The organism is Stenotrophomonas sp. CFBP 13725 (assembly GCF_014841935.1).
GTDB lineage: Bacteria > Pseudomonadota > Gammaproteobacteria > Xanthomonadales > Xanthomonadaceae > Stenotrophomonas.
Genome location: NZ_JACYUV010000002.1, coordinates 115,344 through 172,690, shown reverse-complemented (window position 1 = coordinate 172,690; position 57,347 = coordinate 115,344). Strand labels below are relative to the sequence as shown.

50 protein-coding genes, 1 pseudogene and 1 riboswitch (2 of these 52 cut by a window edge) are annotated in these 57,347 nt (G+C 65.2%); of the genes and pseudogenes, 23 read left to right on the top strand and 28 right to left on the bottom strand.

The genetic code is table 11. From position 1 onward, the window contains the following. A protein-coding gene (locus tag IFT65_RS03865; protein WP_057508663.1) for a PadR family transcriptional regulator crosses the window boundary here: on the bottom strand, positions 1–177 show its 5' portion. 189 nt of this gene lie to the left of the window's left edge; the window shows 177 of its 366 coding nt (coding positions 1–177); its start codon is at positions 175–177; its stop codon lies off the left edge, out of view. A gap of 376 nt (positions 178–553) precedes the next feature. Here IFT65_RS03865 and IFT65_RS03860 point away from each other — a divergent pair, with 376 nt between their 5' ends. Both IFT65_RS03860 and IFT65_RS03855 read left to right on the top strand, forming a co-directional pair. Beyond that, a complete protein-coding gene (locus IFT65_RS03860) occupies positions 554–1,459 on the top strand; it encodes a peptidylprolyl isomerase (protein ID WP_192080330.1) in 906 nt (301 codons plus the stop codon). Between the two features lie 229 nt (positions 1,460–1,688). Next, a complete protein-coding gene (locus IFT65_RS03855; RefSeq protein ID WP_188324592.1) occupies positions 1,689–1,982 on the top strand; it encodes a hypothetical protein in 294 nt (97 codons plus the stop codon). Between the two features lie 54 nt (positions 1,983–2,036). Here IFT65_RS03855 and IFT65_RS03850 read toward each other — a convergent pair whose 3' ends face one another. After that, positions 2,037–2,780, bottom strand: coding sequence for a DUF4349 domain-containing protein (locus IFT65_RS03850; protein WP_192080728.1), 744 nt, complete (start codon positions 2,778–2,780; stop codon positions 2,037–2,039). A gap of 53 nt (positions 2,781–2,833) precedes the next feature. Then, complete coding sequence (locus IFT65_RS03845; RefSeq protein WP_192080328.1) at positions 2,834–3,190, bottom strand: GFA family protein; 357 nt, start codon at positions 3,188–3,190, stop codon at positions 2,834–2,836. A 104-nt stretch (positions 3,191–3,294) separates the two neighbouring features. Here IFT65_RS03845 and IFT65_RS03840 point away from each other — a divergent pair, with 104 nt between their 5' ends. After that, entirely contained in the window at positions 3,295–5,103 is a 1,809-nt protein-coding gene (locus IFT65_RS03840; protein ID WP_192080326.1) for a DUF885 domain-containing protein, read from the top strand. Between the two features lie 62 nt (positions 5,104–5,165). Here IFT65_RS03840 and IFT65_RS03835 read toward each other — a convergent pair whose 3' ends face one another. The 4 genes from IFT65_RS03835 to IFT65_RS03820 form a co-directional block, all read right to left on the bottom strand. Continuing rightward, on the bottom strand, positions 5,166–6,638 hold the full coding sequence (locus IFT65_RS03835) for an FAD-dependent oxidoreductase (protein ID WP_192080325.1): 1,473 nt from the start codon (positions 6,636–6,638) through the stop codon (positions 5,166–5,168). Then, positions 6,635–7,093, bottom strand: coding sequence for a hypothetical protein (locus IFT65_RS03830; RefSeq protein WP_192080323.1), 459 nt, complete (start codon positions 7,091–7,093; stop codon positions 6,635–6,637). Before IFT65_RS03830 ends, IFT65_RS03835 begins: the two co-directional genes overlap by 4 nt. Before the next feature lie 109 nt (positions 7,094–7,202). Further along, on the bottom strand, positions 7,203–9,035 hold the full coding sequence (gene smrA, locus IFT65_RS03825) for a multidrug efflux ABC transporter SmrA (protein WP_192080321.1): 1,833 nt from the start codon (positions 9,033–9,035) through the stop codon (positions 7,203–7,205). 93 nt (positions 9,036–9,128) lie between these two features. Further along, on the bottom strand, positions 9,129–10,688 hold the full coding sequence (locus IFT65_RS03820) for a serine hydrolase (RefSeq protein WP_192080319.1): 1,560 nt from the start codon (positions 10,686–10,688) through the stop codon (positions 9,129–9,131). Between the two features lie 106 nt (positions 10,689–10,794). On the opposite strand from IFT65_RS03820, the gene IFT65_RS03815 reads away from it, so the two are divergent. The 3 genes from IFT65_RS03815 to IFT65_RS03805 are packed head-to-tail and all read left to right on the top strand — an operon-like array spanning position 10,795 to position 13,022. Next, complete coding sequence (locus tag IFT65_RS03815) at positions 10,795–11,238, top strand: VOC family protein (protein WP_192080317.1); 444 nt, start codon at positions 10,795–10,797, stop codon at positions 11,236–11,238. Next, positions 11,235–12,035, top strand: a complete 801-nt coding sequence (locus IFT65_RS03810) for a DUF72 domain-containing protein (protein WP_342365843.1) — start codon at positions 11,235–11,237, stop codon at positions 12,033–12,035. The genes IFT65_RS03815 and IFT65_RS03810 overlap by 4 nt, the downstream gene beginning before the upstream one ends. Positions 12,036–12,074: 39 nt before the next feature. Further along, positions 12,075–13,022 (top strand): DMT family transporter, encoded by a 948-nt coding sequence (locus IFT65_RS03805; RefSeq protein ID WP_188324598.1) that lies wholly within the window; start codon positions 12,075–12,077, stop codon positions 13,020–13,022. Positions 13,023–13,104: 82 nt separating this feature from the next. Here IFT65_RS03805 and IFT65_RS03800 read toward each other — a convergent pair whose 3' ends face one another. From IFT65_RS03800 to IFT65_RS03780, 5 genes are all read right to left on the bottom strand, one after another. Beyond that, on the bottom strand, positions 13,105–14,175 hold the full coding sequence (locus IFT65_RS03800; RefSeq protein ID WP_192080315.1) for a sensor domain-containing diguanylate cyclase: 1,071 nt from the start codon (positions 14,173–14,175) through the stop codon (positions 13,105–13,107). A gap of 75 nt (positions 14,176–14,250) precedes the next feature. Continuing rightward, positions 14,251–14,973, bottom strand: coding sequence for a pseudouridine synthase (locus IFT65_RS03795; protein ID WP_192080313.1), 723 nt, complete (start codon positions 14,971–14,973; stop codon positions 14,251–14,253). Between the two features lie 39 nt (positions 14,974–15,012). Then, complete coding sequence (locus IFT65_RS03790) at positions 15,013–16,659, bottom strand: diguanylate cyclase (protein ID WP_342365841.1); 1,647 nt, start codon at positions 16,657–16,659, stop codon at positions 15,013–15,015. Positions 16,660–16,771: 112 nt separating this feature from the next. Next, positions 16,772–19,189, bottom strand: coding sequence for an EAL domain-containing protein (locus IFT65_RS03785; protein WP_192080725.1), 2,418 nt, complete (start codon positions 19,187–19,189; stop codon positions 16,772–16,774). A 164-nt stretch (positions 19,190–19,353) separates the two neighbouring features. Further along, positions 19,354–21,249 carry a DEAD/DEAH box helicase gene (locus IFT65_RS03780; protein ID WP_192080311.1) on the bottom strand — a complete coding sequence of 632 codons (1,896 nt, stop codon included), beginning with the start codon at positions 21,247–21,249 and terminating at the stop codon, positions 19,354–19,356. Between the two features lie 234 nt (positions 21,250–21,483). Between IFT65_RS03780 and IFT65_RS03775 the strand changes: the two genes are divergently transcribed. Continuing rightward, on the top strand, positions 21,484–21,714 hold the full coding sequence (locus IFT65_RS03775) for an RNA-binding S4 domain-containing protein (protein ID WP_188324602.1): 231 nt from the start codon (positions 21,484–21,486) through the stop codon (positions 21,712–21,714). Positions 21,715–21,730: 16 nt separating this feature from the next. Here the strand turns inward: IFT65_RS03775 and ubiM are convergent, their stop codons facing one another. From ubiM to IFT65_RS03755, 4 genes are all read right to left on the bottom strand, one after another. After that, on the bottom strand, positions 21,731–22,912 hold the full coding sequence (gene ubiM / locus IFT65_RS03770; RefSeq protein WP_192080309.1) for a 5-demethoxyubiquinol-8 5-hydroxylase UbiM: 1,182 nt from the start codon (positions 22,910–22,912) through the stop codon (positions 21,731–21,733). Between the two features lie 89 nt (positions 22,913–23,001). Further along, positions 23,002–23,391, bottom strand: a complete 390-nt coding sequence (locus IFT65_RS03765) for an MAPEG family protein (RefSeq protein ID WP_188327328.1) — start codon at positions 23,389–23,391, stop codon at positions 23,002–23,004. 9 nt (positions 23,392–23,400) lie between these two features. Next, entirely contained in the window at positions 23,401–23,961 is a 561-nt protein-coding gene (locus IFT65_RS03760; protein WP_192080307.1) for a DUF4019 domain-containing protein, read from the bottom strand. Positions 23,962–24,018: 57 nt separating this feature from the next. Next, the gene (locus tag IFT65_RS03755) at positions 24,019–25,179 is read right to left on the bottom strand and encodes a hypothetical protein (RefSeq protein WP_192080305.1); all 1,161 of its coding nucleotides are present in this window, start codon (positions 25,177–25,179) and stop codon (positions 24,019–24,021) included. Positions 25,180–25,335: 156 nt separating this feature from the next. Between IFT65_RS03755 and IFT65_RS03750 the strand changes: the two genes are divergently transcribed. From IFT65_RS03750 to IFT65_RS03730, 5 genes are all read left to right on the top strand, one after another. After that, on the top strand, positions 25,336–26,811 hold the full coding sequence (locus IFT65_RS03750; protein ID WP_192080303.1) for a DNA-3-methyladenine glycosylase 2: 1,476 nt from the start codon (positions 25,336–25,338) through the stop codon (positions 26,809–26,811). Continuing rightward, positions 26,808–27,305: a methylated-DNA--[protein]-cysteine S-methyltransferase gene (locus tag IFT65_RS03745; protein ID WP_192080301.1), complete on the top strand. Its 498-nt coding sequence runs from the start codon at positions 26,808–26,810 to the stop codon at positions 27,303–27,305. Before IFT65_RS03750 ends, IFT65_RS03745 begins: the two co-directional genes overlap by 4 nt. Before the next feature lie 46 nt (positions 27,306–27,351). Continuing rightward, positions 27,352–28,605, top strand: coding sequence for an ectonucleotide pyrophosphatase/phosphodiesterase (locus tag IFT65_RS03740; RefSeq protein WP_192080299.1), 1,254 nt, complete (start codon positions 27,352–27,354; stop codon positions 28,603–28,605). A gap of 681 nt (positions 28,606–29,286) precedes the next feature. Next, a complete protein-coding gene (locus IFT65_RS03735) occupies positions 29,287–30,147 on the top strand; it encodes a pirin family protein (RefSeq protein ID WP_192080297.1) in 861 nt (286 codons plus the stop codon). Positions 30,148–30,323: 176 nt separating this feature from the next. Beyond that, complete coding sequence (locus tag IFT65_RS03730) at positions 30,324–30,785, top strand: hypothetical protein (RefSeq protein ID WP_249405035.1); 462 nt, start codon at positions 30,324–30,326, stop codon at positions 30,783–30,785. Positions 30,786–30,841: 56 nt separating this feature from the next. Here IFT65_RS03730 and IFT65_RS03725 read toward each other — a convergent pair whose 3' ends face one another. Then, entirely contained in the window at positions 30,842–31,693 is an 852-nt protein-coding gene (locus IFT65_RS03725; protein WP_192080295.1) for a pirin family protein, read from the bottom strand. 271 nt (positions 31,694–31,964) lie between these two features. On the opposite strand from IFT65_RS03725, the gene IFT65_RS03720 reads away from it, so the two are divergent. Both IFT65_RS03720 and IFT65_RS03715 read left to right on the top strand, forming a co-directional pair. Continuing rightward, positions 31,965–34,046, top strand: a complete 2,082-nt coding sequence (locus IFT65_RS03720) for a carbon starvation CstA family protein (protein WP_188324611.1) — start codon at positions 31,965–31,967, stop codon at positions 34,044–34,046. Beyond that, on the top strand, positions 34,046–34,270 hold the full coding sequence (locus IFT65_RS03715) for a CstA-like transporter-associated (seleno)protein (protein ID WP_192080293.1): 225 nt from the start codon (positions 34,046–34,048) through the stop codon (positions 34,268–34,270). The genes IFT65_RS03720 and IFT65_RS03715 overlap by 1 nt, the downstream gene beginning before the upstream one ends. A gap of 49 nt (positions 34,271–34,319) precedes the next feature. On the opposite strand, the pseudogene IFT65_RS18645 reads toward IFT65_RS03715, so the two are convergent. Then, positions 34,320–35,300: pseudogene (locus tag IFT65_RS18645) on the bottom strand (DUF3103 family protein). Between the two features lie 388 nt (positions 35,301–35,688). Between IFT65_RS18645 and IFT65_RS03700 the strand changes: the two are divergent. Further along, positions 35,689–37,161 (top strand): phosphatidylinositol-specific phospholipase C domain-containing protein, encoded by a 1,473-nt coding sequence (locus IFT65_RS03700; protein ID WP_192080289.1) that lies wholly within the window; start codon positions 35,689–35,691, stop codon positions 37,159–37,161. 90 nt (positions 37,162–37,251) lie between these two features. Here IFT65_RS03700 and IFT65_RS03695 read toward each other — a convergent pair whose 3' ends face one another. The 3 genes from IFT65_RS03695 to IFT65_RS03685 form a co-directional block, all read right to left on the bottom strand. Continuing rightward, entirely contained in the window at positions 37,252–38,502 is a 1,251-nt protein-coding gene (locus IFT65_RS03695) for a DUF819 family protein (RefSeq protein ID WP_192080287.1), read from the bottom strand. 136 nt (positions 38,503–38,638) lie between these two features. Then, a complete protein-coding gene (locus IFT65_RS03690) occupies positions 38,639–39,928 on the bottom strand; it encodes a HAMP domain-containing sensor histidine kinase (protein ID WP_192080285.1) in 1,290 nt (429 codons plus the stop codon). Continuing rightward, complete coding sequence (locus IFT65_RS03685; RefSeq protein ID WP_192080283.1) at positions 39,918–40,616, bottom strand: response regulator transcription factor; 699 nt, start codon at positions 40,614–40,616, stop codon at positions 39,918–39,920. Before IFT65_RS03685 ends, IFT65_RS03690 begins: the two co-directional genes overlap by 11 nt. Before the next feature lie 149 nt (positions 40,617–40,765). On the opposite strand from IFT65_RS03685, the gene IFT65_RS03680 reads away from it, so the two are divergent. Next, complete coding sequence (locus tag IFT65_RS03680; protein WP_192080281.1) at positions 40,766–42,769, top strand: M2 family metallopeptidase; 2,004 nt, start codon at positions 40,766–40,768, stop codon at positions 42,767–42,769. 93 nt (positions 42,770–42,862) lie between these two features. On the opposite strand, the gene IFT65_RS03675 is transcribed toward IFT65_RS03680, so the two are convergent. Together IFT65_RS03675 and IFT65_RS03670 are read right to left on the bottom strand one after the other, a co-directional pair. Continuing rightward, positions 42,863–43,255, bottom strand: a complete 393-nt coding sequence (locus IFT65_RS03675; RefSeq protein ID WP_192080279.1) for a hypothetical protein — start codon at positions 43,253–43,255, stop codon at positions 42,863–42,865. A 104-nt stretch (positions 43,256–43,359) separates the two neighbouring features. Beyond that, positions 43,360–44,580: a multidrug effflux MFS transporter gene (locus IFT65_RS03670; RefSeq protein ID WP_192080277.1), complete on the bottom strand. Its 1,221-nt coding sequence runs from the start codon at positions 44,578–44,580 to the stop codon at positions 43,360–43,362. Between the two features lie 284 nt (positions 44,581–44,864). Continuing rightward, positions 44,865–44,967: riboswitch (glycine riboswitch) on the top strand. 60 nt (positions 44,968–45,027) lie between these two features. Here IFT65_RS03670 and gcvP point away from each other — a divergent pair. The 4 genes from gcvP (at position 45,028) to IFT65_RS03650 (ending at position 49,115) form a co-directional block, all read left to right on the top strand. Further along, positions 45,028–47,895: an aminomethyl-transferring glycine dehydrogenase gene (gcvP, locus tag IFT65_RS03665; protein WP_192080275.1), complete on the top strand. Its 2,868-nt coding sequence runs from the start codon at positions 45,028–45,030 to the stop codon at positions 47,893–47,895. A gap of 419 nt (positions 47,896–48,314) precedes the next feature. Beyond that, positions 48,315–48,545, top strand: a complete 231-nt coding sequence (locus IFT65_RS03660; protein ID WP_192080273.1) for a hypothetical protein — start codon at positions 48,315–48,317, stop codon at positions 48,543–48,545. Between the two features lie 83 nt (positions 48,546–48,628). Next, the gene (locus tag IFT65_RS03655; protein ID WP_192080271.1) at positions 48,629–48,856 is read left to right on the top strand and encodes a hypothetical protein; all 228 of its coding nucleotides are present in this window, start codon (positions 48,629–48,631) and stop codon (positions 48,854–48,856) included. A 34-nt stretch (positions 48,857–48,890) separates the two neighbouring features. Then, positions 48,891–49,115, top strand: a complete 225-nt coding sequence (locus IFT65_RS03650; RefSeq protein ID WP_192080269.1) for a hypothetical protein — start codon at positions 48,891–48,893, stop codon at positions 49,113–49,115. Positions 49,116–49,185: 70 nt separating this feature from the next. On the opposite strand, the gene IFT65_RS03645 is transcribed toward IFT65_RS03650, so the two are convergent. Both IFT65_RS03645 and IFT65_RS03640 read right to left on the bottom strand, forming a co-directional pair. Then, positions 49,186–50,571, bottom strand: coding sequence for an amino acid permease (locus IFT65_RS03645; protein ID WP_192080267.1), 1,386 nt, complete (start codon positions 50,569–50,571; stop codon positions 49,186–49,188). 81 nt (positions 50,572–50,652) lie between these two features. Next, positions 50,653–51,363 (bottom strand): AraC family transcriptional regulator, encoded by a 711-nt coding sequence (locus tag IFT65_RS03640; RefSeq protein ID WP_188324625.1) that lies wholly within the window; start codon positions 51,361–51,363, stop codon positions 50,653–50,655. A 120-nt stretch (positions 51,364–51,483) separates the two neighbouring features. On the opposite strand from IFT65_RS03640, the gene IFT65_RS03635 reads away from it, so the two are divergent. Beyond that, entirely contained in the window at positions 51,484–53,592 is a 2,109-nt protein-coding gene (locus IFT65_RS03635) for a catalase (protein ID WP_192080265.1), read from the top strand. A gap of 300 nt (positions 53,593–53,892) precedes the next feature. Here IFT65_RS03635 and IFT65_RS03630 read toward each other — a convergent pair whose 3' ends face one another. Next, complete coding sequence (locus tag IFT65_RS03630; RefSeq protein ID WP_192080263.1) at positions 53,893–54,474, bottom strand: ion channel; 582 nt, start codon at positions 54,472–54,474, stop codon at positions 53,893–53,895. Between the two features lie 172 nt (positions 54,475–54,646). Here IFT65_RS03630 and IFT65_RS03625 point away from each other — a divergent pair, with 172 nt between their 5' ends. Together IFT65_RS03625 and IFT65_RS03620 are read left to right on the top strand one after the other, a co-directional pair. Continuing rightward, positions 54,647–55,618, top strand: a complete 972-nt coding sequence (locus tag IFT65_RS03625) for a L,D-transpeptidase (RefSeq protein WP_192080722.1) — start codon at positions 54,647–54,649, stop codon at positions 55,616–55,618. Positions 55,619–55,622: 4 nt separating this feature from the next. Continuing rightward, positions 55,623–56,312 carry a M23 family metallopeptidase gene (locus IFT65_RS03620; protein ID WP_192080261.1) on the top strand — a complete coding sequence of 230 codons (690 nt, stop codon included), beginning with the start codon at positions 55,623–55,625 and terminating at the stop codon, positions 56,310–56,312. A 77-nt stretch (positions 56,313–56,389) separates the two neighbouring features. On the opposite strand, the gene IFT65_RS03615 is transcribed toward IFT65_RS03620, so the two are convergent. Further along, a complete protein-coding gene (locus IFT65_RS03615) occupies positions 56,390–56,824 on the bottom strand; it encodes a pyridoxamine 5'-phosphate oxidase family protein (RefSeq protein ID WP_192080259.1) in 435 nt (144 codons plus the stop codon). 215 nt (positions 56,825–57,039) lie between these two features. After that, positions 57,040–57,347 carry the 3' portion of a hypothetical protein gene (locus IFT65_RS03610; protein ID WP_192080257.1) on the bottom strand. Its footprint extends 106 nt past the window's final position, so 308 of the gene's 414 nt are visible here — the last part of the coding sequence; the start codon falls outside the window, past its right edge; the stop codon is at positions 57,040–57,042.

Below are 57,347 nucleotides of genomic sequence, written 5' to 3'. Positions count from 1 at the left end.
CAGGGCGCTCTGCTTGCCACTCAGCACGCCCTCGCCCACCTGCTCCAGTTCCTTGGCGATCAGGTAGCCGTACAACGGCTCCGGTGCCTTGGCCAACACGGCCATCAGCGCCAGCGATACGGTCCCCGCACTGAGCTCCTTCTGGAACTTCTTCAGCTGGATCTCTTCGTCGACCATGGCGGCTGCCCCACTACGTTGAAGTGAACAGTAGTGTTAAGGTCGGAGTAGTGAAAGGTGTCATTGGTCACGGTGTCCTTTTGCGTTCGCTGTCGGCGTCGCGCTGTCGATGGCCTGCGGCGCCCCGGGGGGTAGAGCCGGCTTCAGCCGGCTGGCGGTTGGAGCAGCCGACTGAAGTCGGCTCTACCGCATGGCGTTTACCCCACGGCGTTTGCCCGACAGCGTTTACCCCATGGCGTTTGCCCGACAGCGTTCAGCCCATGGCGTTTGCCCGACGGCGATTACCCCCACGGCGTTTACCGATGGCGTTACCCGGCGGCTGTCCGCTGCGCGGGTCTGATGGCAGAATCGAAGGCTCCTCGTCAAAAGGCTCGTCATGGATCGTCGCCCTGTTCAGTTGGCTCTTGGCCTTGCGCTTGCAGCCTGTGCGCTCGCCTCCCTGGCCACTGCCGCCACGCCGTACCGCAGCCCGCAGCAGATCCTCGACGCGGCCCCGGCGAGTGACTGGCGCACGCCGGACCCGGCCAACCTGCTGTACATGGATCTGCCGACGGGACGGGTAATCCTTGAACTGGCGCCGCAGTTCGCGCCGCGCCACGTCGCCAATATCCAGACCCTCGCCCATGAGGCGTTCTGGAACGGCACCAGGATCTACCGCGCGCAGGACAACTTCGTGGTGCAGTTCGGCGATGCAGATGCGGACGATGCGGGGAAAGCAAAGCCGCTCGGATCGGCCGCACGCAAGCTGCCCGCCGAGTTCGAGCGCCCCAGTGCCGGGCTGGCCTTCAGCGCGCTGCCTGACCGCGATGGCTGGGCGGCACGTACGGGGTTCGTCGATGGCTTCGCGACTGGCGCGGACCCCAAGGCGGGGAAGGCATGGCTTGCGCATTGCTACGGCGCACTGGGTGCAGGCCGCAACAACGACGAAGACAGCAGCATCGGTGCGGAGCTGTACGTCGTCACCGGCCAGTCGCCACGCCAACTGGATCGCAACATCACCGTCGTGGGGCGCGTGCTGAAGGGCATGGAACTGCTGAGCGCACTGCCTCGCGGCCCGGCGCCGATGGGCTTCTACGCGGATGCGGCGCAGCGTACCCCGATCATCTCGATACGCCGCGTCAGCGAGGTGCCCGAAGCAGAGCGCACGCCGATCCAGGTCCTGCGTACCGAGTCGAAGACGTTTGCGGCGACGGTGGAAGCGCGCCGCAACCGCGTGGACGATTTCTACAAGCGTCCAGCCGGGCATATCGACCTCTGCAACATCCCGGTGCCGGTGCGGTAACCCCACCGGCGGGGCTGGACGGGGTCACGGGTAGAGCTGACTTCAGGCGGCTGCATGGCGCTCTGCGCCGACGGTAGAGCCGACTTCAGTCGGNCTGCAGCCGACTGAAGTCGGCTCTACCCTTCGGCTCCACCGCCTCCGGCGCTACCGTCCTGCATGCGCCACCCTCACCCGCTTTTTTCCATCTGCTGGCTAGGCTGGGTGCCTGCAATCAATGAGGAAACGCCCCATGGCCATGTTGCGACTGCGAATCACCGGTAGCGAAGACGATGCACGTGCCATCAGCGATCTGCTGCTCGGTATCGAAGGCATCGAGCATGTCGAAGAAACCGACGACCTGATGCCGAAGATGGACGACGATGATTCCAGCTCGGCCGGCCTGTCCGACGACATGGGCCCCGGCAGCCACGAACTGGAGGTCGAGGTAGGCAATGAGGCCACCGCGCAGAAAGTGCGCGATGCCGTGCAGGAGCTCGCGTTGGAGCTCGATGTGTTCGTCGAGTACGAAACCGACGAAGGCTGATCCTGGGCAAGGAGCGCCAAGCTCGGCTTGGCGCTCCCTCCGGACTTCCGGCGGTCAGGCCTTCCGGCGTCGGCGCCAACGCCACAGACGCACGCCGATCCACCCCACGAGGCCCAGCACCACCGCGACCGGCAGCAGCGCAGCCACGGCACGGATAAGGAAGGCCACGCTGTTGGTGAGGATGGTGCCCGATTCACGCAACGCCTGGCCGATTTCGCTGCGGCTGCGTTGCCCCGACGGGGTGTTGAACTGCATCGTCACCAGCTGCGTATCGATGCGCCTGCGCTGCTGCGCCGCATCCTTGTTCGCCTGTTCGACACCCGCCTCGATCTCCGACAGACGCTGCGTGATCACCAGCAAATCCGCCAACTTGATGTTCTTGCTGTCCTGGTAAGCGAGCAGCCGCTCATGCTCCTTCTGCAGACGCGCCTTGGCCAGCGCGGTATCGGCGACCTGCTGGGCAAGATCTTCTGCATGCGTATTGCGTGAGGACACCTCCCCGCCCTGCCCCGCCAGGCCGATGATCGGCTCCACGCCCTTCGGCGCGATGCGGACGCGGATGGAGCCGGTCGGATAGTCACCCCCCTGCTGCCCCACCTGCAGCACAGCACAGTCGCCGAAGCGCGCGGATTGGCACGCGTCGGCGATCTGCTTCACGCGCGGACCAATCTGCGTCGCGTCCAGGCGGATGTCCAGATCGTGCTCGTAGGCCAGTGATGCGCCTTCGGGAGAGGCCACGGCGCCCGCGCCAGCGCCGCCGGCATCGGCCATCCCCGGCTTGCCACAGCCGGCGAGCATCAGCGCGACAAATGCCCCAACGATACCCAAGCCACGTCGCGTTACAGGAAGGCTCACGCATCGGCTCCATTGAAGGTGGTAACTGACAGGCCATCCAGCGCAAGACCCGGCAGGCAACGTACGTTCACCGCCGCCATGGCCTGACCGCTGCGTGGATCGACCCCCTCACTGAACGGCGCGATGCCGCAGTGGGCGCAATGGTGATGATGCAGGTGGTGCTTGTTGAACTGGTAGGTCGCCAGCTGCGCCGGATCGCTGGACAGCACCAGCGCGTCACGGGCGGCGAACCACAGCAGGCCGCCGCGCCGACGGCACAGCGAGCAGTTGCAGTCGATGACATCGGTGATCGGCTCTTCAGCCTGCACGGTGAACGCAATCCGGCCGCAATGGCAACTTCCTTCGTACTGCATGACACACCTCCGCACGGGAATGCGACGATGGTAATCCTTTGGCACGCAGACAGCGCACCGGGGCCAGCCTATGCTTGGGCATTGACCCGAATACAGGATTGCCGATGCGCCCGCATCTTCTTGCCCTCGCCCTGATCGCCGCCCTTGGTGGCTGCCAGCAGAACGACGCTCCCTCCGCCAGCACGCCCGCCGCCGCCCCGGCCCAGGCAGGGGCGGCCACCGCCGATGCGGCCTTCGCCGACCTGTCCAAGCGTGCATTGGACAGCTGGATGCAGCAGTCACCGGTCGGTGCCACGCAGATCGGTGACCACCGGTTCGACAGCGAGATCGATGACCTCAGCGCCGCGGGCCAGCAGAAGACGCTCGCCGCCTACAAAGGCCTGCTCGCCGAGTTGGACACGATGGACGTGGCCAAGCTGGGCCGCGAGAACCAGGTGGATGCGGCAATCCTGCGCAACCAGCTGCAGTCCGATATCTGGAATGCGGAAGTTCTGCAGTCGTCCAAGTGGGACCCGCAGATGTACAACGGTCTGGCCGGCAGCGCGATCTACGGCCTGATGGCACGTGAGTTCGCCCCGCTGCCTGAGCGCCTGAAGTCGGCCACCGCGCGCATGGAGAAGATCCCGGCGATCTTCGCCCAGGCCCGCGAGAACCTCGATCCGGCCCGCGTGCCGAAGATCCACGCTGAAACGGTGGCCAAGCAGAACCGCGGCATCCTCAGCATCGTCGATACCTTCATCACCCCGCACATCGGCGAACTGCCGCAAGCCGACCAGCAGCGCCTGCAGGCGGCCATCGATGGGTTGAAGAAGGCCGTGGACGAGCAGCAGCAGTGGCTGGACAAGACATTGGTGCCCAACGCCAAGGGTGAGTTCCGCGTGGGTGCTGAGCTGTACGACCAGAAGCTGAAGTTTGCGCTGAACTCGTCGCTGTCGCGGCAGGAGATCGGCGAGCGTGCGCGTGCCGAGCTCAAGCGCGTGCGCCAGGACATGTATGGCATCGCCCAGACCGTGCTGAAGGACAAGCCCGGCGCGCCGCAGATGCCGGCCAACCCGAGCGACGAGCAGCAGCAGAAAGCCATCGAAGCCGCGCTGGAACTTGCCTATGCGGACAAGCCGGCGCGCGACAAGGTGGTGGACGATGCCAAGGCGGCGCTGGACCAGTCCACCGCGTTCGTCCGCGAGCATGACCTGATGACCCTGCCCGACGCGCCGGTGGACATCATCCTGATGCCGGAGTTCCAGCGCGGCGTGGCGGTGGCCTACTGCGATTCACCGGGTCCGCTGGACAAGAACCTGAAGACGTTCTACGCCGTGTCGCCGATCCCCGACGACTGGGACCAGAAGCAGGTCGACTCTTTCCTGCGTGAATACAACTCACGCATGATCCACCTGCTGAGCATCCACGAAGGCACCCCGGGCCACTACCTCGAAGGCTGGCATTCGGCCAAGTTCCCATCGACCCTGCGCTCGGTGCTGCGTTCGGGCCTGTTTGCCGAAGGCTGGGCGGTCTACACCGAACGCATGATGCAGGAACAGGGCTACCTGGATAACGACCCGCTGTTCCACCTGGTGCAGCTGAAGTTCTACCTGCGCACCATTTCCAACGCGATCCTGGACCAGGGCGTGCACGTGGACAACTGGACGCGCGAACAGGCGATGCACCTGATGACCCACGATGCCTTCCAGCAGGACAGCGAAGCATCAGGCAAGTGGGTGCGCGCACAGTTGACGTCGGCGCAGCTGCCGACCTACTTCGTCGGCGCGCAGGAGCACTTCGACACCCGCAAGGCCGCGCAGGAAAAACTGGGCGACCAGTTCAACCTGAAGGCGTACCACGACAAGATGCTGTCCTACGGCGCGCCGCCGGTGCGCTTCGCGCGCCAACTGATGCTGGACCAGCCGATCGAGTAACTGCGGCACACCGCTCCTCGTCGGAACGGCAACGGCCCGGGAACTCCCGGGCCGTTTGTCGTCTAGACGACAAACGGCAGAGGCAATCTGCTCAACGTCGTACGCTGACGCTGATCGTCACCCCTGAGATGCACCATCTGCAGGCCAGGAATGGACTTCCTGTCAATACCGAAGCGCACTGCAATATAGTCGGCGTCAAAAGAGGTGGTCACGATTTCTTCCGCCTTGAGGCAATGCACCTTGTATTTCTCGGCCCCTACTTTCTGGACACCTTGCACGTTCATCTCGGTGCGCAGATCAAAACCGATGCGCTTATCAGCTTCCCCTCCGTGCTTCGCATGTTCCAGCACCTGATGTATCAGGTGAACCAGAAAGCGATTCAACATATATGCCTTGTCAAAGTACGTTTCCTTGATAAGAAGCGTGACCTTCTGTCCCCGGCCCGCGTCCAGTTCCCGCAGACACTCAATCACCGATGTCCGGACGCATGCCTGGACTGCAAGGCCTGCGGTAACCTCGCGACAAAGCCGATCAGCCACCCTCCACTCGGATGGATCCCAACTCCAGCCTGCCATTAGCCGCGCCTGGGAATCAATGGTCTGCAACTGCTCTCGAACCCTCTCCAGCTGTTCCGCGGTGTCTTTGCACTTTTCCAACTGTTCGAGCGTCTGCATGGGGTGGTCGTGGTTGGTCAGCGCCCGAAGTACGTCTTGCAATGCACCATCACCACCGCCAATGACCACGATGTCGCCACCATTCTTCGCATGTTCCTGTAACGCGTCATCTTCCCAGAACATCGTCCCCTTGAAGGGATCTTCCTCTTTCTTTGCCTCCACCCCATCGTGATGAGGAAGCGTGCAGTTCTCAACGCCCATCCCGGCTGCCAGCACGATGTACTCTGGCTTTATGTTGAGCGGACCTGTAAATTCCCCGCGCCAGCTCATATCACTCAGATCGAGAGATTGATCTGTCCGGAAACCCGTCCTGAGGTACTCTTGGACACGCTTCTGCAACGCACCTACCACATCGACAGCCGTATGCAGTTCTGGGCAGGCCAGGGATTGAGCATCGAACCACCCCAATATCTGGCCTGCGAATTCCTTGGCAGTGGAAGGTTTCACCGCTGACAGCGTAGGGCAGGTCTCGAAGTGGTCCCATATAGTTAGATCTTTTGGCGGATACTCTTGATTTCGACTGAACTGCCATGGCCATTCATACATGAACGGGCCAACGTAGCGTCTGCTTGCTGACATCTGTCTCCACATAGGAGTTCCGCTGGCTTCCAGCACTACAACGCGCTTGCCGCGCTTGGCCGCCTCCACAGCTACCGCAAGCCCACCGGCTCCCGCTCCCACGACAAGTAACGAATCAAAGCTCGAGTTAACCGCGCAGAGATCTCGCACCAGTAGACGCCCACGGACGATCTGGTCTCTCAAGCTGACATGGTATTGTCCGCTTGATAGATCGAAAACGTTCGGCGCCACCTTGCTTGCCAGCAGGCCAAAACAGTCGAAGACACTCAAGACATTCTTCACTGCAATGCCTCCAGCGCACTGTTTATCCGCTCGGAGTAATCTGCTTCGGACAAGCAGAACAACAAGGGATGCGCGAGCACTTGACCGAAGCCGCGCTCACCGTCTTCCTCCGGTCCGTCATTGGAAACGGTGACTTGCCTGTGTTGCCCTTCTCGGGCGTCGGCGAACGTGGCCTCCGATGACGGCAACGACCAGTGCCCATCGCGCTCCACCACAAGCTTTAGTGATGTCAAAACTGTCAGCTGTCTGCGCAGATGACTCGCGAACCAAAGGTTCCGGTCGGCCATACGGGGAATGGTCGGCAGGTATTTCACATCGTCGAGAGTCAGCTCAGACTTACCTGCATAGCGCAGTAGTTCTTCCCGCAGCGTCGATTCAGAGAGCCCCCGCACCGTCGAGCGCTTCAACAGTGCCAAAAGGAAAGTACTGGTACTCCGGGTATAAGGTGCGGCCATCAGCGATCTCATCCTTGATTCTAATCCGCCATCCGGCGGCGATTTAATTCCTACACAACTTCCTATCGACCGAAGCTAGAGCCACTTTAGTCACCGCGTCCCGCGTTGGTCACTGATCTGCGGCAACAAAGCCGCCGGTCTGCCGTGCCCACAACCGCGCATACAGGCCACCGGCCTCCACCAGTTCTGCGTGCGTGCCCGTTTCAACGATCCGGCCCTGGTCCATCACCACCAGCCTGTCCATCCGGGCGATGGTCGACAGACGGTGTGCGATCGCGATCACCGTCTTGCCCGCCATCAGCTCGTCCAGGTTGTCCTGGATCGCGGCTTCCACTTCCGAATCCAATGCCGACGTTGCTTCGTCCAGTACCAGGATGGGCGCGTCCTTCAGCAACACGCGGGCAATGGCGATGCGCTGGCGCTGGCCACCGGACAGTTTGACGCCGCGCTCGCCCACCAGCGCGTCATACCCCTTGCGCCCCTGCGCATCCACCAACGACTCGATGAAGCCATCGGCACGCGCCTTCGCCACCGCCGCGCGCACCGCGTCGTCGGTCGCCTCGGGCCGGCCATACAGCAGATTGTCGCGGATCGAACGATGCAGCAGCGACGTATCCTGGGTGACCACGCCGATCTGACCACGCAGGCTTTCCTGTGTCACCGAGGCGATGTCCTGGCCGTCGATGACGATGCGCCCGCTTTCCAGGTCATACAGCCGCAGCAGCACGTTGACCAGTGTGGACTTGCCCGCACCCGATGGCCCGACCAGACCAATCTTCTCGCCCGGCTTCACCTGCAGGTCCAAGCCGTCGATCACGCCCCCACGCTTGCCATAGTGGAAGTGGATGTTCTGGAAATGCACGCCGCCCGCACTCACGGTGAGCGCGGGCGCATCATCGCGGTCCTGCACGGTCAGCGGTTGGGAGATCGTGGTGATGCCGTCCTGCACTGTGCCGATGTCTTCGAAGATGCCGTTGATGGTCCACATGATCCAGCCGGACATGTTGTGGATGCGGATCACCAGACCGGTGGCCAGGGTGATCGCACCGACGGTAATCAGCCCGTCGTTCCACAGCCACAACGCCAGTCCGCAGGTGCCGGCAATCAGGAAGCCGTTGACGATGGCGATGGTCAGGTCCATGCCACTGGTGATGCGCGTCTGCCGACGGTGCTTGACCGCCAGTTCTTCAATTGCCTCTGCCACGTACGCCTGCTCGCGCCCCCCGTGGGCGAACAGCTTCAGCGTCGGAATATTGGTATAGCCATCCACGATGCGACCCATTGCCTTGGATCGCGCTTCCGATGCGATCCATGCGCGCTCCTTCGCACGCGGCACGAAGTACACCATGATCACCGCGTAGGCCAGCATCCACAGCAGCAGCGGAATCATCAGCCGCCAGTCGGCCTGCGCGAACAGGAACAGCGCGGTGCCGGTGTAGACCACGATGTACCAGAGCGAGTCGACCATCTGCACCGCCGATTCGCGCAGCGAGGTGCCCGTCTGCATCACCCGGTTGGCCATGCTGCCGGCGAAATCATTCTGGAAGAACGTCAGGCTCTGCCGCACGACGTAGTTGTGCATCAGCCAACGGGAGCGGTTGCTCAGGCCCGGCACGATCGCCTGGTTGACGAGCAGGTTGTGCAGGCCCACCAGCACCGGACGGGCGATGACACACACCACCACCATCCAGATCAGATCCTGCGCATGGCGCTGGAAGAATCCCGCGCCGGGCTGCTCGGCCACCATGTCGACGATGCGACCGAGGAAGTCGAACATCGCCACTTCCACCAGCGCCAGCAGCAGACCGGCGATCAGCGTGGCCAACAGCACCGGCCATACCGGACGCAGATAGAACAGATAGAACTTCACCACGCTGCGCGGCGGCGTGCGCTTGTCCACCGGCGGAAACACCGGGATCAGGGATTCAAACCAGCGGAACATCACAGTCGCTCACAGCACGGGAACCCGCTGATTATCCCACCAAGCGCGTGCCCGGTAGTGACGGCCGCCGCACGCGTCACCCCCGGGTGCGCATCACCCTTGCGGCACGAACAGCAGATCCTGGAAGTCGAAGCTGAAGTCGGTCAGCTCGGATATCGCCTGCATGCGCACATCGCGCACCTTTCCATCCGGATCCAGGCTGAAGTTCACGAACGCGTCGGCATTGAGCGAACGATCATCCCAGCGCACGATGAACGTGTCGTGCTGCCAATGTTCCAACGTGCCGACCAGCTGCGGCGTCTTGTCGAACTGCAGGCGCAGCACCTTGCCGTTGCGTGAGATGTGCATGTCGCCATACCAGCTGTCCCGGTACGTAGCGGCGTAGGCGTCCAGCGGCAGGGATGGCCGGCTGGTCCGATCACGCGCGGCCTGGTGCTTCGCCCACGCCTCGTCCGCCTTGCCGCGTCCCTTGTCCACGGCCTTGCCGTAGGCATCCACCCAGTCATGCCTGCTGCGTCCCAAGTACGCATCCAGCACGCTCAGGGTAATCGCGTTGAAGGCCGCACCCACTTCCTGATTGGTCAGTACGACCACGCCCAGATTCTCTTCGGGCACCAAGGTCACCCGCGAGACCATGCCGGGCCATCCCCCGGTATGCCAGACCAGTTTCTTTCCCTGGTAATCGCTCAGACTCCAGCCCTCGCCATAGCCGGCGAAGTTCGGCCGCGCCGGCAGCAGCTCCGGCACCGCCGGTTCGGCGACGACCTGCGGGGTGATCATCTGCCACATCTGCTGCTGGCTTTTCGCGCTGAACAGCGCGGTGCCATCGGACAGCGTGCCGTGCGCCAACTGCACCTGCATCCAGCGCGCCATGTCGTGCACGCTGGAATAGATACCGCCTGCGCCGGCATTGTTCTGCCACGTCAACGGCGCGACCGTGCGCAGATCGGTGAAGTCGAACTTTGCGTGGCCCACGGCAGCCTGGTCACCCGCGCGCAGGTGGTCCGCGTTGTACCGCGTGCCGGCCATGCCGACCTTGTCGAAAATGCGCTGCTGCAGGAAGGCCTGGTAAGACTGGCCGGATACTTTTTCAATCACCTGCTGCGCCACGGCGTACAGAATGTTGTCGTAGGCGTAGCGCTCACGGAAGCCTCCCTTCAACGGCACCTTGCCCAAGCGTTCCACGACGTCGGCATTGCGGTACGTGGTGGTCGGCCAGAACAGCAGGTCCCCCGCGCCCAGGCTCAGGCCGCTGCGGTGCGACAACAGATCGCGCACGGTCATCTGGCTCGTCACGAAGGGATCGGACATACGGAAGGCCGGCAGGTGCTCGATCACCTTGTCGTCCATCTTCAGCTTGCCCTCTTCGGCCAGCAGGTTCAGCGAGAGCGCGGTGAACGCCTTGGTGTTGGACGCGATGGCGAACAGCGTGTCGGCCTGCACCGGCCCAGGGCGGCCCTGCTCGCGCACGCCCCAGCCACGCTCCAGAACGATCTTCCCGTCCTTCACCACGGCCACGGCGATGCCCGGCACGTCGAAGCGCTCGCGTACGCGCTCCACGGTGGCATCCAGGTCCTGCAGGGGCGGCGGACTTGCCGCACCCGCCAACGTCGCACAGGCCATCAGCATCACGCCTCCAATCAAACGCATCATCACGCACAGTCTCCAGACGGGAGTGGCGGCACCGTGCAGGGCCGCCGGGATTTCTCAGGATGGTAACGGCGCACAGCGCAGCCTTCCTGTGCCAAAGGAGGGTGCCATGCCAGACCATGCACAGGCCACTGCCGGTTCGACCATCATTCCCTGCCTGCGCTACCGCGATGCACAGGCAGCCATCGCCTGGCTGCAGCGCGCGTTCGGTTTCCAGGCACAGGCCGTCTTCGCCGACGGCGATACGGTGCACCACGCGCAGCTGGTCTACGGCGGGGGCATGCTCATGCTGGCCTCGGCCGGCAATGAGGGGGAGTGGTCGCGTCACGCCGTGCATCCAGCCGACCTCGGCGGCCGTCAGACCCAGAGTGCCTGCGTGATCGTCAGCGACGTCGATGCGCACTTCACCCGAGCGGTCGACGCAGGCGCGCGGATCGTCATGGATCTGGCGGACCAACCCTACGGCGGGCGTGGCTATGCCTGTGCCGATCCGGAAGGCTACCTGTGGTGGTTTGGCAGCTATGACCCCTGGCACACGGATGCATCGCAGTGAGCGCCGCACCGATACGCTGTGGAATCGGCGGCTGGGTGTTCCCGGAATGGCGCGGTGGCATGTTCTATCCCGAAGGCCTGGTGCAGCGCGAAGAGCTGGCCTTCGCCAGCCAGGCCCTGCGCTGCATCGAAATCAACGGCACGTTCTACCGCACGCCCAGCCCTGCCCAATGCGCGCAATGGGCGGCGCAGACGCCGGAGGGCTTCCGTTTTTCAATGAAGGCACCGCGTTACCTGGTGCAGCGGCGGGACCTGTCCGGCGTGGCCGATGCCGCGCAGCCCTTCCTGCAGGCCGCACTCGCCCTGGGTGACCGGCTCGGTCCGGTGCTGTGGCAGTTCGCCCCGGATCATTCCGCTGACGCCGATGCGCTTGCGGCGTTCGTTGCCACGCTGCCCGCCTCGTTGCAGGGTGTGAAGCTGCAGCACGCCCTGGAAGTGCGCAACCCCGCTGCAGTGGATGCCGCGCTGATCACCGCGGCACGCCGGCACGATATCGCACTGGTCATCGAAGACAGCGATGACGTCCCGCTGCACGGTGACCTGACCGCCGACTTCGCCTACGTCCGCATCAAGCGCAGCCAGGCCCGCCTGAAGGCCGGCCTTCCCGTGCCGGCACAGCAGCGTTGGGTCGCAAGGGCGCAGGCCTGGGCAGCTGGACGGCCCGTGGATGACCTGCCGTTGATTGCGGCCGCAGCCGCTCAATCACCGCGCGAGGTCTATCTGCTGTGCATCGGCGCGGCGAAGGCCCGCAATCCTGCCGCCGCGATGGCCCTGCAACAGCGCTGCGACGCACGCTGACCCATCGCCGCAGGGCCCTGCTTGCCGCACAATATCGCGATGAGCAGCCCTGACACCCGCAAAGCCCTTTTCCAGATTCATTTCTGTGTACTGCTGTGGGGAATCACGGCAATCCTCGGCAAGCTGATCACCCTGCCGGCCCTGCCGCTGGTGTGGTGGCGCATGCTGCTGGTGGTGGCGATGCTGGCGCTGCTGCCGCGGGTATGGCGCGGGCTGCGCACCCTGCCATGGCGGGTCGTGGCAGCTTATTCCGGCATCGGCGCGCTGGTCGCGCTGCACTGGCTGACGTTCTACGGCGCGGTGAAGCTGGCCAACGCGTCCGTTGCCGCTACCTGCATCGCACTGGCCCCGGTGTTCACCTCCATCATCGAACCCTGGGTGGCCAAACGCCCGTTCCAGGTCCGCGAACTGGTGTTCGGCATCGCGGTGCTGCCCGGCGTGGCGCTGGTGGTCGGCGGCGTGCCGGAGGGCATGCGGGTGGGGGTGCTGGTCGGCGCGATGTCGGCGGTACTGGTCGCCGTGTTCGGTTCGCTCAACAAGCGCATGGTCAGCCATGCCGACCCGCTTACCGTCACTGCACTGGAACTGGGTGCGGGCACGCTGACCCTGACCCTGCTGGCCCCGCTGATGCCCTACCTGCTGCCTGCCCTGGCCAGCCCGCTGTGGGTGATGCCAGACCTGCATGACGGCCTGTTGCTGCTGCTGCTGGCGGGCGTCTGCACGCTGTTGCCGTTCGCCCTGGCCCTGGTGGCGCTGCGTCACCTCAGCGCATACACCGTACAGCTGGTGACCAACCTGGAGCCGGTCTACGCGGTGATCCTCGCCGTGGTCCTGCTACGCGAACAACACGAAGTCGCCGGCTGGTTCTACGTCGGCGTCGCGGTGATCATCGGCGCGGTGTTCCTGCATCCCCTGCTCAACCGTCGCCGCCCCGTCCAGCACCCCGAGATCCTCGGTACCGCAGAAGCCCGCAACATCGCGGACTGAGGAAAAAAGGGGACGGAGGGGATTAAGTCGTTTTTGACCCCAAAAGAGGTCAAAAACGACTTAATCCCCTCCGTCCCCTTTTTTACGGGGCGGTCTCCACCCGGTTGCGGCCGGCGGCCTTGGCCCGGTACAGGGCGGCGTCGGCACGCTCGACCGTGTGGTCGGTGCTGTCGCCGCTGCGGTGTGCCGCTACGCCGATGCTGACCGTGACGGGGAAGCCCAATGGCAGGTCGGCCACTGCCGTGCGCAGGAACTCGCACTGCACTTCGGCCGTGCGCAGGTCGGTGTCCGGCAGCAGCACGACGAATTCCTCGCCGCCGTAGCGGGCCGCCAGGCCGGCCCCGGCTAAGTGGGAACGTAGCAGCGCACCCAGTTCGGACAGCACGCGATCACCAGTGGCATGCCCCTGGAAATCGTTGATGCGCTTGAAGTGATCGATGTCGAGCAGGGCCACGCAGGTCTGCCGCCGCTGGCCATCGCGGGTGGTCACCGCCGCGTCCAACGCCAGTGCCATCGCACGCCGGTTCGGCAGGCCCGTCAAGGCGTCGGTGCGGCTCTGTTCGGCCAGGTCCGCGTTCTGCGCCAGCAGTACGTCGTGGTAGTCGCTGAGCAGTTTCTCGTAATCATCCCGCTCCAGCATGTGCTGCTGGATATCCAGCGCGAAGCGACGCAGCTCCATGACCACCATCACCTGGCGTGACAAGGCGGACAGCGCCTCGGCCTTGTCGGCGTCGAGCCGGTGCGGTTGCGGATCGAACACGCACAGCGTACCCAGCGGCTGGCCATCGTTGCTGACCAGCGGCGCGCCGGCGTAGAACCGTACGCGAGGATCACCCGTCACGATCGGGTTGTCATGAAAGCGCGCGTCAAGCCGCGCGTCCTCGACCACCATGATTTCCTGCGGCCGCAGGATGGCATGCCCGCACATGGACTCGTCACGCGACAGCTCGGACACCTGGGTGCCCTGGATCGACTTGAACCACTGCCGCTCGTCATCGATGAGGGTCACGGCCGCCATCGATGTGCCCGCCACCGCACGGGCGATGGTGACCAGGTCTTCGAAGGACTTTTCTTTTTCCGAGTCGAGGATGCGATAGCGTTGCAGCGCATCGAGACGCTGCGCTTCGTTGGCAGGCTTTGCGGGCTTGATCATCCAGCGCTCGGGGGATGGGACCGGGATCAAGTCTAGAGGAAAGCAGCAGGCCATGGACCCGCTGCTTCGCGGCGTTTACCAGTCCTGCTGGCCGGGCAGCAGGCCGCGCAGTTCCTGCTCGCTGAGGTTGCGCCACTGGCCCGGCTTGAGCGCACCGATCTTGATGTTATCGATGCGTACGCGCCGCAGCTGCGTGACCCGGAAGCCAAAGTGCGCGGACATCAGCCGGATCTGTCGGTTGAGCCCCTGCTGCAGGGTGATGCGGAAACCGAACTTGGCCAGCTTCGAGGTTCGGCAGGGCAGCGTGGTCTGGTCGTGCAGCCGCACACCGCGGGCCATCCCGCGCAGGAACTCGTCGGTGACCGGCTTGTTGACGGCCACCAGGTATTCCTTCTGGTGGCCATTTTCGGCGCGCAGGATCTGGTTGACGATGTCACCGTTGCTGGTCATCAGGATCAGCCCTTCGGAATCCTTGTCCAGGCGCCCGATCGGGAAGATCCGCTGTTCGTGGCCGACGAACTCGACGATGTTGCCCTTTACCGAGCTCTCGGTGGTGCAGGTGATGCCGACCGGCTTGTTCAGCACGATGTAGACATGGCGACGGCCGCCGGGCTTGCTGGCCTGGCGCACGCGAAGCGGCTGCCCGTCGATGAGGACCTTGTCCTCTTCGCCAACCACCGCGCCCGTACCGGCAACGTGGCCATTGACAGTAACGCGGCGCTCGCTGAGCAGCCGGTCGGCCTCGCGGCGGGAGCAGAAGCCGGTTTCGGCGATATGTTTGTTCAGGCGGATGGTCATGCCCCCATTATCGGGCATTGTGGCCTCCGCGGCATGGATTCAGGCGGCGCTGCCCGCATCCAGCTGGTCCCCGTCCATCACCCGGTCGCGGCCGGCGCGCTTTGCGCCGTACATCGCATGATCGGCACGGCGCAGCAGCCCTGCCAGATCGTCCTGATCTGGCCGCCATTGCGCCAGGCCGATGCTCACCGTCACCTGCAATCCCGGTACCTGCAGCGCGGTGCCGGCTTCGCTGATCTTCCGGCGGATCTGCTCCAGGCGCCCGGCGGCGACCGCGCGGCTGGCGCCGGGTAACAGCAGCAGGAACTCTTCGCCGCCCATGCGGAAGACTTCTTCGCGGCTGCGCACCGAACCGCGCAACGCGGCCGCCACCGCGACCAGCACCGCGTCACCGGTTTCATGTCCGTGGTGATCATTGATTTCCTTGAACAGGTCGATGTCGAGGAAGCCGATGACCAGTGGTGTGCCTTCGTCCGTCGCGCGGGCGATCTGCGCACCCAGCTGGCGCAGCCCGGCACGGCGATTGGGCAGCCCGGTAAGCGAGTCCGTATCGGCCAGCTGGCGCATCTCGTCACGCTGCTCACGCAGCTTGCCCAGCCGCTGGTTGAGCGCGTAGGCGGCCATCATCAACAACCAGGTCGTGGACAACTGCAGCGATTCCACGCGATGCGCCAACAACCACTGGGCGCGCGCGAGATCGGCCACGATCATCAGCAGGAACGGGGCCACGGCAATCAGCCCGATGGCTGCCCAGCGCTCGCCGCGCGACCAGGCCCACACGCCGGCCAGCAACGCGGCCGCGCAACCGGTGATGTGTGCCGCCTGCAGGATGTCGGCCATCCAGCCCAGCATCGTCCAATCCATCCAGGGCACCAGCAGGGCCGCCAGCACCAGTCCACAACTCAGCATGGCCCAGGTGCGCCGCCAGCGTGGCCAGTGGCGGTCGCCCACGTTGAGCCGCCACAACACCGGCAGCAGGACCGCCTGCGCGCAGGCGGTCAATCCCACCAGCCACCATGCACTGTCCACGTCCACCGGAAACCAGGGCTCTGGATACCCGCTCAGGCCGCTCAACACCGATTGCCAGACCATGAACACCGCGCAGACGCCGACGTAGACCAGGAACAGGCGATCACGCGCGCTGAAAAAGCCCATCAATGCCGACAGCGCCAACGCCAACGCCACCGCCAGGCAGGCAGCGCGTACCAGCAGGCGGGCCGTGTCACGCTGCTGTACCGGACTGGGCGCGCCCAGCCGCAGCGTGGGTCCCCAGCGTTCCTTCAGGGGGGTCGCCCAGGAAACGACGATGGGCTCGGCGCTGCCCGCAGGCGGGACGATGACGATGCCGATGCCCGCGCGGAAGCGTGAATCCCGCGTCCGCGCATCCCCCATGTTGCCGCATATCTCCCGCGCCGCGTGGCGGATCATCACCTCGCCGGCGAAGACGTTGAACACATCCAGCGCCTGCGGTTGACCGGACCAGCCACCGGCCGGAGCGGGAATCTCCAACGTCTGGCGCGGGCCGTGGAGCATCTGCGGCGTGCAACTGCGATGCGGTGTGGGTTCGTCGGTGGCGCCACCGAGCAGCAGATAATCGCGCACAGGCTGTGGCGTCGCCGCGGCCTCCGACGGCAGCAGGACGGCGCACAACAGCGCCACGATCACCACCCAGCCTTGCCACTGCACTCCTGTGCTCCCCACGCCCCACCCGCCTGCTTGCGTGCGCGCAGACTGCGCGCCGTCCGTGCGGCCAGATTATCGCAGCCGCACGGTTTTCACGCAGACTGCGACCAATTGCCTAGCGCTGCGCCATCCACGGCGGCGTCTGTTGCTGGCGGTGCGGGTGCAGCGCGGTCTGCGTGATGCGCTCCAACGGCTGTGGTCGCTCGATGGCATAGCCCTGCAGGCTGTGCACGCCCATCTCCACCAGCTGCATTGCCTGCTCGTCGGTCTCCACCCATTCGGCCACCACGTCCAGCTGCAGTTCGCGGCCCAGCGCGGCGATCGCGCGCACCGTCGCGCGACTGATCGGATCGGTCTGCATGTCACGCACGAACGTGCCATCGATCTTCAGTTGATCGGCGGGCAGATGGCGAAGGTAGCCGAACGAGGATGACCCCGATCCGAAATCATCCAGTGCGATACGGCATCCGCGCGCCTTGACCGCATCGATGAACTCGCGCGCCTGACCGAGATTGTTGATGACCGCCGTTTCCGTGATTTCGAAGCACAACCGCGGCGCAAGCGAGCGGTTGCGCTCGAGCAGATCGGTGACGAAGGCCAGGAAGCTGGGCTCGGTGATCGACTGCGCCGACACATTCACATTGCACATGCCCAGCCGCGCCACGTGCGCGGGGCATACCTGCAAGTGGCGAAACAGCATCGACAGCACGCACCGGTCCAGCGACATGCCCATGCCATAGCGCTCGACCGCGGCAATGAACTCACCCGGCCCGTGCAGCACGCCCTGCTCATCGCGCATCCGCACCAGCACCTCGTAATGCAGGTGACCGGGGTCTTCGACATTGGCGATGCGCTGCGCGTACAGCACCATGCGGTTTTCGGCGATGGCGCGGCTGACGCGCCGCAGCCGATCCGCTTCACCGCGCCGCTCCTCAAGCGCCATGCGGTCTTCGTTGAAGCAGTGGATGCGGTTGCGTCCTGCCTGCTTGGCCGCGTAGCAGGCGCTGTCGGCAGCCCCCATCAGCCAGTTCACATCCGGCGTATCGGTGCCCATTTCCACCACGCCCACGCTGCAGCTGATCTTCAGAGTGTCCTCGCCGAACTGCACGCTCGCTTGTCCCAGCGTGCGGATCAACCGGTGCAGAATCTGCTTGGCTGCATCCTGCGTAGCCCCCTGCAGGAACAGTGCGAACTCGTCCGCGCCCAGCCGCCCTACCCAGTCGCCGTCACGCACGGCGTCCTCCAGATGCTCCGCGAAGGCACGCAGCATCTGGTCTCCTGCCGCGTGGCCCACCGTGTCGTTGACCAGCTTGAAATGGTCGAGGTTCAGATAGCACAGCGCGTGGACGCCGCCATCGTTGCGCACCTGCTGCACGGCTTGCTCCAGCAGCCGCTCGATCTCGCGCCGGTTGATCAGGCCCGTCAACACATCATGGCTGGCGTGGTGCTGCACTTCGCGCGCCAGCACATGGTTCTGGGTGACGTCTTCGACGATCGCGAAAATCGAAATGCCCTGCTTGCCGCGTGACACAGCGGTGCCGCTCCAGCGCCCCCACATCAGGCTGCCGTCCGCCCGCAGGAACCGCAGTTCACCGGCACGCAGCTGGCGGGGCCAGTCAATGCGCCCCCCGCCATCGAGCACCAGCTCGCCCTCTGCCAGCAGCTCACGCAGGTGCATGTGCTGCAACTGCTCGGGATGACGGCCAAGCAGGTCGGCCAGCGCCTGGTTGACCTCCATGATGCCCCCTTCCCCGTCGATCTTCAGCATGCCCACACTGGCCTGGTAGAAGGCGGCACGGAACCGGCTTTCCTGCTCCATCAGATCGGTGCGCACGCGACGCGCCAACAGCAGCGCGACCACGGCGATGGCCACCACTGACAGCGCACCCACGGCGAGGGTGATCATCCGCACCAGGGCGGACATGTTCACCAGCGCGAGAGAGAAATGGCGTGCGGTCTCCTGCAGCCCCGCATCGAGTTCGCTCAGACGACGGTGATAGCGCACCGCATCCTGCTCACTGACCGTGCCGGACTGGAAACGCTGTTCCAGCTGGTCGCCGATGCGCGCAAGCTCCTGCAACGGCGCATCGGTCTGCTGCCACAAGTGGGACGCTTCGCGGAAATAAGCGAAGTCACGGCCATAGCGGTATGACAGGATCAACCGATTGACATCGCCACGGGCGTTCCCGCCGCGCAGGAAGGCAGCGCGCGCGGTATCGACGTCCGGCACTTCCTGCTCCAACGCCAGGCGCGCCTCCAGGTCCGCCAGCGGCACCGCCAGCGCGGTGCGCGCCTCGTGCAGGTCGGTGGCGACGCCGCTGTCGAGATAATTATCCAGCGCGGCAACGGTCTGCTGCTGGCTGCGCGACCAGTGGCTCTGGCCTACGATCCAGGCCGTGGATGCGGCCTGCAGTTCCTGGATCAGCGCGGAGATGCCTACCAGGCCCACGGCCATACCGGTCAGCAAGGCAAAGCGCAGGGTCAAGCCGCGCGTCCTCGCAAGCTGCCGCATCCTCGCACCGGCCTCGCCCATTCGTGGAGCCCCCCAATCCGTGGTTGATCCTGACTGCATTCAGCGCATCATGCACGCTAGCGGCGGCCCTGTCTGCACGGCGCGAAGCCTCCGCGCGCTGTCCCGGGACAAAAAAAAAACGCCAACCCGAGGGCTGGCGTTTCCATGTCATGGCAGGCGTGGGATCAGACGCTGCGCGGACCGCGCGGCTTGAATCCCTCGCGGCGTGGCGGGCGATCATTGCCACCCGGACCACCGGGACCACCCGGACCACTACGGCGCGGACCGCCCTTGTCGAAGCGCGGCTTGGCCGGACCCCGCGGTGCCTGGCTGATATCCTCGCCCGGTTCAACGCGACGCATGTTGAGCTGCTGGCCCGATACCCACACTTTCTTCAGATGGGTGAGCACGTCCTGCGGCATGTCGGTCGGCAGGTCCAGAACGGAGAAGCCGTCATGGATGTCGATGCGGCCGATGAAGCGGCTTTCCAGACCCGCTTCGTTGGCGATGGCGCCGACGATGTTGGCCGGCTTGACGCCATGCTGGTGACCCACCTCGATGCGGAAGGTTTCCATACCCTGCTCCGGCGCGCCACGCGGCGGCATTTCACGGCGCGGACGGTCCGGGAACCCTTCGCCTTCGGCGCGCGGCGCGCGGTCGAACTTGGGACGGTCACCGCGGTCGAAGCGCTCGTTCCGCTCAGGACGGTCGGTGCGTTCACGCGGGGCACGCTCTTCGCGGGGCGCACGCACCGGCGGCTGCAGCAGGAACGGCGTATCGCCCTGCATCATCTTGGCCAGCGCGGCGGCGACGTCGATCGCCGGCACTTCGTTCTCGCCCTGGAAGCGCTCCAGCAGCTGGCGATAGAAGTCCAGGCCGCCCTGTGCCAGCGTTTCGCTGATGCGCGCGGTGAACTTGCTGACGCGGTTGTCGTTGACGGCTTCCACGCTCGGCAGCTGCATCTCTTCGATCGGCTGGCGCGTTGCGCGCTCGATCTGGCGCAGCATGCCCTTCTCGCGCGGAGTGGCGAACAGGATCGCCTCACCGCTGCGACCGGCACGGCCGGTACGGCCGATGCGGTGCACGTAGCTTTCGGTGTCGTACGGAATGTCGTAGTTCAGCACGTGGCTGATGCGCTCGACGTCCAGGCCGCGCGCGGCAACGTCGGTAGCGACCAGGATGTCCAGCTTGCCTTCTTTCAGCATGGCGATGGTGCGCTCACGCTGCGCCTGCTGCATATCGCCGTTGATGGCGGCAGCGGCCAGGCCACGGGCCTGCAGCTTGGTGGCCAGTTCTTCGGTGCCGGCCTTGGTACGGGCGAAGACGATCATCGCGTCGAACGGCTCGACTTCCAGGATGCGGGTCAGTGCATCCAGCTTGTGCATGCCACTCACCCACCAGTAACGCTGGCGGATGTTCGCCGATGTGGTCGTCTTGTTGACGATGGTGACTTCGGCCGGGTCTTTCAGGTAGGTCTGGGCGATGCGACGGATGGCCGGCGGCATGGTGGCCGAGAACAGCGCGACCTGGCGCTTTTCCGGCAGCTTCTTGAGCACGGCTTCGACATCGTCGATGAAGCCCATGCGCAGCATCTCATCGGCTTCGTCCAGCACCAGCGTCTTCAGCTCGGACAGGTCCAGCGTGCCGCGGTTCAAATGGTCGATGACGCGGCCGGGAGTACCCACCACGATATGCACGCCACGGCGCAGCGCCGACAGCTGGGTGGCATACGGCTGGCCGCCGTAGACCGGCAGCACGCGGAAACCGGGGATCTTCGAGGAATAGGTCTGGAACGCCTCGGCGACCTGGATGGCCAGCTCGCGGGTCGGCGCCAGCACCAGTGCCTGCGGCTTGGTCTGCTGCAGGTCGATGTTGGACAGCACCGGCAGCGCGAACGCTGCGGTCTTGCCGGTACCGGTCTGGGCCTGGCCCAGCACATCGCGGCCTTCCAGCATGGCCGGAATGGTGGCAGCCTGGATCGGCGAGGGGGTTTCGTAACCGACGGCGGCAACCGCCTGCATGACGGGCTCGGAAAGGCCGAGCTGCGCGAACTGCATCGGCGCTTGGGTATCTTGGGACATGGGGAACTCCGAAGGCACTGCCACGAACGTGGCAGGCGAAAAAAGGGGGGTATTGTGCGCTTAGGGCGCCCTTCTGACGCGTGCCCCGGCGCTTTTTCGAGTGCATAGGATACAGCACGCTGGATGAACCGGGGGATTGCCGCCATTCATCCGAGGCTGGCGCAACCGCAAGGGGTCATGGACCGTCCTCGCTGATCACCGCACAATGCGCATCATCTTACACGGAAGCCCCCCATGCAGACCCTAGAGTTCGACCTTGACGGTGAGTACGTCGAGCTGAAACAGCTGCTCAAGCTGACCGACCTGGTCAGCAGCGGCGGCGAAGCCAAGATGGCCATCAGCGAGGGCCGCGTACTGGTCGACGGTGAAGTCGAGCTGCGCAAGGCCTGCAAGATCCGCGCGGGCCAGCAGGTCGATTTCGATGACACCGTGATCCGGGTGCTGGCCCTGCCGGAAGAAGACTGAGCCCCCACTAGGCCCCCTACCCGGCCACTGGCTGGGTGAGGTGGCTGGCGATGAGCTGGCGGAAGGGGCGTACACCCTGCGCAAGCCGCAGACCGGCCGACCGCAGCAGACGCGCTGGCGCGCGATCATCGGTGTACACGCTGGCAATCGCATTGGTGGCTTCGTACAGCGGCCGCGAGGCGCGTCGGTGCCCGCGCTGGTAGCGGGCCAGGCTCCCCGCATCGGCAATGTCGGCACCGCGCGCATGCTGATCCGAAATCAGGTCGGCCAACCGGTGTTGGCTGGCCAGCCCCAGGTTGAATCCGTGCGCGGTGACCGGGTGCATGCCCACCGCCGCATCGCCGATCAACGCCGCGCCTGCAGCGACGAACCGCTCGGCGTAGACGCCCACCAAGGGGTATGCCTGCGGCTTCGCCACGGGCTGCATGCGGCCCAGGCGATGCGCGAAGAAACGGCTGATCGCATCTCCCAGTGCATCCTCGTGCAATGCGAGCAGCCCTTCTACCTGCCGGGGCGGCAGCGTGATCACCGCCGAGGCCAGTCCGTGGTTGAGCGGCAACAAGGCCAGGGTGCGGCCATAACCAAACCATTCCCACGCCGTCTGCCGGTGATCGCGCTCGAGCTGCACCCGGCACACCAGCATCGATTTGCCGAAGTCGCGTACGCGGGCACCGATGCCGAGCAGTCGGCGGGTAGAGGAAAAGCGGCTGTCGGCGGCAACCAGCAGTCGCGCGTGCAGGCGGCTGCCATCGTCAAGCTGCACCACATGGCCTGCATCGGCAGTCTGCACGCCCTGGACCCGGCGGCCGTCCAGCAGCTGCAGGCCGGGCTGCCCTTGCACGGCATTCCAGGCGGCACGGCGGATCAGATGATTGGGCACCAGCCAGCCCAGCGGGCCATCGGCAGGCCGGTCCCGCGCGAACGTGAGCGCGAAAGGGGACACCCCGTCCATGACGCGGGCATCGTGCAGCTCGGAAATTTCGGCGGGAGGCAGCCGCTCCCACACCTGCAGGCGTTGCAGGATCTGCCGGGATGCGTGGGTAAGCGCGATTTCGCGCCCGTCGAACGGCGCATCGGCCAACTGCTGCCGGGACTGCGGCTCCACCAATGCGACCCGCAGGCCGCTGCCAGCCAGAGACCGTGCGAAACACAATCCGGCGGGGCCCGCCCCCACCACCACCACATCGGTCACCTGCATCGCTCTGCTTCCCGGCTGTTTGTCAGCCCCAGCATAGCGGCGACTGCCCGGCGCGGCCCTTGATCTGGATCAGGCCGGGCCGCGCGGATTCACAGCAACGCCTTGAGCAGCATGAACACGCCGGCCATGGAGACCACCCACGCCAGACTGCGCACATAGGGCACGCCTGCTGCATACAGCGGCAGATAGACCAATCGCGCCCAGAAATACAGCTGCACCGCGAGCGCCGTGCTGCCGTCCTGCCGGCCGGCCACCACGACCGCCAACGCAGCGGCAGCGAAGATCGGGAAGGTCTCGAAGAAGTTGGCCTGCGCGCGTTGCAGGCGCCCCGCCACGAGACCCGGCGGTGGTGGCGCACCATCGCGCGCGGAGGCGTTCCACTTCTGCCCGCGTTCCCGCGTGACCGCTGCGACGGCGAGCAGCACGTAACCGATACCCAGCAGGCCGGACCAGGCCAGCATCTGCAGCTCAATGGACAGGGGCATGGCTCAGGTTCCCGGCGAACGGACGCTGTAACCGGCCAGGCGCCAGACCTTGTCTTCATCAAGGCGGAAGCTGACCAGCTCACGCACCGGCTGCGGACTGTTGGCGAAGCGCGTCGGGTAGGTCACGTTGAGGTACAGGCCCTCGGGAACGGCCGCCCCTGCGTTGAACCGCACCCGGCTGATGCTCGGCTGGCCACGGCCCACCAAGGCGCCCAGCCGAGCGCGATCCGCGCTGACCTGCTTGGTGAACGCATCACGCGTGACCGCCTTGCGTGCTACGGCCGATGCGCCGTCCCACAGCTGCGCCGTCTGGCCGCCGTCCACAAGCCGGGCCGCCTGTAGCGCCGCTGCACTCATCTCGGCATTCTGCTTTTCAAGCTGCGCCTGCTGGGCCGGCGTGAGCTGCTGGGCCGGTGCAGCCGGTGCCGTGGCGGCGGCCGGGCGCGCGCCCGTTGCAGCCGGGGCTGCGGCAGGCCGTGCAGTGGACGGCTGGGCGGCCTGAGGCTGCTGAGCGACCGCCGCGACGGGCAGCAGCAGGGACAGAAAGATCAACGATCGCTTCATCGGAACCGCCGGTTCAGGGTAGATGCCCGCAGTCTACGCCACCCACCGCCCCGCGCTTCAAGCCGCCGGTTCGGCCGGTTCGGCCGGCATCTGCTCGGCGGTCGGCGCCGCCTCGTCTCGTCCATCATCCGCAGCTCCCTGCTGCGACGGCGAGACACCCGGTGCGGGCGGCAGGGTCGCCACGTCAATCTCCGACAGCGGGCTGTCCGAGGGGCATACCTCATCGGGGAATCCGTAGTCTTTCTTCAGCGACTGCCCGCAGGCATTGACGGCTTCCAACTCGGCGCCTTCGCGTTTGCACTGCTGGTCGAAGGCGACCAGGAACGCATCCTTGCGGCGCACGAAATCATCGCCGCAGGCGCGCATCTGCTTGATGCGCTCCAGATCGTCCTGCACCGCGTTGGTGCCGTCCAGGCCATATTGCCGCAGCTCGTCCGACGTCAGCACCCGCAGGCTGCGGTTGGGCACCGTCATCATCAGGTCGGCCACGCCCACCGCAACGCCGTTGCGCTGCAGGTAATCCTTGACGTTGTCATACACCTCATGCAGCTCGCGGTTGAGTTCGGCACGCGACGTGGCCTTCGAGCTGATCCGCATCATGCGGTGGATGCCCACCTTGCCCAGCACCAGGCGATTGTCGCCCGCCGCCAGGACGAACACGCAGGCGCTGTGGCAGATGGAGGCCTCACGCACCCAGATGGTCCAGTTGGACTCGCCGATGCTGTCACCGGCGACGATGGCCGATTCAACCTGTCCACCGCTGGAGTCCAGGTCGAGGATGCGCTTGTGGATGCCCAGCCCGTCGGCTACCACGGCCAGCCGCCAGACCAGCTCGGCAAAGCCCGGATTGATCTTGCCGCTGTATCGCACACGCGCCAGGCCGCGCTCGCTGCACGGCTGCAGTGCCTGTTCGATCTGCACACGCTCCAGGCCCGCCAGCTCCTCGCCGTCCCCGGGCTCGGCTGCGTAGTCTGTCGTGCAGCTGATCCATGCCCTGCCGTTTTCCAGCGCTGCCGCCGGCCACGGGCGATCGGCGCGGCCAACAGGCGGCGATGCGGGTGGCGGCGCGTCGGCCACGTTGATGGACACCATGTGGTCGCCGTCGGCGCTGGGAGCACGCGTGGCGGCCTCGTTGGCCGTCACGTTGCCGGGATTCTCAAGCTGGCTGCACGAGGCCAAGGCCAGGCACAGCAGGGGCGACCACCATTTGAGCAACATGTACCATCGAACCGGTCGGAAACACACGCCCAGTCTAGGGCCTGCACAGCAGATGGCTGCAACCGCCGCTGAACCTGACCGGCTGCGTCAGGGGGCGGATGCATTGGTGTCCGAAAATGGCGAGCCCGGACACGCCGGCCGGCCTAGACTGATCGCATGACATCCTCTGCCGCCTTGGACACTGCAAGCTGCGAACGTGCGCGACTGGCCCGCGATGCGCGTTTCGACGGGCTGTTTTTCACGGCCGTCCGCAGCACCGGCATCTATTGCCGCCCGGTGTGCCCGGCGCCGGCGCCGAAGCCGTCCAACGTGACCTACTACGCCAACGCGGCCGCTGCCGCTGCGGCCGGCTATCGGCCCTGCCTGCGCTGCCGGCCGGAGCTGTCACCGGCGGCGCAGCAGCGGATCGACGAGGACGCCGTGCGGCGGGCGCTCGATCTGATCCATGACGGCTTCCTGCAGGGCGCGACGGTAGCCGCGCTGTCCGCGCGGGTGGGTATCAGCGCGCGGCAGCTGCAGCGGCTGTTCGTCGCTGCGTTGGGCGTGACGCCGCAGCGACTGCATGCCAACCAGCGCCTGCTGCAGGCCAAGCAGTTGCTGACCGAGACGCGCCTGCCGGTGACCGATGTGGCGTTGGCCGCCGGTTTCAACAGCCTGCGGCGGTTCAATGATGCGTTTCTGGGTGGCTGTGGCATGCCGCCCACCGCCATCCGCCGCCTGCCTGCCCCCGCCTCCAGTGCGGGCGATGCCGTGCAACTGCGCCTGGGATATCGGCCTCCATTGGATTTCGGCCTGATGCTGCAGTTCCTGCAGCGCCGGATGATTCCCGGGATTGAACGCATCGACGACGACGGCTACCAGCGGGTGATCGGCCCTGCGCAGCGCCCTGCCCTGCTGCAGGTCAGCGCGTCGCCCGGGCGCAACGAACTCGTGCTGCGGCTTGAGCGCATCGATCCGCGACAGATTCCGGCCGTGGTCCGCCGCGTACGCCATATGTTCGACCTGGATGCCGACCTGCATCAGGTCCACGCGGCGCTGCAGGCAGAGCCCCTGCTTGCACGGGGCATCGCACAGCGTCCGGGGTTGCGCGTTCCCGGCGGCTGGGAAGGGTTTGAAGTGGCGGTGCGCGCGGTGCTCGGCCAGCAGGTCAGCGTTGCGGCGGCCACCACGCTGGCGCGTCGGCTGGTGCAAGCCTATGGGCACCCGCTGGACGGGATGCCCGACGGATTGGATCGGTTGTTTCCAGAACCCGCACGACTGGCCGATGCGCCACTGGAGGCCATCGGCCTTCCACGCACCCGTGCATCGACACTGCGTTCGCTTGCACGTGCCTGCGCCGAGGGTCAGCTCGACTTCGGTGCAGGGCAACGGCTTGAGGATTTCGTCCAGCGTTGCATCGCCCTGCCCGGCATCGGTCCGTGGACGGCGCAGTACATTGCGCTGCGCGCGCTGGGCCAGCCTGATGCGTTTCCCGCCGGTGACCTGGTGCTGCAGCAGATGCTGGGCACACCCGAAAAGCGACTGACCGAACGCCAGACCGAGCAACGGTCACAGCCGTGGCGGCCCTGGCGCGCCTATGCCGTGCTGCACCTTTGGCACCTCTCTCCTCCTTTCCGTGGAGCTCCGTCATGACCCTTCATTACGATCGCTTCGATTCGCCGATCGGTGAGCTCACCGTGGCCGGCGACGCGCACGGCATCGCCCACATTATTTTCCCTGAGAACCGCCATCCGCCGAAGGGCCGCGAGCACTGGCAGTACCAGCCCGCGACGGTGCGCGAGGCGCGCCTGCAGCTGCTCCAGTACCTGCAGGGCGAGCGCTCGGCCTTTACCTTGCCACTGGCCCCCCGCGGCACGCCGTTCCAACTGCGCGTGTGGCACGCATTGGCGACGATTCCGTTCGGGCAGACCTGGAGCTACCTGCAACTGGCGACCGCGCTGGGCCAGCCCACGGCAACGCGCGCCGTGGGCGCGGCGAACGGCCGCAATCCGCTGCCGATCGTGCTGCCCTGCCATCGGGTGATCGGCCGCGACGGCTCATTGACCGGGTTCGCCGGTGGACTGCAGACCAAGGCCGCGCTGCTGCGTCTGGAACAAGGGGCAGGCGCGTTGTTCGACCCCCCATGACCTTTGGTGTCTTGGGTACGTCATTGCGGCTGCCTACAATAGCGCGATGACCTATCGACGCCTTGCCTGGGCGCTGGCCGCGATCCTGCCGCTGGCTGCCTGCACCACCCCAGTTGCCCGCCCCGGTTCCGGCGTCGCCGCCACGCCTGTCGCCGCACCTGCACCCAAGCTGCTGCTGATCTCCATCGACGGCCTGCGCGCCGATGCGCTGGACCGTGGCATCACGCCGAACCTGCAGCGCATCATCGACAGCGGCGTGCGCGCGAAATGGATGAATCCATCGTATCCGTCGCTGACCTTTCCCAACCATTACACACTGGTCACCGGCCTGCGCCCGGACAAGCACGGCATCATCCACAACAGCATGGACGATGGGCAACTGGGCCCTTTCAAACTGAGCGACCGCGACACGGTCACCAAGCCTGCATGGTGGGGTGGCGAGCCGATCTGGGTCAGTGCCGAGCAGGCCGGCGTGCGCACTGCAACGTGGTCGTGGCCGGGCAGCGAAGCCGAGGTAAAGGGCGTGCGACCCAGCCAGTGGCGCCAATATGACGAGCGCGTCCCGTTTGAACGCCGCGCTTCCGATGTGCTGGCGTGGCTGCAGCAGGCCGGTTCCGATGCGCCACGACTGGTCACGCTGTATCTGGAAGGCGTGGACAAGGCCGGGCACCACGATGGTCCACAGTCGGCCGAGTACACCACGGCCATCCAGCGCGCGGATGCGGTGATCGGCCAGGTACTGGATGGACTGCAGCGGGGCGGTCTCGACGCCACCACCAACGTGGTGCTGGTGTCCGACCACGGTATGGCGTCGGTGCCGGAGGGTCACGTCATCGCTACCGAAGACATGGCGGATCCGGCCATCGCGCGCAACATCAGCGTGGGCCAGTCGGTCGGCTTCGAGCCGATGCCGGGCCAGCGCGCCGCGGCCGAACGCGTGCTGCTAGGGCGCCACGCGCAGTACACGTGCTGGAAGAAGGGCGACCTGCCTGCCCGATGGCACTACGGCAGCAACCCACGCATCCCTGCCATCGTGTGCCAGATGGATGAGGGCTGGGATGCGCTGGCCCGTGAGACGATCGCCAAGCGTCCCCAGCAGGACCGTGGATCGCATGGCTATGACAACGCGTTGCCGTCGATGCGCGCGGTGTTCATTGCGCGTGGGCCGTCGTTCAAGCAGGGCGTGGTGATCGATGATTTCGACAATGTCGACCTGTATTCCCTGCTGGCGCGCCTGCTGCAGGTGCCGGCCGCGCCGAACGACGGTGACCCGCAGACGTTGCTGAAGACCTTGCGCTAGCGGGTGGGGTGCCGGGCTGCGCGCGGCGCCCGCAGAAGCGAGCAGCAACGGCAACAGCAACAGCAACGGCGGCAGGGCCGTGGGTGGGCGGGCCGGGGTGGGTTGGCGGGGGACGGCAAGAGCCGCATCCATGCGGGCCTCGTTTCGCGCCATCCATGGCGCTCAACGCCCCCGCCAACCCACCCCGCCCCACCTTCGACAGGTCCATGGTGGCCATGGGACCTGCGGGCATCGGTAGCGCCGACCCATGGTCGGCGAGCGCAGCGGGCGGTTGGCGGGAACATTCCGCCGACCATGGGTCGGCGCTACCGCAGATCTCGTTGAAACGTCTGGTGGAGGGAGCCCCTGAGTCAGGGGCGGCCGCGAAGCGGCGGGGTATGGGTGCTGGTGAGACGGGGCCCACGGTTTGCGAAGCAAAGCGTGGGAGCGGCAGCGCGAATGCGATGACGTGGACCCCGCCATGGATGGCGCGAAACGAGGCCCGCATGGATGCGGTTTTTGCCGTCCCGCGCACAGCCCCACCGCCCGGCCCATCCTCCTGCAGCGGCTGTCGAGCCACCCGCGAGGGGGTCCTGCCCGTTCGCTCTGCAACTGCAACACCCTGTTGCCCATTCGGGGGATCCCCCGCCGCACATCGCATGCGATCCTGCGCCCCTGTCCCTGCCAGCGAGAACGCCCGTCATGACCACCATCATCGCCCCGCGCGTGCACGACATCGGCGGGCTGGAAGTCCGCCGCGCCGTGCCCACCCTGCAGGCGCGCAGTGTCGGACCCTTCGTGTTCATCGATCAGATGGGCCCGGCCGTGCTTGATCCCGGCACCGGCATCGACGTGCGCCCCCATCCCCACATCGGTCTGGCCACCGTGACCTTCCTCTGGTCCGGTGCCATCGGCCACCGGGACAGCCTGGGCTCGGACCAGGTGATCCGTCCTGGCGATGTGAACTGGATGACCGCCGGCCGCGGCATTTCCCATTCCGAACGCACGCCGCCGCCGGAGCGCGAACACGGCCATCCGCTGCATGGCATGCAGACCTGGATCGCGCTGCCGAAGGGTTTCGAGGAAGTGGAACCGGCGTTCCACCACCACGCCGCCGCGACGCTGCCCCAGCAACATCGCAATGGCGCGTGGCTTCGGGTGATCGCCGGCCGGGCCTACGGTGAGGAATCGCCGGTCAAGGTGTTCGCCGATACCCTCAACGTCGCCATCGATCTGCAGCCGGATGCGGAGATCGATCTGGACACCGGTCACCGCGAGCGATCGCTCTACATCCTTGACGGCCAGGCGCAGTTGGATGGCGTGGACGTGCCTGCGCAGCACCTGATCCTGCCGGCTGACGGGGCGCGTGGACGGCTGCGCGCGAAAACGCCGGTCAAGGCCATGCTGATGGGCGGCGAGCCGCTGGATGGCCACCGCCATCTGTGGTGGAACTTTGTCTCCAGTTCCAAGGAGCGCATCGAGCAGGCCAAGCACGATTGGGAAAACGGACGCTTCGGCACCATTGCGGGCGACGATCAGGAGTTCATTCCCCTGCCCGCCTGATGGTTACCGATGTAACAGGGTTTGTGCGCTCGCTCACGTTCCGTTAAGGTCATCCCAACTCCCGCCAGCGTGGCTGGCAGGCAGGGTTGGCGTCCGGGGATGGGGGCCAGGTCGCAACGGCGACCGCGCCCGCCTGCCGCTGGCGGTGCCGTCGACTTGCTGCCTTGGGGATACCTATGAACCGCCTGACTACCGCCGCCCTGCTGTGCCTGATGTCGCTCGCCATCAGTGCTTCAGCGCAGACCACGCCGCAGTGCCCGTCCTTGCCCACCAGCAGCAACCTGCAGTGGCAGGAGCAGGCCACAGGGGATTTCCTGGTGTGTCGTGCCACCACAGGGGACGGCCGCGAGGTGCTGAGCCTGATGCTGACCGGCAATGATCCAGGTCTTCGCTTGCCGCGCGCACTGCGCCATGAAAAGGACAGCTTCGCCGGCGAAGAACTGTACTGGTACCAACCCGACCTGGGCGGGCAGGAGCCGCCGGGATTCGCTGACCGGCGGGTGAGCGTGGTCAAGATCGACAAGAACCGCTACGCGCAGATGGCCCTGTATCCCAGCAACAGCGAAGAGCGGGCCAGCCTGCAGCAGATGATCCGCGGCATGAACCTGACCCCGGCCGCCGTGGCAGACGGCCGCTGATCATGCAGGCCATGCCGGTGGGGCCGATGCAACGACCGGCCCCGCTTGCCGCATGCTCAGAAACGACCTTCCTGGAAATCGACGAAGGCCTGCATCAGCTCCTGCCGCGTGTTCATCACGAACGGCCCATGGCGTGCGACCGGCTCGCGCAGCGGCCGGCCTGCGACCAGGATGAGGCGCGCATCGCGCGTGCCACCGACGACATGCAGCGCATCGCCGCCGCCCAGCACGGCCATCTCCTGGCTCGCCAGCGGACGCGCATCTTCGCCGAGGCCGATCACCGCATCGCCTTCGAACACGTAGGCGAACGCGTGATGGCCTTCGGGCAGCCGGTAGTCCCACGTCGCCCCGGCCTCAAGGCCGATATCCAGGTAAACCGGGTCGGTTGCCGGCTGCACGATCGGGCCCGCCGTCCCGTCGACCTCTCCTGCGATGACCTTGACCCGCACGCCCGCGGCCGGCGTCAGCTGGGGAATCGCCTCCGGCGCGAACTCCTGGTATTTCGGCGCGGTCATCTTGTCCCGCGCCGGCAGGTTCACCCACAGCTGGAAACCGCGCATGCGCCCACTTTCCTGCTCGGGCATCTCCGAATGGACCAGACCGCGGCCGGCCGTCATCCACTGGACGCTGCCCGGCGTCAGCAGACCCTCGTTGCCGTGGTTGTCCTTATGCCGCATGCGGCCATCCAGCATGTAGGTGACCGTTTCGAAACCCCGATGCGGGTGGCTGGGAAAGCCGGCGATGTAGTCCTCGGCCTTCTCCGTCCCGAACTCGTCCAGCAGCAGGAATGGATCCAGGTCCGGCAGCGAAGAGCCGCCGATGACACGGGTCAGGCGCACGCCCGCCCCGTCAGACGTGGGCATGCCGCGGATCGTACGCAGAACGCGGACCGGTGCGTGGGTGCTCATGGGAACTCCAGTGAATGACTACGACAAAGATGGGCGCTGTCGCGATCAGGACCAAGCACGCCCCCCGCAACCCATTGTTCCAATGCTGGCGTGCCACGCCTCGGTGTCCGCCGCCGACGGCGGGTGACGTTGGACCGGGTGCGCCGAAATGGACCGCCGGGAGGCACTGGCGGGTTACGACCAAAGTACTAGCCCTGAAACACCCTGTCTGCATTGACCCTGCAAAGGCCAAAGCGGACCCTTACGACGTACCTCCGGGAGAGTTCACCTCATGAAAGGCTTCTCAAAGCTGGGCTGGGCACTGCTCGCATTGCTCGGCGCATTCTGTCTGGGCACCGTGGCGCTGCGCCGCGGTGAACCGATCAACGCCCTGTGGATCGTAGTGGCTGCGGTCTCCATCTACCTGATCGCCTACCGTTTCTACGGTCTGTTCGTCGCCAGCAAGGTGCTGCAGCTGGACCCGACACGGGCCACGCCCGCCGTGCTGAACAACGATGGCCTGGACTACGTGCCGACCAACAAGCACGTGCTGTTCGGCCATCACTTCGCTGCCATTGCCGGTGCCGGTCCCCTGGTCGGCCCGGTGCTGGCCGCACAGATGGGCTACCTGCCCGGACTGCTGTGGCTGGTGGTCGGCGTGGTCTTGGCCGGCGCAGTGCAGGATTTCATGATCCTGGTGCTGTCCAGCCGCCGCAACGGCCGCTCGCTGGGTGACCTGGTGCGCGAAGAAATGGGACCCGTTCCCGGCACCATCGCGCTGTTCGGTGCCTTCCTGATCATGATCATCATCCTCGCGGTGCTGGCGATGGTGGTGGTGAAGGCGCTGGCGGAAAGCCCGTGGGGCATGTTCACGGTCATCGCCACGATGCCCATAGCGCTCTTCATGGGCGTGTACATGCGCTACATCCGCCCCGGCAAGATCGGTGAGATCTCGGTGGTCGGATTGATCCTGCTGCTCGGCTCGATCTGGTTCGGCGGTATCGTCGCCGCAGACCCGGTCTGGGGTCCCGCCTTCACCTTCACCGCCAAGCAGATCACCTGGATGCTGATCGGTTATGGCTTCGTGGCTTCGGTGCTGCCGGTGTGGCTGCTGCTGGCACCACGCGACTACCTGTCCACGTTCCTCAAGATCGGCACCATCATCGCCTTGGCCGTCGGCATCCTGATCGTCATGCCCGAGCTGAAAATGCCGGCGCTGACCCAGTTCGCCGCCAGCGGCGACGGTCCGGTATGGAAGGGCGGGATGTTCCCGTTCCTGTTCATTACCATCGCCTGTGGTGCGGTCTCCGGCTTCCATGCGCTGATCGCGTCGGGCACCACGCCCAAGCTGCTGGCCAACGAATCGCATGCGCGCTACATCGGTTACGGCGGCATGCTGATGGAATCGTTCGTTGCCGTCATGGCGTTGGTCGCCGCCTCGATCATCGAGCCGGGCATCTACTTCGCCATGAACAGTCCCGCCTCGGTGATCGGTGCCGATGCGGTTTCCGCCGCGCACTACATCACCACCAACTGGGGCTTCACCATCACCCCGGAGCAGCTGGAAGCCACGGCCGTTGCCATCGGCGAGCCGACCATCCTGCATCGCGCCGGTGGTGCACCGACGCTGGCGGTAGGCATCGCGATGATCCTGCACGAAGCGATCCCGAGTGCCGGCGACGCGATGATGGCGTTCTGGTACCACTTCGCCATCCTGTTCGAAGCACTGTTCATCCTGACCGCGGTCGATGCAGGTACCCGCGCCGGTCGCTTCATGCTGCAGGATCTGCTGGGCAACTTCATCCCGGCGCTGAAGAAGACCGAATCCTGGTCCGCCAACATCCTGGCGACGGCTGGCTGTGTCGCACTGTGGGGCTACCTGCTCTACTCGGGCGTGGTCGATCCCTTCGGTGGCATCCAGACCCTGTGGCCGCTGTTCGGCATCTCCAACCAGATGCTGGCCGGCATCGCGTTGATGCTCGGCACCGTGGTGCTGTTCAAGATGAAGCGTGACCGCTACGCCTGGGTCACTGCTGTGCCGGCGGTATGGCTGTTGATCTGCACCACGTATGCGGGGCTGATCAAGATCTTCGACAGCAACCCGGCGCAGGGCTTCCTGGCACAGGCACACAAGTACCAGGACGCCATCGCCAGCGGCACCATCACCGCACCGGCCAAGACCGTCGGCCAGATGCAGCAGATCGTGGTCAATGCGTACGTCAATACGAGCCTGACGGTGCTGTTCCTGCTGGTGGTCTTCTCGATCCTGTTCTACGCGCTGAAGACCATCTTCATCGCACGCCGCACCCCGCAACGCACCGATCGCGAGACCGAGTACGTGAAGCTGCTGCCGCACCAGATGGCGGACCTGTAATGAGTACACAACTGGTACCGGCCGGTCAGCACCAGGCCCACCGCCGTCTCTGGCGGCGGCTGGTGCAGACCGCGCGGCTGTGCTGCGGGATCCCGGATTACGACAACTACGTGCGGCACGTGCTGGAAAACCATCCGGACCGCACCCCGATGGACTACAAGACGTTTTTCCGCGAGCGGCAGGAAGCGCGCTACGGCGGGCGCAACGGGGGCCGTTGCTGCTGAGTGTTCGTCCAGGCGGGTGCGCGATGAGCGCAGCCGCCTGCCGTCGATCTCACTTACCCAGGGTGATGGGCGTCAGGTCCACGGTCGCGTTGGCGCCAGCACCCGGCCGGCTTGTGTACGCCTGGCCACGTTGCAGCAGATAGAAACTGTCGACGTAGTCGTGCTCATCAACGAACCAGGCGTCAGGCATTACCGTCAGCACCGCATCGGCGATCACGCTGACCAGACCTACGGACGGCTGGATCGGACCGATCGTGGCCCCGACCACCTTGATGAGTGCCGAGAGCATCGTCTTGTAGTTGGTTTCCCCATCTTCTTCGAACAGCTGGACTTTGGCCACGTCGTAACGGTAGTTGTCCCATTGAATCCAAGGCTGGCCGGGGTAGTAATCCGTCTTGTCATACTCCAGCCATGGCATTTCGAATGTGTGCATCTCCGGCTTCTTCTCGTCCACCTGCAGCCCGGAAACGATCGCGAATATCTCCGCAGCCCCTTTGAGGTTCGGCTCCTAGTCAACGGCGAGCCGGATGTGATCAAGCCGGGTGATGTCCAGCGTATCGGCCTGGGCAGCCTGGGCGGGCAGCGTCTGCAGGCCTGCTGCTCGCAGTCCCTCGTTGACCACCTTCATTCCCTCCCGCAGCGCGGTGCGTGTGTCCACCTCCACCAGCAGCAGCGGGAACGCGGGACGCGCGTCGATGCCGATTTCCTGCATGCTGCCATCGGCGGCATACGTTCTTACCATCGTATCCAGGCGATCCTCGCCCATCGGAACCGCTGCCACCCGGTACGCTGACAGCGCAAAATCCTCCCGTTGGGTGCCTTCTGGCAGCAATACCCTGACCTGCAGGAGATCGGCACCCTGCTCCGGAAGGCCCTTCAGCGCGCGCAGGCTCCGATTCGCCCGCTGCAGACGGCTGGCCGCTATCGCATGCGCGCCGAGTTGCTCGACGACCTTCGACAAAGGTGCCGTCTCCCCGCCTTCTGCGGCGATCACAGCGAGCGCATCCGCGACGAAATCCTGATGCCGCACGAGGTCGCGCACCTCAAGGATGGCGTCGCCCAGGACCGACGCCACGGACGCACCGGGCTCCAGCGTCAGTGCGGTTCCGGCGTGGGCCGTGGATACGGCGGTGGACAGGGCAAGCGCCAACAGGCAGGTTCGAGTGAAGGAATTGCGATTCATCGTTTTCTCTCTTCAAGGCGTACAGCAGCGCCCGCCCGGCGTTGTGTCAGGCTTCAAGCGCGCGGCCTTTTTACGACCTCGGCGATCGTGATGAGTCAATGCGGGTCGCAGAAATAGCGGGGCGGGTGAAACCCTTACTTGTCTGTACGTTCCAGTGCTTGTCGGCCGGTCCGCCTGCACGTCGTCACAGGGCAGTCTCCACGGATCGCTTTCACGCCTTGTCGGGTCCGGCACGATGTTCTTCAAGGATCCGTGCACGATCCCGCGCCGTACGTGTCGGGCCGTGGCACGGCCGCATGAAAGGCGTCCAACGTCGCGTCATGGATGTGCTGAAAAAGACGTAATCCGCAACGTAGAGGCGGGCTATGGGACCCGCGTCGCCATCCCGCATTGTCGGCCGACAGATAGTCGGGCCTCATCCCAGCGGAGCATCCGCGCCATGAAGCACCCCGCACTGTGGTCGTCATTTCTGCTTTTTCACGCCCTTGCCGCGCACGCGGTGAGCCCGCGCCCTGCTGACATGATCGACCTCGACCGGCCGCTCGACCACTACCTCTGGATCACCACCCACAACGCAGCGAATCACGGAGGCCTGCTACCCAACCAGTCCTTCGACATAACCGAGCAGCTCCAGCGTGGCGTGCGGGGGCTGATGCTGGACATCCATGAGCGTGACGGGCGACTGTTTACCTGCCATGCGAACTGCACCTTTGGACGCAAGGCACCCTTGACGGAGGACATGGGGGCGGTGTCCCGCTATCTGGACACCCATCCGGACGCAGTCGTCACACTTCAGCTTGAAGATTACTATCGGCGTGGCGCAATGGACGCGTTCGTGCGCGACAACGCCGGCCTGTTCAAGCACAGCTTCAAGCCGGGCGATCCCCGCTGGACGGCGCTGCGTGGGCAGTGGCCTACCCTGCGCGAACTGATCGCGGCCGACCAGCGCCTGTTGGTTCTGACACAGCGGGCGGAGCTTTCAGGCGCGTATGCCGATGGGCTGATCACGTTCATGCACGACCAGGCAGTCACCGCAGAGAACTATTGGAGCCTGGGCGCCACGGTCTTCACCCATGACACTACGTGCAAGCCGCGCTGGAGTGGGATTCCCCTGGACGCAACCGACCAGCCGCTGGGGCTGCCGCGCCTGTTCGTCATGAATCATTTCCACGGCGCGCCCTTTTCCTGGCATAGCGGTGTCGACAATCGCCTGGACACCGTCGTGCAGCGACTGAACACGGCCTGCCTCCCCGCCGCCAAACGCATGCCGAACTATCTGGCGATCGATTTCATCGAGTGGGGCGACATGCTGGAGTTTGCCGAGACCTACAACAACGGCGGTCTGTTTGCCTTCGCGGACAACGGTGCGACGGGCGGACCGATATGCAGCTTCAGCACGGCGTTTGAACGGAACTGGTCGCTTGCATCCGCGCCGCGCATGGGCTGCGAGAACAACACGATACGCTCGCTCGTTTTCCGGGGTGCCCGCCAGGGCCAACGCGTGACGCTGCATGATGCGGCAGATGGCGATACCCAGCGCGCTTACACCGTCATCGACGTGCTGCAGGACATCGCCTGGAACCAGCCGCAGTCCGTAGAACGTCTGGACCTCGAGTTCGACTCGGCCTACCTGCGGGTAAGACCCTTCAAGGGAGGCCCCCTTGATGGAAGCGTCTCACACATCTCAGTGGAGCCAGCTGCCCGCTGAGCAGGCCCCCTGCTCCCTGCGTGTGCCGCGTCACGAGCCGGCGCAAAGGCCGGCTCGCGCGCTGGACCTGCGGTTTTCTGACGGCCGGCACTAGGCGCCGGCCATCGCCTTCAGGATCAGGCCGGTAACGTACGCCAGTCCGGTTCCCGTCGCATACCCCACCGTGCCCAACAGCACACCAACCGGCGCAAGGCTCGGGTGGAAGGCCGCGGCCACCACTGGTGCCGATGCGGCTGCGCCGATGTTGCCCATCGAGCCGACGCCGAAGAAGAACAGCGGTGCGCGCATCAGCTTTGCCACGATCCACAGCACCAGCACGTGGGTGGCCATCCAGATCAGGCCCAGCACGAACAGCCACGGCCGATCAAGCAGCGACAGCAGATCCATCTGCATGCCGATGCAGGCGATCAGGAAGTACAGAAACACGGTACCCAGTTTCGACGCGCCGGCCGACTCCAGCCGCCGCGCGCGGGTGAAGCTGAGCGCCAGGCCGAGGCCGGTGGAGAACAACACGACCCAGACGAACTGGCTGTCCAGGCTGAACTGGCTGGACCAGCCCACGTTGGCCTTGAACCAAGCGGCCAGCGGTGCGGCGATGGCGTGCGCCAGACCGACGCCGCCGAGCGCTACGCCGACGATGACCATCAGATCGGTCAGCGTGGGGATGCGCGAGTTCTGCGCCTCGTAAGCGCTGATGCGGGCCTTCATCTCATCGATGGCCCGCGTATCCGCGCCATTGCGGGCATCGATCTGCTCCGAACGGTTGGCCAGGAACAGCAGGATCGCCATCCACAGGCTCGCGCAGGCCACGTCCACCACCGCGAACTGCCCGAACGTTGTGGCGTCGGTGCCGAAGATCTCGCGCATCGCCACCATGTTCGCACCGCCGCCGATCCAACTGCCGGCCAGCGCCGCCATGCCTGCCCAGGTATCACCGGACACCGTTTCCGGATGTATGAGTTTCATCACCTGGAACGAGACGATGGCACCCAGCATCACGCCAGCCGTACCGGCGCAGAACACTACCAGCAGCTTCGGTCCCAGCTTGGCGATGCCCTTCAGATCGATGGACAGGGTAAGCAGGATCAGCGCGGCCGGCAGCAGCACGTCGCGCGCCACGGGGTTGTACAGCGCGGTGCCATGGCCGTCGATCAGCCCGGCCGTGTTGTAGATGGCCGGGATGAAGTAGCACAGCAGCAACGCCGGCACCCAGGCGAAGATCTTCTTCAGCAGTGGCGTGGGACCACTGGCAGCCCAGAAGATCAGGGCAAGCGTGGCAGCGATGAGTCCCAGGCCGACGATGTCGCTGGAAATCAGGGCAGTTGCAGGTTCGGTCGGCATGGCGTCCTCTGTCGATCGAAAATGGTGGGCGAAAAAAATGCCGCAGGACGCGGCACCCTTCGAGCTTAACATCGCCATCACAACCGCGCTTGAAAAGAGCCGCTGCCGAGCGTGCCAACTTCAGCCGGCACGCACTCTACCCAGAGAAAGGTACGCCCGACGCGCTGACATCCAGTGTCGCCCGCGTGCCGCGTGGCTGCACCGGGTCGAACCGCAAGGTCCAGCCCAGGTGCTCGCACAGCCGTGCCACCAGCTCCAGGCCGATGCCGCCGTGTTCGTTGCGGAGCCCGCGCGCCATCCGTGCATGGATGGCCGCGATCTCCTCCGGGCTCATGCCGTGTCCCGGATCGCGCAGGGTCAGCACGCCGGCGGACGAAAGATCGAGCTGGATCGCGCCGCGACCGCTGTTCTCGATCGCGTTGCGCAGCAGGTTGCCGATCGCCGCCTGCACGACGGCCAGCGGCGCCACGATATCCACCGGCGCGGCGCGCAGGGCCACGGTCAGGTCCTTGTCTCCCAGCAGGTGGCGATGGTCCTCGATGATCTGCGGCAGCAACTGGTCCAAGGCGACGCGCTCGGCACGGGCGGCAAGTCGGGCCGGGTCGCGGGCCAGCACCAGCAGCAGTTCGATCAGTTCTTCAACGTCCGCCGCCGTACGCTGTACGCGCAGCATCTGCTGGCGTGCACGCTCCGGTAGCCCCGGTTGTTCCAACGCCAGTTCGGCCGCACCGGTGATCACCGCTACCGGCGTGCGCAGCTCATGGCTGGCCGTGCTGATGAACACCCGCTCGCGCTCGACGAACTGCTCGTTGCGCGCCAGGTAGTCGTTGAGCGCATTGGCAATGGTATGCAGCTCGGCGCTGCCACGTGCATCCACCTGGATATGCTGGCTCGGCGCACCGGGCTTCAACGCGGCAATGTCACGCGCCAACAGGCTCAACGGACGCACTACCCGCTGCATGCCCAGCCGCGCCATCACCACGGTCACGATCACCATCACCAGGCCAGCCAGCAGCACCCAGCGGGTAGCGAACTGCTCCAGCGCCTCGAAATCCGATATATCCAATGCCAACGCCACGCGCCCCATCGTCTGGGTCTGCCGTACCATCACCGCCGCCTGCCGATCCCCGATGGGCACGCCATCGTGCAGCCCGGGATGGAGATCACGCACGCTGGCCGGCGTTCCCGGCTGGTCCAGCCGGAACAGACTGAGCGTGTCCGAATCCTGCCAGCGGTACTGCGGGTCGCGCGCACTGTGCGCGAGGATGCTGTCCAGCTCGGAGTTCAACAGCGCCCGCCAGGCCGCATGTTCGGCGTGCTCATGCACGTTGTTGCCAACCCCGAACACGGCCAGTGAGATCAAGGCCAGGTAGGTCAGCAGCCATCCCAGTACCCGCCGGTACAACGGAGCAGGCCTAGCCGCCATCGGTGGCCTCCGGGTCCTGCACAGCCAGGCGGTAGCCGACGCGCGGCAGCGTGTGCAGCAGCTTGCGCGCGAAGGGGCCGTCCACGCTGCGACGCAGTTCGTAGACATGCGAGCGCAGCAGGTCACCGTCAGGTGGCTCGTCGCCCCACAGGGCGAACTCCAGCTGCTGGCGCGTCACCGCTGCGGGGCTTGCGCGCATCAGCACCTCCAGCAACTTGCGGCAGGCGGGGTAGAGGTGCAGCGTCTGGCCCGCGCGTTGGGCTTCCAGCGTTGCCAGGTCAAGCACCAGATCGCCCACCTGCAGCCGTTTGCGCGGATTACGGCCCTGCGCGCGCACCCGCAGTGCATCCAGGCGGACCTCCAGCTCGGGCAGTGCGAACGGTTTGGTCAGGTAGTCGTCCGCCCCCGCCCGGAACCCGGCGATCTTGTCAGGCAGGTCGTCGCGTGCGGTGAGCATGATGACCGGCACTTCAGAGGCGTGGTCCGACCGCAGGCGGCGCAGCACTTCAGGCCCCTCCATGCGCGGCAGCATCCAGTCCAGGATCACCATGTCATAGGTCTGCGTGGTCGCCAGGTGCAGCCCGGTGATGCCGTCCGGCGCGACGTCCAGCACGTGCCCACGCGATTCGAAGTAGTCGAACAGGTTGGCGACCAGTTGCCGGTTGTCCTCGATCACCAGAAGCCGCATGCGCTTTCCCACCCTGTGTGTGGCTGCATGGTACCGCTGCCCGTGTCGGAATCACGTCCCCCCGCCCTCGCCGCCAGCACGGATGCCACTTGCGGCAACCCGCCGCGCCCACTAGCCTTCGGCGGTCGTTCACCACCCAAGGATCGCCCGTGAAACACCGTCATCTCCTGCTGGCCTCGGCGATCGCCGCCGCCACGTTGTCGCTGGCCGCCTGCAAGAAGGAACCTTCGCCGGAAGCCGACACCGCGGCGACCACGGCACCGGCCGGCGAAACCGCTGACCAGTTCGTGGCCCGGATCAATGCGGAGTACAAGGCCGCGTACCCGGAGATGACCTCGGCACAGTGGCTGTCTTCCACCTACATCAACAGCGATTCCGAGCGTGTGGCGGCCAAGGCCAACGAACGCTCGCTGACCCAGCTCAACAGCTGGATCGAACAGGCCGCGAAGTTCGAGGGGCAACCGATGTCCGACGACAGCAAGCGCGCCCTGCACCTGCTCAAGCTGATGTCGTCGATGCCGGCCCCGCGCGACCCGGCCAAGCTGGCCCAGCTGACCCAGATCGCCACGCGCATGGAAGGCAGCTACGGTGCGGGCAAGTACTGCACCGATGCCAACGGTCCCAATTCCTGCCGCCAACTGGGCGACCTGGAGCAGGTGCTGTCCAGCAGCCGTGACTACGACCAGCAGCTGGATGCCTGGCAGGGCTGGCACGGCACCACCAAAGACATGCGCGGTGATTACCAGCAGTTCGTGAGCCTGGTCAACGAAGGCGCCAAGGGACTGGGTTTTGCTGATGCCGGACAGATGTGGCGCAGCGGGTACGACATGCCGCCGGAGCAGATCGGTCCGGAAACCGACCGGCTGTGGGAACAGGTCAAGCCGATGTACGAGCAGTTGCACTGCTACGCGCGCGGCAAGCTGGACGCCACCTACGGCAAGGACAAGGCCGAAGTGGGCAATGGCCTGATCGCTGCCCATCTGACCGGCAACATGTGGCAGCAGGACTGGTCCAACCTGTGGGACCAGCTGCAGCCGTACCCGGGTGCGGGCAGCCTGGACATCACCGCTGCGCTGGAAAAGCAGTATCAGGGCAACCTGAGCGGCGCACTGGCCAAGGCGGGCAGCAACGCCAACGTGGAAGGCCTGTACAAGGCACAGCGTGAAGCCGAACTGCGCACTGCGCGGCAGATGACCGAACGCGCCCAGGATTTCTACGTGTCACTGGGCATGCCGTCGCTGCCGAAGTCCTATTGGGACAAGACCCAGTTCATCAAGCCACAGGACCGCGACGTGGTGTGCCATGCCAGCGCGTGGGACATGAACATGGAAGGCGACGTGCGCACCAAGATGTGCATCAAGCCCAACGAAGAGAACTTCACCACGATCTACCACGAGCTGGGCCACATCTATTACGACCTGGCCTACAACCCGCTGCCGCCGCTGTTCCAGGGCGGTGCGAACGACGGCTTCCATGAAGCAATCGGCGACACCATCGTGCTTGCGATGACGCCCAAGTACCTCAATTCGATCGGTCTGGTGGACAAGCCGGAAGAAAGCCGCGAAGCGGTGATCAACAACCAGATGCGTATGGCCCTGTCCGGCGTGGCCTTCCTGCCCTTCGGCCTGATGATCGACCGCTGGCGCTGGGGCGTGTTCGACGGCTCGATCACCCCGGACAACTACAACAAGGCCTGGTGGGACCTGAAGGCGCGTTACCAGGGCGTGGCACCGGCCACCACGCGCGGCGAGGAGTTCTTCGATCCGGGCGCGAAGTACCACGTGCCGGGCAATACGCCCTATACGCGCTACTTCCTGGCCCGCATCCTGCAGTTCCAGTTCTACAAGGGCCTGTGCGATGCCTCCGGCTACAAGGGGCCGCTGCATGAGTGCAGCTTCTACGGCAACAAGGAAGCCGGGCAGAAGTTCTGGGCCATGCTGAGCAAGGGTGCCAGCCAGCCGTGGCAGGCCACCCTGAAGGAACTCACCGGTGGTGAAAAGCTGGATGCCGGCCCGATGATCGAGTACTTCAGCCCGGTCAACGCGTGGCTGAAGGAGCAGAACCAGGGCCAGGTGTGCGGTTGGCAGGCCAGTGCCGCGGCGCCTGCTGCACCGGCAGCACCGGCAGCACCGGCAGCACCCGCACAGCGCTGACCGCGCCCGGTCATCCGGTAGCGCCGCGCCCTGCTCGACGCTACCTTCGGACCTCATGCGACGCCGGGCATCGCCCGGCGCCGTCACAGTTGATCAGTTCGCCTTGCCTGCCGTCATCTTCGCGGCAAGCGCATCCTTGAACTCTTCGAAACTGACCCCTTGCGCATTGGCCTCCGCCTGCGCGGCGTCACGCAGCGCATCGGAATACACCAGGCGCACCGGCGTGCCATTGCGCTCGTGCAGTTCACCCGCCTGCATGATCAGGGACAGCACCTGGGCAGCACTCTCGCTCTGGCCGGCAATGCGACCGTCCATGCCCAGCACCCATTCGCCATCGCGGCGGACGATGCCGGCCAGCAGCGTCCGCTGCTGATCGCGCAGTTCGGCGTGCGGCTCGACGGGCGAGGCGTTGGCAGCGTCCCGGTTGGCGGTCTGGGTTTCGCGGCGCCGGCGGATATCGCGGCGCAGTTTGGAAGTGGTCGACATCAGGGGCTTACAGTCATCCGGGTGCGCAAGGATACCCCAGCGGCGTCCCGCGCCGGCTTCACCGCCACGCCCGCGAGCGGTACAGCGGCTCTGCTGGCTGGCGCTCAGCGTGCAGGGGCAGGCGGGTTGCGCCGAGCGCAGGCGTTCTCCCAGTACCACACCGACGCCCCAAGCACGAAGAAACCAGCGTAGCCAAAGGCGAGATGCACCGGGTTGCTGCTCAGCAGGGGCGACAGCACACCGGCAACGAAGGTATTGATCATCATCTGGATGAACATCTGCATCGAGGAGGCGAGCCCGCGCTGATGCGGGTACAGATCCAGCACGCCCAGCGCCAGGATCGGGAAGATCATCGCCAGTCCGGTGCCCCCCATGAATATCGGAACGACTGCCCAGGGCAAGGCGATTTCTGGCACCGACAGCACGTAGCCGATGTTGAGCACCGCCGACAATCCACACAGGCCGAAGCCGATGCCGATCTGCCGCTGCGGAAGCACACGCCCGGCCATCTGCCCGGACAGGAACGCCCCCAGCGTCATCCCGCCGATGGTCGGCACGAACAGCCAGGCAAAACCGCCCTCACCCAGTTTCAGGTGCTGCATGACGAACACCGGGGCCGAGGAGATGTACAGGAACACGCTGGAAAAATTCAGCGCACTGGCCAGCGCAAGGCGCAACAGGCGTGGGTTGGAGCCCATCCGCAGGTAGTCGCGCAGCAATCCGCGCGGCGACAGCGACGTACGCGCTTCGACCGGATGCGTCTCGGGCAGGAACCGCGCCGTGGCCACCAGCAACAGCAACGAAAACACCACCAGGAACCAGAAGATCAGCGGCCAACCGGCGCCACTGAGCAGGATCCAGCCGCCGATGATCGGTGCGATGGCTGGGGCGATGCCGAAGATCATCGAGACCTGGCTCATCAGCCGCTGGGCATCATGGCCGTGGTACAGATCGCGGATCACCGCACGGCCGACGATCATGCCAACGCCCGCTGACAGGCCCTGCAGCGCGCGAAACACCAGCAGCGTGGTCAGATCGGTTGACAGCGCGCAGCCTACCGAGGCGCCGACGAAGATCACCAGCCCCCCCAGGATCACCCGCTTGCGACCCAGCGCATCCGAAAGCGGCCCGTGGGCCAAGCTCATCAGCCCGTAGAACAGCAGGTACACGCTGATGGTCTGCTGCACCGCGACCTCGTCCACACCCAAGCGCTGCGCCAGTTGCGGAAAGGCGGGAAAGATCGTGTCGATCGAGAACGGACCAAACATCGCCAGACCTGCGAGCAGCAGAGCCAGACGGCGGGTCGAGGGCGAGGCGGCAGTCATGGAGGTGTCCGGAGAAGCCGTGCGGGCCATGCGCGGCAGGCGCCAGCCCGTGTCCGGAAAAGACAGGAAGGCGGCGCCGGATGAATACGAGTGGTGCGTCATGATAGGCCGTAGCGGTCCCCTTTGCCATTCGGTCCGATCCGAAAACGTCTGGTCCCTGACCCCATTCAGCCGCACATCCATCAGGGCCGACCGCTATAATCAACGGGCAACAAGGTGGGAGAAGCAGGACACCGCTGCCGAAGGCGCAAACGCCCGTAATCGCTCAGGCCCGTGACCACCCGCATCAAAACTCTGGAGAGACCGGTTCGATCCGGCGCCGAAGGGGCACGAAGCCGCGCACACGCGCGCTTCCAAACTCTCAGGCAAAAGGACAGAGGGGCGCCCCGCAGGCTGCCGAATGGCGGCCTGCCCACGTGCGTGCCCTTTCCCGACGGATCCTTCGCCATGCCCCAGAACACCCCTTCGCTGCGCGAGCTCGAACACCACAACGCGTTCGTCGAACGCCATATCGGCCCCAACGATGCCGAAATCGCGCAGATGCTCGGCGTGGTCGGCCACGCCTCGCTGGATGCGCTGACCGACGCCATCGTGCCCGCGCGCATCAAGTCGCCGGCACCGCTGGCGTTGCCCGAATCGGTGACCGAAGTCGAGGCGCTGGCGAAGATCCGTGCAATCGCCGACCAGAACACGGTGCTGCGCAGCTTCATCGGCCAGGGCTACTACGGTACCCACACGCCGAACGTCATCCTGCGCAACATCCTGGAAAACCCCGCGTGGTACACGGCCTACACGCCGTACCAGGCCGAGATCTCGCAGGGCCGCATGGAAGCGTTGATCAACTTCCAGACGCTGTGCGCGGACCTGACCGGCATGGAAATCGCCAATGCCTCGTTGCTGGACGAAGCCACGGCGGCCGCCGAAGCGATGACCCTGGCCAAGCGTTCGGCGAAGTCGAAGTCGGACACCTTCTTCGTGCACGACGCGGTGCATCCGCAGACGCTGGAACTGCTGCGCACCCGCGCCGAGCCGCTGGGCATCGTACTGCGCGTGGGCACCCCGGCCGAAGCACTGGAAGCGGAAGCGTTCGGCCTGCTGCTGCAGTACCCGGACACCTTCGGCCAGGTCGGCGACTACAAGGCGCTGGTCGATGCCGTGCATGCACGCGGCGGCCTGGTGGCCGTGGCGACCGACCTGCTCGCACTGACCCTGCTGGTGGCACCGGGCGAATGGGGCGCGGACATCGTGGTCGGCAACAGCCAGCGTTTCGGTGTGCCGTTCGGTTTCGGTGGCCCGCATGCCGCCTTCATGGCCTGTCGTGATGCCTACAAGCGCTCGATGCCCGGCCGCCTGATCGGCGTATCGATCGACGCGCAGGGCAACCCGGCCTACCGCCTGACCCTGCAGACCCGCGAGCAGCACATCCGCCGCGAGAAGGCCACCTCCAACATCTGTACCGCGCAGGTACTGCTGGCGGTGATGGCGTCGATGTACGCGGTGTACCACGGCCCGGAAGGGCTGACCCGCATTGCCCGCCGCACCCATCGCCTGGCGGCGATCCTGGCGGCTGCCCTGCGCAGCAACGCGGTGGCCGTTGGCGAAACGTTCTTCGACACGCTGCATGTCACCGGCATCGACGCCGACGCCGTGCATGCCAAGGCCCGCGCAGCCGGCTACAACCTGCGCGCGATCGACAGCAGTTCGGTGGGCATCAGCCTGGATGAAACCGCCACCCGCGAAGACATCGTCGCGCTGGCCCAGGTATTCGGTGCACACGCGGATGTGGAAGCACTCGATGCGAGCACGGCCGATGCCATTCCGGCCGGCCTGGTGCGCAGCAGCGCATTCCTGACGCACCCGGTCTTCAATACCCACCACAGCGAACACGAACTGCTGCGTTACCTGCGCTCGTTGGCCGACAAGGATCTGGCGATGGATCGCACGATGATCCCGCTGGGTTCGTGCACGATGAAGCTCAATGCCACCGCCGAAATGATTCCGGTCACCTGGCCGGAGTTCGGCAACATCCATCCGCTGGTGCCGGCGGAACAGGCCGTTGGCTACAAGGCACTCATCGAGGGCCTTGAAGCGATGCTGGTGGAATGCACCGGTTACGACGCGGTGAGCCTGCAGCCCAACTCCGGCGCGCAGGGCGAATATGCCGGCCTGTTGGCCATCCGTGCCTACCACCGCTCGCGCGGCGACGATCACCGCGACATCTGCCTGATTCCCGACTCCGCTCACGGCACCAACCCGGCCTCGGCGCAGATGTGCGGGATGAAGGTCGTGGTCACCAAGACCGATGCCAACGGCAATGTCGACGTCGATGACATCCGCCGCAACGCAGAAAAGTACAGCGACCGACTCGCCGCGCTGATGGTCACCTATCCGTCCACGCACGGCGTGTTCGAGGAAGAGATCGTCGACATCTGCGAGATCATCCACCAGCACGGTGGTCAGGTGTACACCGATGGCGCCAACATGAATGCCTTGGTCGGCGTGGCCAAGCCCGGCAAGTGGGGCTCGGACGTTTCCCACTTGAACCTGCACAAGACCTTCTGCATCCCGCACGGCGGCGGTGGTCCCGGCGTGGGACCGTGTGCCGTCAAATCGCACCTGGCCCCTTTCCTGCCGCGCGCGCTTGGCGGCGACGGTGATGTCGGGATGGTCTCGGCCGCCACGTTCGGCAGCGCCTCGATCCTGCCGATCAGCTGGATGTACATCACGCTGATGGGGACCGAAGGGCTGCGCAAGGCCACGCAGGTCGCGCTGCTCAATGCCAACTACATTGCAAAGCGACTGGCCCCGCACTTCAAGACCCTGTACACGGGCCGCAACGGTCTGGTCGCGCACGAATGCATCCTCGACATCCGTCCGCTGGAAAAGACCAGTGGCATCGGCGCAGAGGACATCGCCAAGCGGCTGATCGACTTCGGCTTCCACGCCCCCACCCTCAGCTTCCCGGTGGCCGGCACGTTGATGGTCGAGCCGACCGAGAGCGAATCCCAGCATGAGCTGGACCGTTTCATCGACGCGATGATCCAGATCCGCGAGGAAATCGCCGCGATTGAAGATGGCCGTCTGGAGCGCGAAGACAATCCCTTGAAGAACGCACCGCACACCGCCACCGCCGTGACGGCCAGCGAATGGACGCATGCCTATCCGCGCGAGTTGGCGGCGTTCCCGCTGGCCAGCCTGCGGCAGTCCAAGTACTGGCCGCCCGTGGCCCGCGTGGACAACGTCTATGGCGACAAGAACGTGATGTGCGCCTGCATCCCGGTCGATGCGTACAAGGACGACGAAGTCGACGCCTGACGCCATCAGCACTACCTGACCGTTTCAATGAATCACGGCCCGCTCAAGCGGGCCGTTTTTTTTTGGCCTGGGGGACATATCCAGAACGCCACGCCGCCTGCCGTGTCGTACTTGACATGGCCAACAACGACTAGTCCGTGACTCCCTACAGCGCTCTGCGCGACATCACATTCGCGGTTGGCGCCGCGTCGCATTCAACAACCACCCACCGCTCATCGAAAACGGAACCGTGTCGCAGACGTAAGAAACCCGGGTTTTTATGCTGGGCGCGTCACATTCCAACGCTCCTGTCGCGATGGTGTAGACGCACGATGACTCCACGTTCTGACGCCGGCCAGCCAGAACGGATCCCGGATCGCGAACGGGATCGACACCGCCGCCCATTCTGGTCGGCGGAACCCGTCAAACGGAGAATCATCATGAACAATCTGAAGACCCTCGTCGCCGCCGCTGCCCTCGCCTTCACCTTCGCCATCCCCGCTGCAAATGCGCAGCCTGCGCAGGACCGTGGTGGCGTGGCGGATTGCGCCGTGAAGCTGGCCGCGTGCCTTGCTGAGGGTGGCGGTGCAGTGACCTGCGGCATCGAATTCGTGAAGTGCCTGACCTCAGACAGTCCCTCGGCTTCAATCGCCGATCGCCGCGAGGACTGAAGCCCAAGGGCACGGGCGCGAATGCTCCCGTGCTCTCTTCAGCAACGCGGTCCCCAGCCGACCAACTTCAAACAGGATCTGACATGTCCGTCATAAAAAGCGCTGCTCTGGCTGTCGCTATGACCTTCGCCATATCGCTACCTGCACTGGCCCAGCCTGCTGAGCCAAGCGCTGGTTCAATCGATTGCGCCAAGGCGTTCTTCCAATGCTATTACCTCGATGGACGCGACTTCATCAGCTGCTCGCTTGAGCTGCGCAAATGCCTGGCCAGCGACAGCCCTGTCGCGCTGCCGCCTTCACGTGATCGCTAAGTCCATTGGGCCGATGCGACGAAAAGGAAAATCCATGAACATCCGAGTCCTCGCCAGCAGTCTGTTGCTGGTCAGCGCCATTGCCGTTCCCACCGCTCACGCACAGGTCGTCCCAACCGGAAATCCGCTGACCTGCGGCGCCGAGTTCGTAAAATGCGTCGCAAAGACCGGCAACTGGCTGATCTGCGGGGTTGCCTACAAGCGGTGTATCGACACGCGCGATACAACGGCTGTGGCGACCCAACCGCAGGCGGATTGAGCGCCCGCACAGGCGCGGCCGGTGCACCGATCGCGCCGACGCGGATTGCAGAATGGTTGCTGCGTCGAGATCAGCGACGTCCGGCCCGGATGCGTCGGGCAAGCGCACTGCAGCTGGCAATGAAGGCAGTCAGCACCACCATGGACAGGAATTGCAGGCGCGTCTGTTCGCCATACAACAGCAGAGCGAAGATCAGTGCCAGGATCGCCAACGCCAGCCCCGTCAACCACGGGAAAGCCGCCATGCGGAACGGCAATGACAGCCCCGCCCGATCCGCACGTCGACGCAGCACCAGCTGCGACGCCAGCGAAATCGTCCACACCAGCAGGCAGGTCGATCCGACGATGTTCAACAGCACCGGCAGCACTCTGGTCGGGAACAGCAACTCCATGACCGTAGCGGCGAAGCCGAACAGGACGCTGGCAAGCACAGCGAGTATCGGCACCTGGCGGCGGTCTGCACGCCCCAGCGCGGCGGGCGCTTCACGGCGCTGCGCCAGCGAGAAGATCATCCGCGATGCCCCGTACAGATTGGCATTGAGCGCTGACAGCAGGGCGATCACCGCAACCAGGGTGATGGCGGTACCGGCGCCCGGAATATTGGCCGCTTCCAACACGGCGGCAAAGGGCGACTTCAACGCCTCGCTGGTCCACGGCACCACCGCGATGATGACGCTCAGCGAGCCGATGTAGAACACCAGGATCCGCCACGCCACCGTACGGATGGCGCGCGCGATGCTGCGCTCGGGGTCTTCGGTCTCGGCCGCAGCCACCGCTACGATCTCGGTCCCGCCGAAGGCGAAGATCACCACGAGCAATGCCGCCCCCACACCCGCCAGACCGGTAGGCGCGAACCCGCCATTGGCGGTGAAGTTGGACAGGCCCGGCGAGGCCGCGTTCGGCAGCCAGCCCAGCAGCAGGGCCGCACCGATGACGATGAAGCCGAGGATCGCGGCCACCTTGAGGATCGCGAACCAGAACTCGAACTCGCCGAAGTTCTTCACGCCCAGCAGGTTGATCGCGGTGAAGAACACCATGAAGGCAAGGGCTGCCATCGGAACGGAGAGACCGGGCCATACCGTTGCCAGCAGACCGGCCGCGCCTACCGCTTCGGCCGCGATCACGATCACCAGCTGGACCCACCACAGCCAGCCCACCGTGGCGCCCGCGGTCGCACCCAGCGCATCGGCGGCATATACCGAAAACGCGCCGCTGGTCGGCTTGTTCGCCGCCATCTCGCCCAGCGCGTTCATCACGATGATCACCAGTGCGCCAGCAACCAGATACGACAACAGCACGGCCGGGCCTGCCAGCTGCACGCCGACCCCGGAGCCGAGGAACAGGCCTGCGCCGATGGCGCTGCCCAGCCCCATCATGATCAGCTGGCGGGGCTTGAGCGCATGGCCAAGGCGCGTGGTGGTCGAGGCTATGGAAGCGGGGGTCGGGTTGTCAGGCATCGAAGGGCACGTGTGCGGCAACAAGGCCGTCACATTACCCTGTCCAGCGCGCGGACGGGATAGGCCGGATGGCCTGCCTGCTCAGCCGCCGGCCAGTTCGGCGATCCGGGCCCGATAGGCACGTGGCGAGACACCCGTTTCGGCCTTGAACTTGCGGGTGAACGCGCTCTGGTCACTGAAGCCACAGGCTTGGCCGATACTGGCGATGCTGTCATTTCCATGCAGCAGATGCATGGCCATCTGGATCCGCAGCCGGGTCAGCACCTGCTGCGGCGTCATCTGGAAGACCTTGCGGAAGCTGCGCTCCAGCTTGGACAACGAGAACCCGGTGATGTCCAGAAGCGTCTGCATGCGCACGTTTTCAGCGTAGTGCGCGTTGAGATGGGCCAATGCCAGACGCAGGTGCTCGTACTGCGCTCCCAGACTATGCTTCTGCCCCAGATCGCGGGAAATGCCGATCAGGCCCTGGATGCGCCCGTCCACCACCAGGGGCCGCTTGCAGGTCAGGCACCAACCCGGCTCGCGGTTGGCGAACAAGTGCAGTTCCATGAGGTTTTCGATCACCGCCCCGCCCAGCACCCGGGTGTCCTGGTCGGCGTAGTCCGCGCTCAGGCCTGTCGGGTAGATTTCCGCCGCGGTGCGGCCGATGACCTCCTTGCGCGACTTCAATCCAAGCCGCCGCAGCATGGTCTGGTTGATGTGCGTATATCGCCCGTCGCAGTCCTTCATGAAGAAGAGCACATCGGGAATGGCGTCAAAGAGGGCTTCGATTTCGGCGGGTTCAACACGCATGCGCACAGCATAACCGAGCCCCATTTTCCCTGCGCGTTCACCCGCACGGGACCGTGGATTAACACCCGTCGGGCCATGGTCGAAGGGAAAAAGCCCCGCCCACCCTCCAGGAGACCTCCCATGGCCGCCAGCAAGCCATCCGGCAAGCGCGCATCCGCCTCGACCGCCCCATCCGAAGACGCCCCCCGCGAAGAGCGCGGTACCGGTGATGAGCTGCACCAGCTGGCAGGCGGTTCGCATCCGGTGCTGACCAGCAACCAGGGCATCCCGATCGCGGACAACCAGAACTCGCTGCGCCAAGGCCCACGGGGCCCGACCTTGCTGGAAGATTTCCTGCTGCGCGAGAAGATCACCCACTTCGATCATGAGCGCATCCCGGAGCGCATCGTCCATGCGCGCGGTAGCGCCGCCCACGGGTACTTTGAACTGACGCGTTCCTTGGGCAAGTTCACCCGCGCCAAGATCCTGACCGAAGTCGGCGTGAAGACGCCGGTGTTCACGCGCTTCTCCACGGTGGCCGGCGGCGCCGGGTCGGTCGATACGCCGCGTGACGTGCGCGGATTCGCGGTCAAGTTCTACACCACTGAAGGCAACTGGGACCTGGTGGGCAACAACATCCCGGTGTTCTTCATCCAGGATGCGCTGAAGTTCCCCGACCTGATCCACGCAGTGAAGATGGAGCCGGACCGTGCCTTTCCGCAGGCGGCCAGCGCCCACGACACGTTCTGGGACTTCGTTTCGCTGATGCCCGAATCCATGCACATGATCATGTGGGCGATGAGCGACCGCACCATTCCGCGTTCGCTGCGGATGATCGAAGGGTTCGGCATCCACAGCTTCCGCCTGCTCGACGAGGCCGGCAACTCCACGTTCGTGAAGTTCCACTGGCGTCCCAAGCTCGGCCTGCAGTCGACGGTATGGGACGAAGCGCTGAAGCTGCAGGGCGCTGACAATGACTTCCAGCGCCGCGATCTGTTCGAAGCGATCCAGCGTGGCGACTTCCCCGAGTGGGAACTGGCTGTTCAGCTGTTCACTGAAGAAGAGGCCGATGCGTTCCCGTTCGACCATCTGGATTCCACGAAGATCATTCCCGAGTCGCTGGTGCCGTTGCAGGTGATCGGGCGCATGGTGCTGGATCGCTGGCCGGACAACTTCTTCGCCGAAACCGAGCAGGTGGCTTACTGCCCTGCGAACGTGCCGCCGGGCATCGATTTCAGCAACGACCCGCTGCTGCAGGGCCGTCTGTTCTCGTATCTGGATACCCAGCTGATTCGCCTGGGTGGGCCGAACTTCCACCAGATCCCGGTCAATGCACCGAAGTGCCCCTTCGCCAACCACCAGCGCGATGGCCACATGCAGATGCAGATTCCCAAGGGCCGCGTCGCCTACGATCCGAGCTCGCTGGAAGGCGACAGCCCGCGGCAGACTCCGGCTGGCTTCCGCAGCCATGCAACGCCCGATGACGGGCGCAAGGGCCGGACCCGCGCGGACAGCTTTGCCGACCACTACAGCCAGGCCCGCATGTTCTTCCGCAGTCTGGAAAAACCGGAGCAGGCACATCTCGCCTCCGCGCTGGTCTTCGAGCTGTCCAAGGTGGAGACCGGCTACATCCGCGAGCGCGTCGTCAGCCACGTGCTGAACATCGATGAGTCGCTGGCCAAGCGCGTTGCCGATGGGCTGGGCATGGACGACCTGCCCGACGCCGCCCCCACCGCCATTCCGGCGCAGGACATGCCGAAGGCACCGGAAGTGCGCACCATCGGCCGCGGCAAGGAGAGCCTGCAGGGCCGCTGCATCGGCATCCTGTTCGATCAGGGATCCGATGCGGGCACCATCGCCGCGCTCCGGAAGGCGGCACAGAAGGCCGGCGCCGACGTGAAACTGGTAGCGCCGAAAGTCGGCGGCGGGGTGCTCAGCGATGGCAAGCGCCAAGCGGCCGATGGACAGCTCGCCGGTACGCCATCGGTCGTGTTCGATGCGGTAGCGGTCGTGCTGACGGCCGATGCGGGCCGGGCGTTGTCGAAGGAATCGGCTGCCATCGATTTCGTCAGCAATGCCTGGGCCCACCTGAAAGCAATTGCGAGCGACGAAGGTGGCACCGCGCTGTTGAAGGCGGCCCGCGTGGGCACTGATCCGGGCATCGTCACTGCAGCTGACGCGGAGGCGTTCGTCGCCGCTGCATCCACCCGCCAGTGGGCGCGCGAGCCCAAGCTGCGGCTGCTGGCCTGACCTTGCAGGTGGGCGTGCCGGCCTTATGGCCGGCACTTTTCGCTCCTGCAAGTCCTCTGCTCAAAGTGGTATCTGCCTCTGCAACTACTGCCTGCCAAGCAACCCAACACTGTTCAGCACTGCCTTTAAGCTACCTGACTCGGAATAATCGATGATCGATGACCGAAGTCGAGACAGAACAGTTTTAATGGTGAAGCCTTGCACCACGCCCGCCATAGCGAACCTCCCAACATTTTGCAGAATTCAAGCGATGTCGCCCAAGGGTCGACGTCTCAAACCCATCTCATTCCACTCTGATTTCTAGGGCTTTTCATGCGGCACCATCTCCGACGAGACTGCCTTCGTTTCTTCGCCCACCATGCCGTTCCGCAGGAAGAAGAAGATGAAAAGGACGGTGTGAGTCAGGCCTAGGATCGCCTCCATCGCGACAATCCATTTAGCCTCCGGCGTTTTTGGAAGAATGTCGCCGAAGCCTAGCGTGGTGAAAGTGGCCGTGGAAAAATAAAATGCATCGGTCAGTGTGGCGGCACGCGCTAGGCCCTCTCCTCCTCCAACGAGAGGAAAAGCATAGTAAAGGGACGCGAACCCGCCGATGTAGACTACCGTGACCAGTGCGAAAAGCATCAGAATTCCCAGCGAATCCTTTTTTCTGATGACTATCTTTCGATGCGAGGTAAAGGCGAATATTGCGTAGCTAAGTATTAGCATCACAACCCAAATCCATATTCTCCAATCTACCGCGCGATCATCCCCCGTCACCAAAGTCAGGAAAGATGGACTGAAAGCGGAAACCGCCAACAGCGCAGCAAAGCCGAGACGCTTTCTGCCTGATACATCCAATTTATCCAACAAATCCACTCCTTTCTCAATAATTACCTGCATTCCCTTGCCTCATCATGACGGATCCGTATTGATCGGCCATCAGCAATGATTCTTTAGGACCGTCCTTTGAACGTCTGTCTCCAACTGGGCCTGCGGGGAGTCATCGTTTTCACGGCGGCTGCGCATGCATAACGGGCATGGTGGGGGTATTCGATGAAGGAACACATCCATGATGCCCAAGCGCCTCCGCCTCACCTGCCTGCTCGCCGCCTGCATGGGCCTGACCGCCGCTCCGTTCGCCATGGCCCAGGCGCCCGCCGCCGCTGCCCCCACTCAAGCGCCGGCCAGCGAGCCGGTGAACATCGAGCCACGCTCGCCGCTGCATGCGCAGGTGCTGCTGGACCGCGCCAACTTTTCGCCCGGTCAGATCGATGGCGAGGTCGGATCCAACCAGCGTCGCGCGGTGTCGGGTTTCCAGGCCGCCCATGGGCTGAAGGTCACCGGTGAGCTGGACGATGAAACGTGGACGGCCCTGAAGGCCGACAGCACCAACATGCTCACGCGCTACACGCTGACCGCAGAAGATGTGGCCGGGCCATTCCAGCCCACCCCGAAGGGCCCTGCCGCACAGGCGCAATTGAAGGCTCTGGGCTTCGGCACGGTGGAAGAGGCACTGGGTGAGCGCTTCCACGCATCCCCTGCGCTGCTGAAAGCACTCAACCCCGGCATCAACCTCGGCCAGGCGGGCGCCACGATCCAGGTACCAAATATCGGCAGCGGCGCGCTGCCCAAGGCAGCGAAGGTACTGATCGACAAATCGGACTCTACCCTGCAGTTGCTGGACGACCAGGGGAAAGTACTGGCGCAGGTGCCGGTGTCTTCCGGCAGCCAGCACGATCCGCTGCCGATCGGTGAATGGAAGATTCTTGGCGTAGCGCGTGACCCCACTTTCCACTACAACCCGAAGCTGTTCTGGGACGCAAAAAAGGGCGACACCAAGCAGACGCTGCCGCCGGGCCCGAACAATCCGGTGGGCGTGGTCTGGATTGACATCTCCAAGCCGCATTACGGGCTGCACGGCACCCCCGAGCCGGGCCACGTCGGCAAGACGGAATCGCACGGCTGCGTGCGCATGACGAACTGGGATGCGATGCGCGTGGCCGATGCCGTGGGACCGTCGTTGACCGTCGTGATGCAGGAGTGACCGGATGCGCGTGATGCCGTTGATTGCAGTGGGGCTGGTGGTAGGCATCGGCGTGGGCTGGTGGCTGTTCGACACACGGGGCGATGCGGTCGACATCGCGCCTGTGGATCCGGCGACCGTGATCGCCGTCCCTGAGACGGCGGCTGCCGGCGTACCGGGCGCGGTCGCGCCCGAGGCGGTCCCCGTGGCAGGCGCACCGCCGGTCACTGCCCCGCCCGTGGCGAGCCCGTCTGCCATGCCGCCGCCTGCGCCGGTGGCGTCGGGCAGTGGCCTGCTGCTGCCGGTCCAAGGTATCCAGCCATCGCAGTTGCAGGACACGTTTACCGACGCCCGGAGCGAAGGCCGGGTGCATGATGCGATCGACATCATGGCGGCGGAAGGCACGCCGGTGCTGGCGGTGGCCGATGGCCAGGTCGAAAAGCTGTTCGACAGTGATAAAGGCGGGCTGACGATGTATCAGTTCGACCCCGACGGTGTGCATTGCTATTACTACGCGCATCTGCAGCGGTATGCGGATGGCTTGGCGGAGAAGAAGCAGATCAAGCGGGGCGAAGTGATCGGGTATGTCGGCAGCACCGGCAACGCGAACAAAGATGCGCCCCACTTGCACTTCGAGATCCACCTGTTGGGGCCTGAAAAGCAGTGGTGGAAGGGCGAGTCGATCAATCCGTATCCGCTGCTGACCGCACGGTAGCGCCGCGAGCGGTACTCGGCGGACGGGTTCCGCCGAGCACCGCTGCGCTCGCCGACCGTGGGTCGGCGCTACCAGTGTCAGATCGTGATTTCGCCGTTTTCTTCGCCGTCCCACCACGTGAGGCGAGCGGCGCGGACGTGCAGCAACACGATGCCCGGGGTATCGATACCCTGCTCGAACCAGCGTTCAAGGTCGTCCACCCAATGCTCGGCAAAGGTGGCCTTGTCGGTATGCAGGTGGCAGTGCCCTTGCACGGCAATGAAGATCGGCGGCTTGCCCAACAGGGACTTCGCGCCGGTGAACGACAACCCGACCTTCGGGTCGCGCCGGATGTCGGCGACCATGCGCGTGTTTTCATAGGTGAAGAACCAGCTGTCACCGTCGTAGTCCACGTCGCCGTTGTTGCTCATCGGCCGTGCCGCGAGTTCACCGCCGTCGGTGATCGTCTGCAGCATGACGAAATCGATGTCGGCCATCTTCTTGGCCAGGTCCTGCAGCGTCTTCGTGCTCATGGGGCGGTCTCGCGTCGGTGGTTGGTCCGAGGGTGGACAGCTCGCTGTAAACCGCCCGTGCACGAACAGCGACGGCGGCGTGCGCAGGGTCACCCGATCACCCCGTAGAGCACCCCGAGCCCGAACAACGACGCCACGACGGACACCGACGCCAGGACCACGGCGATCATTTCGAGGCGCGCTGGGGTACAGACCCTTCGGCGGGGCCCGCGCACTCAACGCCGCCAATGCACGGCGTCGCAGGCGGTCTGGGCCAGCTGCCGTCCGGCCTGCAGCAGTGCGCCCTGCAGATGATCGCCAAGCTGCTGCTCCGGCCCGGCGTGCTGCCGGGTCAGATGGGCAGCGTGCAGAATCTGCAGGATGCCGTGCAGCCCCTGCAGGCTGCGACTGGCCAGCGCCAGATCACCGCAGCGCCCCAGCCCCAGGCCTTCCTCTTCCCACAGCGTACCGTCCGCACTTTCGCCGTGATGCATCAGGGAGAGATGGGCCACCAGCGCGGGGGTGGGATCGCCCATGCCCTGCG

Coding starts and splice junctions, on each gene's coding strand:
- IFT65_RS03860 (WP_192080330.1), top strand. CDS start 554: ATGGATCGTCGCCCTGTTCAGTTGGCTCTTGGCCTTGCGCTTGCAGCC.
- IFT65_RS03855 (WP_188324592.1), top strand. CDS start 1,689: ATGGCCATGTTGCGACTGCGAATCACCGGTAGCGAAGACGATGCACGT.
- IFT65_RS03850 (WP_192080728.1), bottom strand. CDS start 2,780: ATGCTCGCCGGCTGTGGCAAGCCGGGGATGGCCGATGCCGGCGGCGCT.
- IFT65_RS03845 (WP_192080328.1), bottom strand. CDS start 3,190: ATGCAGTACGAAGGAAGTTGCCATTGCGGCCGGATTGCGTTCACCGTG.
- IFT65_RS03840 (WP_192080326.1), top strand. CDS start 3,295: ATGCGCCCGCATCTTCTTGCCCTCGCCCTGATCGCCGCCCTTGGTGGC.
- IFT65_RS03830 (WP_192080323.1), bottom strand. CDS start 7,093: ATGGCCGCACCTTATACCCGGAGTACCAGTACTTTCCTTTTGGCACTG.
- smrA (WP_192080321.1), bottom strand. CDS start 9,035: ATGTTCCGCTGGTTTGAATCCCTGATCCCGGTGTTTCCGCCGGTGGAC.
- IFT65_RS03820 (WP_192080319.1), bottom strand. CDS start 10,688: ATGATGCGTTTGATTGGAGGCGTGATGCTGATGGCCTGTGCGACGTTG.
- IFT65_RS03815 (WP_192080317.1), top strand. CDS start 10,795: ATGCCAGACCATGCACAGGCCACTGCCGGTTCGACCATCATTCCCTGC.
- IFT65_RS03805 (WP_188324598.1), top strand. CDS start 12,075: ATGAGCAGCCCTGACACCCGCAAAGCCCTTTTCCAGATTCATTTCTGT.
- IFT65_RS03800 (WP_192080315.1), bottom strand. CDS start 14,175: ATGATCAAGCCCGCAAAGCCTGCCAACGAAGCGCAGCGTCTCGATGCG.
- IFT65_RS03795 (WP_192080313.1), bottom strand. CDS start 14,973: ATGACCATCCGCCTGAACAAACATATCGCCGAAACCGGCTTCTGCTCC.
- IFT65_RS03785 (WP_192080725.1), bottom strand. CDS start 19,189: ATGGGCGAGGCCGGTGCGAGGATGCGGCAGCTTGCGAGGACGCGCGGC.
- IFT65_RS03780 (WP_192080311.1), bottom strand. CDS start 21,249: ATGTCCCAAGATACCCAAGCGCCGATGCAGTTCGCGCAGCTCGGCCTT.
- IFT65_RS03775 (WP_188324602.1), top strand. CDS start 21,484: ATGCAGACCCTAGAGTTCGACCTTGACGGTGAGTACGTCGAGCTGAAA.
- ubiM (WP_192080309.1), bottom strand. CDS start 22,912: ATGCAGGTGACCGATGTGGTGGTGGTGGGGGCGGGCCCCGCCGGATTG.
- IFT65_RS03760 (WP_192080307.1), bottom strand. CDS start 23,961: ATGAAGCGATCGTTGATCTTTCTGTCCCTGCTGCTGCCCGTCGCGGCG.
- IFT65_RS03755 (WP_192080305.1), bottom strand. CDS start 25,179: ATGTTGCTCAAATGGTGGTCGCCCCTGCTGTGCCTGGCCTTGGCCTCG.
- IFT65_RS03750 (WP_192080303.1), top strand. CDS start 25,336: ATGACATCCTCTGCCGCCTTGGACACTGCAAGCTGCGAACGTGCGCGA.
- IFT65_RS03745 (WP_192080301.1), top strand. CDS start 26,808: ATGACCCTTCATTACGATCGCTTCGATTCGCCGATCGGTGAGCTCACC.
- IFT65_RS03740 (WP_192080299.1), top strand. CDS start 27,352: ATGACCTATCGACGCCTTGCCTGGGCGCTGGCCGCGATCCTGCCGCTG.
- IFT65_RS03735 (WP_192080297.1), top strand. CDS start 29,287: ATGACCACCATCATCGCCCCGCGCGTGCACGACATCGGCGGGCTGGAA.
- IFT65_RS03730 (WP_249405035.1), top strand. CDS start 30,324: ATGAACCGCCTGACTACCGCCGCCCTGCTGTGCCTGATGTCGCTCGCC.
- IFT65_RS03725 (WP_192080295.1), bottom strand. CDS start 31,693: ATGAGCACCCACGCACCGGTCCGCGTTCTGCGTACGATCCGCGGCATG.
- IFT65_RS03720 (WP_188324611.1), top strand. CDS start 31,965: ATGAAAGGCTTCTCAAAGCTGGGCTGGGCACTGCTCGCATTGCTCGGC.
- IFT65_RS03715 (WP_192080293.1), top strand. CDS start 34,046: ATGAGTACACAACTGGTACCGGCCGGTCAGCACCAGGCCCACCGCCGT.
- IFT65_RS03700 (WP_192080289.1), top strand. CDS start 35,689: ATGTTCTTCAAGGATCCGTGCACGATCCCGCGCCGTACGTGTCGGGCC.
- IFT65_RS03695 (WP_192080287.1), bottom strand. CDS start 38,502: ATGCCGACCGAACCTGCAACTGCCCTGATTTCCAGCGACATCGTCGGC.
- IFT65_RS03690 (WP_192080285.1), bottom strand. CDS start 39,928: ATGGCGGCTAGGCCTGCTCCGTTGTACCGGCGGGTACTGGGATGGCTG.
- IFT65_RS03685 (WP_192080283.1), bottom strand. CDS start 40,616: ATGCGGCTTCTGGTGATCGAGGACAACCGGCAACTGGTCGCCAACCTG.
- IFT65_RS03675 (WP_192080279.1), bottom strand. CDS start 43,255: ATGTCGACCACTTCCAAACTGCGCCGCGATATCCGCCGGCGCCGCGAA.
- IFT65_RS03670 (WP_192080277.1), bottom strand. CDS start 44,580: ATGACTGCCGCCTCGCCCTCGACCCGCCGTCTGGCTCTGCTGCTCGCA.
- gcvP (WP_192080275.1), top strand. CDS start 45,028: ATGCCCCAGAACACCCCTTCGCTGCGCGAGCTCGAACACCACAACGCG.
- IFT65_RS03660 (WP_192080273.1), top strand. CDS start 48,315: ATGAACAATCTGAAGACCCTCGTCGCCGCCGCTGCCCTCGCCTTCACC.
- IFT65_RS03655 (WP_192080271.1), top strand. CDS start 48,629: ATGTCCGTCATAAAAAGCGCTGCTCTGGCTGTCGCTATGACCTTCGCC.
- IFT65_RS03650 (WP_192080269.1), top strand. CDS start 48,891: ATGAACATCCGAGTCCTCGCCAGCAGTCTGTTGCTGGTCAGCGCCATT.
- IFT65_RS03645 (WP_192080267.1), bottom strand. CDS start 50,571: ATGCCTGACAACCCGACCCCCGCTTCCATAGCCTCGACCACCACGCGC.
- IFT65_RS03640 (WP_188324625.1), bottom strand. CDS start 51,363: ATGCGTGTTGAACCCGCCGAAATCGAAGCCCTCTTTGACGCCATTCCC.
- IFT65_RS03635 (WP_192080265.1), top strand. CDS start 51,484: ATGGCCGCCAGCAAGCCATCCGGCAAGCGCGCATCCGCCTCGACCGCC.
- IFT65_RS03630 (WP_192080263.1), bottom strand. CDS start 54,474: ATGCAGGTAATTATTGAGAAAGGAGTGGATTTGTTGGATAAATTGGAT.
- IFT65_RS03625 (WP_192080722.1), top strand. CDS start 54,647: ATGCCCAAGCGCCTCCGCCTCACCTGCCTGCTCGCCGCCTGCATGGGC.
- IFT65_RS03620 (WP_192080261.1), top strand. CDS start 55,623: ATGCGCGTGATGCCGTTGATTGCAGTGGGGCTGGTGGTAGGCATCGGC.
- IFT65_RS03615 (WP_192080259.1), bottom strand. CDS start 56,824: ATGAGCACGAAGACGCTGCAGGACCTGGCCAAGAAGATGGCCGACATC.